Raw genomic sequence first — 57,671 nt, 5'->3', positions numbered from 1 at the left:
CAGTAAAATTTTTTCCAGAGTATCCTTTTTTTCCACCAGAGCGCACAGCTATCGAAAAACATTCCATTTGCCGCATTACACGTTTAATCTCCGGCATCACGTCTACGCCATCAACCATGACAGCCTGCTTCCCGCGCAAAGCACTATGCAGTGCGGCGCGATTCTCAGTACTGTTAATTTTTTCTCCAGCAAACAGACGGGCAATCCAATCGGCCAAACCTTGTTGGTGTGCCAAATCCAGCAGCAGAGTAATCGTCCTGTCTGTTATGGGCTGCTTTGTGTAATCCAGTAAAATATCGTTAAAAAACAGAGTAAATTTCTCGAAACGCCGGGTATCCTGTTCAAACAGCTCAAGCAGGTGCATCTGTGCTATCGCACGTTGATGCGTCTGTAATGCAAGCCAGGCAGATGACTGGGTTAGAGAAGACATATTTTTTGCTTTAATTATATGAAATTTTCCGTCAAAGGCGCTCAAAGACAGCCGCAATTCCCTGACCGCCGCCAATACACATCGTCACTAGCGCATAACGGCCCTCAATTCGATGCAGTTCATAGATCGCCTTGATTGCAAGAATGCAACCGGTTGCACCGATAGGATGCCCCAAAGCAACAGCGCCTCCATTTGGATTCGTTCTTTCCGGATCAAAATGAAGTTCTTTTGCTACCGCACAAGCCTGAACAGCAAAAGCTTCGTTAGATTCAATGACATCCATATCTGTCACTTTAAGACCGGCACGTTGAAGCGCGCTGTGTACCGCAGGTACCGGGCCAATCCCCATAAACCGGGGATCAACGCCCGCATGCCCATAAGCAATCAGTCGCGCCATGGGCTCCAGACCACGCTTCTCAGCGAGATGTCGCTCCATCAGTACCATCGCTGCCGCGCTATCATTAATTCCAGAAGCATTGCCTGCCGTAACAGTTCCTTTCTTTTGAAAAACGGGGCCTAACTGCGCCAATGCCGCTATAGTAACATCTTCCCGTGGATGCTCATCCCTATCAAAAATAGTAATTCCTGTACGCGTTGTTAACTCGAGGGATAATATCTGTTCTCTGAAATAGCCATTTTTGATTGCATGAATTGCACGACGATGACTTTCTATTGCAAATAAATCCTGGTCTTCACGGCTAATATGCCATTTTTCTGCAATATTCTCCGCTGTGACTCCCATATGTATGTTGTCAAAGGGATCCGTCAATGCACCTACCATCATATCCATCGCGCTCCCATTATTCATCCTTTGTCCCCAGCGTAAAGCGGGCAACAGATATCCACCACGGCTCATCGATTCTGCACCACCAGCGATCGCTATATCCGTATCGTTTAACAGTATCGTCTGTGCAGCAGAAATAATAGCCTGTAAACCACTCCCGCATAACCGATTTAATGTCAGGGCAGATGTCTGTTGTGAAAGCCCACCGTTAATACACGCTACGCGAGCGAGATACATGTCTCGCGGTTCGCCATGAATGACATTGCCGAATACTAGGTGTCCGACCTCATCCGGAACGATGCTGCTGCGAATTATCGCTTCGCGAACGACCTTTGCCGCCAATTCTGTTGGTGGTGTATTTTTAAGTGCACCGCCATAATCCCCAATTGCGGTCCGCACACCGCTCACAATAACTACTTCTCGTTTCCTCATGAGTGTTTACCTAGATTTTCTAATCAATTTATATATCAATCTGTGGGTGTATATTTTTACCGCTCTATATAACCTACTCATTTCTGACTAAATCTACTATTTCCTGCTTCACGAAGGATAGTTTCACGCTGCCAGTTTTGCGTAGCGCCAGAGCTTTCCTCTCCACAGGCTGAAACGGCAGAGCTTGCCGCCTTGTTTCTACCAGAATTGACACATACCATCCGTCAGCCTGCTTGTTTACTATAGCTGACAAATTGCGACCATCTAAGCGCAGCCTCTCCGCATCCTGACCGCATCGCACATAGGCAATTTTACGGTTTTATTTACGCATTCAACAGCATTGTTGAAAGAGTTAACGGGCCCGTTGTCAGCTCGAAAAGAGTTGCGAATGTCTTTACCTTTAAATCGAGGGTACCCGAGATTTCCGCCACCCTTCACTCATCTAAAAAGTTCTGAAATGCTACATCAACATTTTTAATGGTTTGCTAAGGCGCATCTGCTTACGCAATATCATCTCAATAATCTTGTTAAGGTCAGGTTTCCCGTAATTCATACCGCTACCTAAATCCCTGACCACTTCGGCTCTCTATCCCAATCAAGATAGTCTGGCTAATAATTTATTTTTCAGCCTGAATTATTGTTTAATATTTTATGCGGGGCAGGTTTACTCTCGTAACCCGCATATAAGTTCTTGGCGATATCACGATAGCAATACGACAAATCATTGAATCAATAAAATATACCTTGCTTTTCTATTCTAAAGAAAAAACACGCGATTACAATCTGAATCAGAAAATAAGCAAATTTAAATCTTGCCACCACAATCCAATCAATTTCTAATAATTACAGATCAACCAGAAAGCACCTCACTACCGCTATCTTTATAACTATCGAACATGATGTTAATAGCAAAATAAAGCTATTCTGCTTACGCCAATACAACTGGGATCACCTCGCAGCAGGGTGCTACTGGTAAGAATAGAGGAAAAAAGGAAGGAGCGGGGGGGAGATCCTCCTTTTTTCACTCAGAAAGAACAAGGAAACAACTCTAAGGAAGTCATTAGTACAAAAACAGAATATCACAGCATAAGTGAAAAATATGTGAAGCATATAATCAGAGATTTAATTTTTAGCTATCGTGAGGCAATCTCTTAGATCGTATAGTCGCGAGATAAAAGATACAAAATTTCGTAAAAAAATCTCCCATCATGAACTGCACATCGCAAATAGGATCTTTCAGACAAGGGATTGCTAGAGCCAAATTCGTTGGGATCAGCAGATAGTCGGAGCGGTATACAAAGAATGTCGTTTGCAAATATGGCCTTCTTTTCTTGTCATACACCAAAAATAATTATGGCGCCCAATAACCGGTATGACGGCCAGTTATCGTAATATGATCAAAACAAAGGCCTCATCTAAAAAAGTTGTGAAAAGAAATTATGATGCATAACGGAACATGAATGCTTGCATTGTTGACTAATTAATGGCTGTGTGCAACTGTGGATAATCGTTAGAAGTTTTATGACCTAATTCCAAGGAGATAAAAAATGAATACGCTTAGACGATGGGTTGGGGCGTGCATTTTTGGAATACTTGTTACAGGTTGCATAACTCAACCGTATGTAGGTGAGCCCATTATCAACCCTATAAATCGATTGCAGTTCAACGGATTTTCAGTTTTACCACCTCAAGAGGAGAACTGGGTATCAGGAAGGAGTCCATTTCCTGATATGATTATTTTTAAAAAGAAACTTCCCGATGTCTCTGAGTTTCAGGAATTACACAGTTATCTAGCAGTGGCGAGTCGCACTAGTCTTGATAGAGAACTCACAAATTCGCAAGATCTCTTATCCTACGTGAACTCAAAATGGAAATTGATGGAAACCCGTTTCCAGACGGTGACTTTTAATGCTGTTCTAGATAAAGTCAGAAGCAATAACATGAATACCAACTGTGTTCAGTACGATATTACTACCAAAGAATTCAATAATCCTAATTTTCCGGAGATCATATTTAATATGACTGTGCATGGCTTTAAATGCCGTCATCCGTCTTTCTCAAGCGTTGTGATTGGGGCAGATTGTACGGAGAGATATCCTGAAGGCTATCAGTCCATGGCTAAGACACTTGAGAATGAATGCGAAGCCTTTCTAAATAATGTGCAATTAAATTAAAAATCGTCTATCAGTAATATTTGACTTGCATGCACTATTATCCGATTAGATAGTGCAGTCATGAGGTGTTTACCCAGAGAGCGATACATTATTTGGCTGGAGTGGCGGTTGTACGGAAATTCGATCAGAAATACTGCTTTCCATAATTTCAACTTATTTATTAAAATCAATAAATTAGAATTCATTATAGATTAAGCCAGATGTTTACAAGCTGGCAATATTTACCCGTTTTCCAAATACAGCCTGCACAACGGGAACCAAATGATGATGATGACTCAAGAAAATAACCTGCATTTTTTCTGACAAGCTTGCTAGCACTTCAAAACCCGCTGTTGCACGTTTATCGTCATAATTAATGAATAAGTCATCCGCAATGAAGGGAAGCGGTTTTGTTTGTTCCAGATGAAGCTCCAGTGCAGCCAATCGTAACGCCAGATAGAGCTGGTCACGCGTACCATCACTCATACCTGAAATACCAACAATGGTTCCATCAGCACGTTGCCCATCCAATGTCAGCGGCTGTGTATCGAAATCGACAACCAGCTTTTTGAACGATCCGCGCGTTAACATGGAAAAAATCCGGCTGGCGCGTACAAGCATGGGCCCTTGCTTTGTTTCCCGGTATCGATCGATTGCCCAACGCAATAACCTCGCACTGGTATATACTTTGATGTAACGCTCAGCAGCATGTCCCATTCTGGCCAGTGCAGCCTGACGCTGTGATTCCGCACGCGCGGCCTCGTCTTGTCCGCCGATCGCCGAAAGCTTTTCTTTTGCGGTCGCAAGATTGGCTGAACAGCTCGTGTGTTCTTGCATGAGCGCTTCTTTCTGATTGGCTAATTCAGACAACATGCCAGGTATTTGTGAAATCTCTGCTGATTGTAATTCCGCTTCCAGTTGCGCTCGTGTCAAGCCATCACTATTCTTCGATAATGTTTCTTTTGCGGTTATTATCAATTCGTTTAGTCTACGCCAACTATTCGAGCGCTGAATAGCATCCTTAAGCTCATCGATCGTAGTTACCTTAGCCTGTTTTAATAATGACTGAATCTCTGCCTGCGTATTATTAATTCTAATCTGCGCTATATTTAATTTTTCTTCAAAAGAAGCACCTTCGCGTAGCAACCGATTAAATTCTTTCTGCTCAGATTTTGCCTTATCTAATTGTGATGCGAGTTCCGTTAGCATGGGCATCACTAATGTTTGCTTTGAATGTGGCGCAACAATCAACATGAATGCTGTTACCCTTTGCTCAAAATCACTGAGCTCAGCACGCATGATGTCGATCTGTTCCTTTTGCGATACGTCAATCGTATGTAGTTTTTCTTCAATCTTATTGAATAGCAGTAAGGCACCCTCAACTGCACCAATATCAGTATCGGCCGGAAGATTGGCCAGTGCCAGATTTTTATGCCAATTAGCTTTCCATGTACTCAGCTCAGCTTGTGCAGTCAGCGCTTTTTCTTCCAAACCAGCGATAGCAAGCTTGGTTTTTTCACGCTGCCGAATCAATTCATCACGTCTTGTTTGAGATTCCACCGCATTTTCAATGAATCTTTTAGCCATACCTACAAGTGCTGGTAAGGGAATAGAAGCATCGGCTTTTATCTCACTTTTGATCATGCCTTTCAGTAAGGTTGATTTAATTTCTGCTTCATCTTGCTTCAACATTGCCAATTCACACTTTGCTTCCGTGGCATCATCGAATGCGCGCAGTACCTGCGTCCTGGCCTGCAACCAGGCATCAATATCCAACAACGATATCGTTGCTAAGCCCAGCTCTTTTGCAATCATGGCCCATTCATTCTGTACTGCCGATAATGCATCCTGGTTAACATCAATACGTGCTTGCAGATCTGTCTTTTGTTGCTGCATGCGTTGCAGGTTATCCAATTTAGATTGTAACGCACTGGCTTCTTGTGCTTTTTCATAACGCTGATCGGCAACCATATCGGCATCACAGATCCTGGCTTCATAATCGACAGCGGCTTCCAATGGTGAAATAACACCCGATTTGATAGATGCCCAAATTGCATCACGGGCATCACGAGCGGCAATGAGTTTTTCCGGGGTAATGGGATGATGTAACCGACAGTATTGTGTAATTTCAAGATTCTGATTTTGAATACCGGCATTCATTTCTGCCAGCCGTTCCAGCAAAGTAGCAACTGATGCTTCATAACTGGCTTGTCGCCGTTGAAGATGCACAATCCGTTCTGCCGAAGGCAACGTAAGATTACGTAATGTTTCCATTTCTAAATGCCAAGGCCCCAACCCAGTCTGAGCCGACCTAAACTCAAGGTTTGCCTTGTTCGCCTGGGATTCCAGGCGCCTTGAAAAAGTGCGTGAATCACCCAGTTGATCTGCTGCTGCCAGCGCTACACGCAAATCAGTCGAAATCGGTGCATCAGGAAGCAACGCAATCTGCTCATCAAATAATTGAACTTCCCTCAGCTTATCTTTAACGGCTTTTTCGGCAGTATATTCCGCTTGTTCCAGCACATCATAATGTTTTAGTAATTTCGTAATGGTTGTTCTGATCGGTAAGGCGGGTAATCGCTCTGCCAACCGTCTTCCATTTTCTAATGGCCAACCTAGCTGATGCACCAATCCTTCAATCTGCTGCCAAGATATTTTGATTTCCTCCTGCTTTTTTATAATCTCTGCTTCGTAATGCTGAATCTGCTGCCAACGCTCGATGAGCATCTGAATATCCATTTCTGACTTGAGCAGACTTTCATCCGGCCGAATATCTTTTAACTGGCTATGTATGCTATCCCTATGTTTTTTATGAAAGGTATACTCCTGATTGGCTTTATCAAATTCCAGCTCCATCGCTACCAGTTGCTGAGCAACATCAGATGGCAACACAATGACTTCACCCAATTTCTCAAGTTCAAACTCTTGTTCCTGCAATGCCATCAAGGTGGATTCAACGCGACGAATTCGCTCCAGGCGAACCTGTTCCGCATCCTGTATTCGATATTGTTGTTGAGATTGAGCGAGTGCCTGTTCCCACTGTGTCACGCTAGCTTGTGCTGCTATCCAATCTTTTGCTCGAACAGTAGTTTGCTTCAATTCAGCTTCTGCCTGAATCAGCGCATCATTCGCAACATAGTATGCGCGTTCCCCTGATTTACGGCGCGCCCAAAGCTTATCCGCTTCTAATACCAGAGCATCACGTGCCTTTCCCAAACTACCGATGCCGGCCGCTGCCTGAAAAAGAATCTGACCGACATCGTTAGCCGCATGAAGAATTTCATTCCCGCCAGATACCAATTTTTCATGGTCTAACCCAAACATCTGATCAAAGAACAAACGATCCGTCGTACCCATAAAATCAATCAGTTTATCCTGTGGCAATACAGTATCGCTGATCGAGCAAAACAAGGATTGTTTTCTGGCTTTTGTTCGATAAAAATCAAGGCATTGATCCTCATTCTCAATCAGTGCACCTAGTTTCATCTCACTATAGGGATGTAAGAAGTTATAAGCGGAACGCGTTTCAATCTCAAACAGTAAATCAAGAATAGCACTGCGGATCGTTGATTTACCTGCTTCGTTTGGCCCAATTATTAAATGAAAATCTTGTGTTGATTTGGGCAGTGAAATGGAATAATCCGTAAATTTTCCATAACGCAACAAATCAAGCCGGCTAATACGCACCCGACTTAATCCTGATTTGTACTGGTCACATAAGCAACCAATCCAGGTGAAACCGTTTCTATTATCTGCACCAGATTACCATCGCGGACATCCTTTAGAATAGGAACGGTTTCAATCAGTTCATAAGGGACTTTTCCTGCCAGGAATTGTAATTCTTTCCCCAGGTCTTCTAGGAATGACTGATCAGAGGTTGCTGCTTCCAATAAGACCTGCAAATCTGCAATTGCATCAGCGCGAGCTTTGATCTCGCTCGCGGTTACAACAGGCTGCGTCTCAATGCGTACCTTCTCAATAAACAGCTTATCAAGACCCATCGCCTCAGCCTGACCGATAATTTCTGCTCTAAGATGAGTTTCCATACCAAAAAGTTCACCATGAGCAGCGGTTTTACCAAAGAAAGTGAGCCGGACTGTGATGGGTTTGTCCTCCTGATTCTCAACAATCAATTGCTGAAACTCTCGACCCGTAAATCGGACAACATCTTCAAGCGAATGAAGTTCGCTGATATCGATATCCATATGATGCCATCTCAAAACATCAACTAACAAACGCTCAACTGACACAATGCCCGTTTCATCAGCTGTCACAAGCACGGCACCTTTAGAGCCTGTCTCACGACTATGTCTTCCTTGAAGATTACCGGGAAAAACAATCCAGCACGGATCGCGCTGCAAAATCGCATACTCATGTACATGACCCAGAGCCCAATAATGATAACCTTTAGCCGATAACTCAGCTAACGAGCAAGGCGCATAATGCGCATGGGCTGCATTGCCTTCCAACGCCGTATGAAGCACACCGATATTAAGCCATCCGGGAACAGGATCTGGATAAGTAACCGCCAGATTCTCTGTCGTTGCAACCTCTCTAAAACTCCGACCATGCAATGCAACCTGTATTTTTTCTATTTGGAAGGTAGTTGGCTTACGCGATTCGAATTGATGCACGTTAGGTGGTAATAACAGACGCTTGGTTATTTCGCTTTCAGCATCATGGTTACCAAATAATAGATAAACAGGAATCCCAGCCTGATCGAGCCGCCCCATTTCACGCGAAAAATAAAAACCGGTGTTGTAATCTTTCCAGGCGCCATCGTAGAGATCCCCGGCAATAATCAGAAAATCAACGGCTTCCTCTATTGCTTCGTTAACCAGGTTAGTAAAAGCATCCCGAGTCGCTGTGCGTAAAAGCTCAATCGGAATATTCTGATACATAGCCAGTCCTGAAAGCGGGCTATCCAGATGAATATCAGCAGCGTGAATAAATTTCAAGGGCTCAACGAAGATTATTACTGAATAAGACCTTCAGTATAGAAAATTTTAACCATACTGAAAACCTTATTCTTGTGTTTGATACCGGATTAATTTAAAGCAAATATTTTTCTAGCATTATTGCTCCATATCTCCTTGCGTTTTATCACCCATATGTCCATGCTTATGCTTATGGTGCATCATTTTACGGCTTTCCTCTTTATCGATAAAACCATCTTTATTGATATCCTTTTTTTCAAACATTCGTTCATGATGCTGCATAAATTCTTTTTTACTGATTTTCCCATCTTTATCGAGGTCTACTCTGGACATGCCAGAACACTTACCAGAATACTTATGCTTCTCGCCTGGCTCCACCACGCTGTCACGACTACCATGCGAGCTTTCATCGCCTGTTTCGGTTTTATCAGCATAAGCTAATAAATAATTCTCGGTCGGAGATTGTGCGGTATTGAATGAAAGATTCGTCTCAGCGGAAACAGGTATAGAGATTAATACCAGCATAAAAAAAATACTGACTGACATTAAAATCATCTCTTTTTTATCGGATATCATTCCTTCTCTCCTCTAATGAAAAAATATGAAAAACCCCTACTTATTGCATTACTATCTAATTAGAAGTCAATACAACAGGAAAGTTCTAAAAATAAAATAAGCCTACAGATAAAAAATGGCCGTTCTCATACTCATAACAGAAAACAAAAAAATCGATTCTGGTATTTTTGTTTAATTTTATACACTACTCGTCACCGCATTCAGTGGCTTCTCTTGCACTGATCATTAGCGTAATAATCAGTTCTTCAGTGCTCACTGGCCATTCCAAACGCAGCCTTACAGCCTGCATAATTTTTTCAAACCCACTCTCAGATTGTGAAACCGAAAATTGGGGCTGACCCTGTAACATCACAGGAGATGACGTCTTTAATAATAGATACCCACCTAATGTATCATCATCCAGCATGATCTCATCTACATGCTGCAACTCAAGCCATTGACCAAAACCACACGGTATTTTTTCCTGGTAAATATAACGCCCTCCCATGCCATCACAACTAGGCATAGCCAGATTAATTTCGGTACTGAATATATTTCCTCTGTTTCCCGAAAAGCGGTATGAAATCTGTAATTGATTATCAAATAATGCCACTGCTTTATTGATATTCAGCGCAGTATTTTTTATTAAGAAACCGTTATCCTCAATGACTGGATCTTCGTACCGGTAGCTTATCAATACATCATCCAGACGATCAATAAACAAGCCTTGAGCGTAACTATCTGGCTCAATATCTATCGCATCAATCTTATGTTTAAAATTTACCCGGTCATGCGCTGAAGCAATACCCTCAACTGCTTGACCGGAAATCATATTTTCACCTGGTAATAGCTTTTCATAATAATGCTCAACTTGACGTCGTAATGTGTCGCCAAAATTATGATTTAATGAATAAGCATCCAGTTCACAAATACTGGCATTATGATCAAGCTTTAAAACTATCTGAAGGACCCCGTTCTGTAAGTAGACTTCTTCCACTCCGTCAAGATCGGTATCTTCCATAAAACAAGATGGACGGGGCATATGCGTATCCAACATTGCTTCCAGTTCAAGCAAACTTTTGTATACCGCACGGCGTAAGTGAGGCAGATACAAACCACCAAACAAACCATGCCAGTAGGCGTCATTAGCCTGGGATTTATATAGTTTTTCCAACATTGCAGGTGTACGATATCCTTCTGGTAACATGGCTAGACGCGAAGAAAGCCCCAGCATGCGCTTATGCATCCAATTGGATTCCGGATAGCGCGAGAAAAAGTTTTTCCAAATACCCCCACGCAAAAAAGCTTTTTTGTGTTCATACCAGCCCCAGGTCTTAACTTTCTGAACCAGATCGGTATATGCATTAGCGGCTTCGACAGGCAGTGTCCATGCATTCATTTCGATATAAGATGTTGTAGGAAGATAAATAATACCTCGTGTTTTCTCAGCAGCATGGAAATCTCGATAATGCCGGGTGCAAATTTTTGATGAAGCCAACACCCCTTGAATAAATAGCTCTAGCCAATTTTTTTCGTATACCCACTGATACGTTTCTGGCCAGATACCAAATTTTTCAATATCATCAAAATAAATTGCCGCAATACGGTTATTGACTGCCCTGTTATCTGCCAGAGACTCAAGATACGCGATCGAATCGTCAACAGTCGAAAAGGGAAGTTTGTAGCGTAGAGATTCGGAAATGGGAAACAAGTCCAGCGTGCGGGCATTTTCTTCCGTGGTGAAGTAACCATTTAATTCGGAAATTGCTTTCCCGGCACAAAGAAAATGATAGTCATCCACAATGACATAACGAATACCACAATCAGCTAATGTGGGAACAACCGCTGATTCCCACACGCGTTCTGTTAACCACGCACCTTGGGGACGTTGTCCTAATTTTACAGCCAGTTTGTTAGAAAGAGTTTCGATTTGCCCAATACGGTCGCGGCTTGGAATAACTGCCAGCACGGGTTCCGTGTCTCCAGCACCAAATAATTCGACTTGGTTTCGCGCCACCATTTCTCGCAACAATGCCATATCTTCAGGATAATGGAGTAGCAAATAATCCAGTAGCCAGCCAGAAAAATGGACGGCAAAATGAAAATCTGGATAACGATAAAGTACATGCAGAAAAGGCTTATAGCAGCGCAGGTGAGCATCATCCAGCACTGCAGGAAAATTTCCGACAGGTTGATGTGCATGTACACCAAAAAGTAGGGATACGCGCTGAGGCATTCGGTTATTCCAGAAATACTTTCATGATAATCAGAATCCCGATAATTAAAGAATTTTACATCCGGGTAATGCCTTTTACATTGTCACAAAAATTTTATTCCAAAGAAGATCGCCGCATCGTACCACTGGTTTCAAGGTCGCCCCCCTGGCTGATGGGTTCAAATATTGTCGCGGGTATGGGTAATTTTAGTAACTGATAGAGATTGATCAGGTTATGCCGAAACAGCTGATCAAAACTAGCCACCGCATAAGCCGGATTATAATCACCAAACCACCAGAACCAATCGGAACTTTCACAGGAAGCAAGCTGCCGGCCTGCTTCGGTTTTTTCGTTCGCTGTCAATCGATCACTTTCCATGGCCAACTCATAACTCCGCTTGGCTGCACACAGCATATCCCACGCACAATTCTTGTCCTGTTCTCCAATCCAAGTAGAAAACGTACCATATACCCAACTACCTGCGATCAATGTCGGCAAGGTGAAGATACACTTTACACATTCAGGAGAGCCAATATAGTCACGATAGGTAATAGTACGAATATCCGCATGGTTATCCAGTAAGCTATAAAGGTCATCAAGAAAATAAAAACCATTATAGGGATATGACTCCCAGGCATTTTCACCATCCAGAATAATACTCACAATTGGGTTTGCTCCAGATGATGCGCTATGGCCGATTTGCTCCAGAGACTGTATAAAATTCTCAGCCGCATCGCGTCCGTGCCATTTCGAATATTCAAAGCCAATCATGTCGGATAATCTATCGTCACGAAAGAAAAGAGTCACTTCGCTCGCTTCCCCACTGATCCGATAGGGGCGATAAAGATAATCACTCCGGTCCGGCATCGCCTCATCGGAATATAATTGACGTAAACTATTTATCAGTACACCCTCACCACTTGCACTCCATCGGCAATTCTGCTCTGCCATAATATTAAGCAAGGGAATTGAAACAGCGCCTTCAGCCGGCCATATACCTGTCGGTTTTTCATTAAAGCGCTGAATATGAGTCCTGATCGCCGAGGCCAGATGGAATGCAACCCGATTGCGTCCCCCTGGATAAACAGCGCTCACAGGTAAAACTGCATTAGGCATACTGTCACGAGCAGAAGAAAAATCAATCAGCAACGGCGCTAAGGGATGATAATGGGGCGTAGTCGATAATTCAATCTGACCCGATTCAGCCAGTTTGCGATAACGTGGAATCAGTCCCTGGAGCAGATCACCAATCAAATCGAATAATTGGATCCTATCTGCATAACTAAATCTTTCGCTTTTGGCCATCAGCCGCATAACAATTTCGTTATTTCTTCGTACGCTCTCGCCCGTCCATGCCAGGTGATACCATACCAGTAAATCCGCCAAATATTGGCCTGAGAAATAGGTTAGCTCACCCTCGCCACGTTTGCTAAGTATTCCGTACAAATTATGTAGGCGCTTATAAGCCGGATATGGCTGCAGCATCGTATGATGATCGTTTAAAAAACAGCTATTGAACACATGCAAGCGATCCTTCATAGAAAGATGATCGAGATCAGGTGTCGCCAACAACCGCAGTAATGGATCACGTATCTGTCGTGTAGAAAACTGTTCTGCGTAGTCTTCAAGCTGATCCAGCAATACCGGAACAAAATTTACGATCGCACGGATTTTCGAATGTCTCTCCAGATGATAGGCCATATCCGTATAATCCTTGATCGCGTGTAAATATACCCACGGCAAGACAAATTCCTGAGTCGCATAATTTCGATAGTCTGGCTGATGCATATGCCACAGCAAAACAAGATTTAGCTTACTCATATGAAAAACAATAATTTTAAAACGTTACTAAAATTAGCGCACATGATGAATCCGCTGTCCCAGCATTTCTGGAGAAATCAGCGTAACACCTTTATCCGTAACATGAAATCGCTTGCGATCTTCTACAGGATTGCCTCCGGCCACCAACCCCTCTGGAAGGATACAGTGCTTTTCTACAACAACCCGCTGCAGACGTACATTTCGATTAATTATGACATTTGGTAGAATGACTGAATCTTCAATGATGCTATGGCTACATACCTGCACATGAGAAAACAGCAATGAACGACGCACCGTCGCACCACTAATAATGCAGCCACCTGAAACCATTGCATCCAATGCCTGACCGCGCCGATCGTCATCATCAAAAACAAATTTTGCAGGTGGTAATTGCTCCTGGTATGTCCAGATCGGCCAGTCCTCATCATATAGATTCAGTTCCGGAGTGACCGTAGTAAGATCAAGGTTTGCTTCCCAGTAAGCATCGATTGTTCCAACATCCCGCCAGTAGGGAGTGCCCGAAACCATATTGACACAACTATCTGAAAATCGATGTGCAAATACGCGATAACGAGATACTAAATAAGGAATCAAATCCTTACCAAAATCATGAGATGACTCACGGTTATCATGATCACGAATCAACTCATCATAAAGAAATCCAGCATTAAATACATAAATACCCATACTGACCAGCGCCTTATCTGGTTGATCTGGGATTGACACCGGATTAGCGGGTTTTTCAGTAAAACTGGTAATGCGCCACTCATCATTAATGCCCATTACGCCAAAGGCATCAGCCTCAGCCAGCGGAATCTCTAAACAAGCAACCGTCATATCCGCTTCTTTTTCTACATGTTCCGCTAACAACTGACTATAATCCATCTTATAAATATGATCGCCGCCCAAAATCAATACGTATTTTGCTTCATGACGGCGTAATATATCCAGATTCTGGAAGATTGCATCGACGGTCCCTTGATACCAGGTTTCTTCGGTTCGCTGCTGTGCCGGTAGTAACTCGACAAATTCCTTAAAACGCCCATCGAGGAAGCTCCAGCCATGCTGAATATGATGGATTAAGCTCTGTGCCTTGTATTGCGTGACAACGCCAATACGCCTGACTCCTGAATTAACGCAATTGGAAAGGGGGAAATCTATAATACGGAACTTGCCACCAAAGGGAACTGCCGGCTTAGAACGCCAGTCTGTCATTTGATGCAAACGACTACCGCGTCCACCCGCAAGTATCAACGCCAGCGTATTGCGGGTATGATTGCTGCGGAAATGTGCACTGGTTCTAGGCTTTATCGGAAACTGATTCATATGAATACATTCCTTATTTTCCAGAGTGTGATATCACGCTGCCATTGCGCTGAATATGTTAACGCATTTTATTGTTTTCTAATAGGGAATTTAATTTGACCCAACCATGGTAAACAAATAGAGCCATTATAATTCTACCTATGCGAGATAAATCAATTAAATCCACAGCCATTTCCACCCAGCCCAATTCTCTTATGACGGCGCTGCTGAGCGCACGACTACATCATCCATCCGCTTATCTTGGTCCGCATATGACGCATAGCCATGGATTAATACGAGTATTCCATCCTCACGCTATCAATATCCAGATTCATATAAACGGTCATTTCGATTCCATGACACGCATCCACCCTGACGGGATTTTTGAATGGCAAGGCAAAACTCTGCCAAATAAACCTTATTTATTACATATTGATGAAATCGATGCGACACTCAAAACCATAACGTACGAAACCTATGATCCTTATGCATTCCCATTACAAATTTCTGATCATGATTTATATTTATTTAATGAGGGCAAGCTCAGACAAACCTATCGTACGCTAGGTGCGCATAAAGTAACCGTCTCCGGTATCACGGGAATCCGTTTCTCAGTATGGGCGCCAAATGCTGAACGTGTCAGCCTGGTGGGTGATTTTAACCGCTGGGATGGGCGAGTGCATCCAATGAGTGTTCACCATTCCAGTGGTGTATGGGAATTATTCATACCTGGCATGCCAGAGAATTTTCTGTATAAATATGAAATCCGTAATCGTCATACCGGTGAGATTCTGCTCAAAACAGACCCTTATGCTGCACGTTATGAACTGCGTCCCGGCACGGCCGCACTGACGCCTTCAAGTGAACGATATGATTGGCAGGACACCGCATGGCTGACCGCCAGAGCAGACTGGGATTGGTTACATGCCCCATTGAATATTTATGAAATACATGCGGGCTCATGGAAACGCCATCCTGATGGACGCTTTTATACTTATCGTGAACTCGCCCAATCTCTCCTTCCTTACATACAAGAGATGGGGTATACCCATATCGAATTATTGCCTATATCCGAGCATCCACTCGATGAATCCTGGGGTTACCAAACAACCGGATACTTTGCTGTTACGAATCGCTATGGCACCCCTGATGATTTTAAATTTTTTGTCGACACCTGCCATCAGGCAGGAGTGGGTATCATTCTCGATTGGGTCCCCGCGCATTTTCCACAGGATACCTTTGCTCTGGCACGTTTTGACGGTACTGCGCTATATGAACATGAAGATCCACGTCTTGGTTTTCATCAGGACTGGGGAACCTGCATCTTTAATTATGGACGCAATGAAATCAAATCATTTTTATTATCGAGCGCCCATTACTGGTTATCCGAATTTCATCTCGATGGATTAAGAGTAGATGCTGTCGCCTCCATGCTTTATCTTGATTATTCCCGTAAGGATGGGGAATGGCTCCCCAACCAATATGGTGGAAGAGAAAATTTAGACGCAATTGATTTCCTGAGAGAATTGAACATCATGGTGCATGAAGAATTCCCTGGTGCGCTGACACTGGCCGAAGAATCGACAGCATGGCCAGCAGTATCCCGCCCAACTTATATTGGCGGTCTGGGATTTTCAATGAAGTGGAATATGGGTTGGATGAACGATACTCTTTCCTACATACAGCAAGATCCGATATATCGACGTTTTCACCATAATCAGCTGACTTTTAGCTTGCTCTATGCCTATACTGAAAATTTCATATTGCCATTTTCACATGATGAAGTAGTCCATGAAAAAGGGTCATTATTAACCAAAATGCCGGGCGATATCTGGCAAAAATTTGCTAATTTACGCTTACTATTTCTTTACCAAATAACCTGGCCAGGAAAAAAATTGAATTTCATGGGGAATGAATTCGGGCAAATTCAGGAATGGAGAATCCATCATGAACTCGACTGGAAATTACTTGAACTCAAACAGCATGCCAATATACAGGCAATCGGACGTGATCTGAATCATCTTTACAAGAATACCCCTGCGCTACATCAGCTTGATTTTTATTCAGAGGGTTTTGCCTGGATTGATTGTCACGATGCAGACCAATCCGTCATCAGTTACTTACGCCGCTCACGCAATGACACCTTTATGTTAATTGTCCTTAATTTCACGCCCGTGCCCCGTATTAATTATCGTATCGGCGTTCCCGTCAGCGGGATTTATCATGAAATATTTAATAGTGATGCTAGCCATTACGGTGGGAGTAACATGGCTAATATAGGTGATATTAGGACTACTCATGAACCCTGGATGGCATTACCAGATTCCATTGTTATTACATTACCGCCACTGGCCGGGATTATGCTTTCTCTAGAAGGAACATAACATCATCATGCCGATAATGTATTCATGGTGTCTAACTAAGCACAGATATTTTCAGCGCTAATAAAAATAGCGCCAAGCCTTTGCAAAACCTCCATAGCTTTAAAATTAACTTTTATAATCAACAGATTAAAACTTCTAGCGAGGGCTTTTTCAACAGTCTCAGTGCGTAACTAGTTCAGCATATAAAATAGCACTCTCCGGTTCTTTCTGTCCGTCCGTATCCTCTTTTATAGCCAAACCATCAAACCTAATTCCATAGGATGCGTTAGTAACGAATGGTAAGGATAAACTCGAATATAATATTCCTGTTTACCACACAATTCAGGTGCCAGCTTTAGCTCAAAAAGATACTCATCTAATGCTTCTGTATCTACGCATTTGAATTCAAAATGCTTAAAGTCACACAGGCTCATTTTTCCGGACTGACGACATAACAAGAGTTCTACGATAACATCATCAGGCTTTAATCCGTTTAATTTGGCAGCAATCCTGAAATGCAATACATCACCAAAGTTTGTACGGTTGCAGGGAGTATCAAGCCGACGAAGCGCCACGCCTCCCCAGGCGTTATTTACTTTATTTTTCCATCCCGCAACCTTCCTCGCGCCATCAAAATCATGTTCTGCATACAACGAGCCCTGTTTACTGGCGGACAGATAAAATTTACTCACGTATTCATCGACCATACGTGTCGAATTGTAACGAGGGAGCAATGACACCATGGAATGTTTAGCCATCTTGACCCATTCGGGTGAATAACCCAGTTTCCCGCGATTATAATAAAGTGGGACGACCTGGTCCTGTAAAATCTCATAAAAGGCCTGGCTTTCTTCTTTATCGCGTAATTTTGGTTCCATATTTTCATGTCCCGGTTTGATCGCCCAGCCATTTTTTCCATCATAGCCTTCGCCCCACCAACCATCCAATACACTCAGATTAATTGCCCCGTTAATCCCCGCCTTAATTCCCGATGTACCACTTGCCTCTAATGGATATACCGGGTTGTTAATCCACACATCCACACCAGAGACCAACCGCCGGGCAAGGCGTAAATCATAATCTTCAACCAACAAAAGGCGCCCTTCGAATTCCGGCAAGCGTGCGATCTGACTGATACGCCGGATGAGATCCTGTCCTGGAATATCTGCCGGGTGCGCCTTACCGGCAAAAACCAGCAATACAGGACGTTCTTCATCAAGAATGATCTTTTTTAGCCAATCAAGATCCTCAAACAATAATGTAGCACGTTTATAAGTAGCAAAACGCCGCGCAAAGCCTAATGTCAGAACATTGGGATTAATCGGATCAGCAAATCTGAGTAATCGATCAAGATGTGCTTCAGAACCATGATTCCGGAAATTCTGTTGAGTCAAACGGGCACGAATCCCATAAAGCATTTGCGATTTTAAAGATTGCTGTACACTCCAGAACAAATGATCCGGTATCGGATGTATACGCGACCAGTAATCTATATCACACATTTTAGTGCGCCATTCATGACCAAGATAACGATCAAACAAATCGGACCATTCCTGAGCCAGAAAAGTAGGAACATGCACACCGTTTGTGATATATGTAATGGGATTTTCTTCCGCATCAATCTGCGGCCACATATCCTTGCAGATATTAGCTGAGACATGACCATGTATCTTGCTCACGCCATTATGTGTGCGTGAACCGTGAATAGCCAGCGCAGTCATATTAAAATCCGGGCTGCCCGGTACATGTCCCAGTCTCATAAATTCTTCGTGAGTAACATTCAAATCCTGATAGAAACAGGAGAAATAGGTTTCTATCATATCTTCACTGAAATAGTCATGTCCTGCAGGGACTGCAGTATGCGTCGTAAAAACGGTATTAGCTGCTACCGCTTCCAGTGCACTGGAAGCGTCTAGTCCTTGCTGTGTCAGACTACGTACCCGTTCCAATATCATGAAGGCAGCATGCCCTTCATTAATATGCCATACAGTCGGCTTTAACCCTATTTTTTGTAATGCACGTACCCCGCCTACACCCAGGATTATTTCCTGCTCGATCCGCATGGTTTTGTCGCCACCATAAAGTTTGTGCGTGATATAACGATCCTGAGGCGCATTTTCTGATAAATCAGTATCCAGCAGATAAAGTGTCACATGGCCAATTCTTGCCTGCCATACTTTTACTCTGATATTTCGATGGGGCAAGCCAACTTCAACACAGATATTCGACCCGTTTTCATCTAGTACCGGCATCACTGGAAAATCTTCAAAATCTGAATCAGTGTAAGTAACTTCTTGATTACCCTGGTTATCGATGGTCTGAAAAAAATATCCTTGACGATAAAGCAAACCAACACCCACGAACGGCAAATTCAAATCACTGGCGGCCTTACAATGATCGCCAGCGAGAATACCCAAACCACCAGAATAAATGGGTAAGCTTTCATGAAAACCGAATTCAAAACAGAAATAAGCTACTTGATCTTCTGGCTGCAAGTTCTCATAAGAATCCTGTGGTGATGCTTCATAATGATAAGAATCATATGTTGATAAAATACTGTTGTAACTCGCCAGAAACACACGATCTTCTGCTGCTTTCAATAAGATAGATTCATCCACACGCTTAAGGAACGCTTTGGGATTATGCCCTACTGCTCCCCATAAGTTCGGATCAAGCCGGGAAAAAAGTGTGCGCGTGGCGCGATCCCAGCTATACCAAAGATTGTTGGCCAACTCTTCCAAACGCTTAAGGCGTAGCGGTATTTTAGGATTAATTGTAATTGTGAAGGGTGTTCTCGAAGACATCATTATTCTCCTTGACAAGTAACAAAAACTAGTCGGATCCAACCAATACAATCAGCAGGAATAATCACCTTATTTTGGGCAATTTCTGCAAATAACCCTGAAAAATTATTTTCTGATTCCTGTATCATTCGATTATATAAAATCTAACAACCCGGTTTCATTGAATTAGGTTACGATAAAGTGCTCACGATAATACTTTAATTCATTAATAGAATCATAAATATCTGCTAATGCCTCGTGTTTTCCCTGTTTAGTCAGCCCTGACATAATTTCTGGTTTCCAGCGCTTTGCCAACTCTTTGAACGTGCTGACATCTAAGTTACGGTAATGGAAATAAGCTTCCAGCTGGGGCATTGAACGTGCTAAAAAACGGCGATCCTGACAGATGGAATTTCCGCACATGGGGGAAATTCCTGGCGGAATATGTAACTGTAAGAATGCAATCATTTGAGCTTCAATTTCGGCTTCTGTGAGTAACGAAGCCTTGACCTTATCAATCAATCCTGATTTAGCATGCGTAGATTGATTCCACTTATCCATACCAGCCAGCACTGCATCAGGCTGTGATACGACTAATACAGGTGCTTCTGCCACCATATTTAATTGAGAATCGGTTACAACGATAGCAACTTCAATAATACGATCGATATCCGAGTTAAGCCCGGTCATTTCCATGTCTATCCAGATGAGGTTATTGTTATCTTGTGCCATAATGAACCAGTCTACTTTCTTGATTGTCAATATTTGATTGTGTCACATTGGTAATAGTCCGTCACTTTTCACTACAATACAGGTTTAGCCACTCTACCAATTATGCAAACATTTACTCTGATTTTTCTCTTCGTGCTACTGCTTACAACAACTACTCGGCTATGGCTTGCAATACGGCATATTCACTATGTTCGTACTCATCGCAATCAGGTTCCAGTCGATTTTTCAGCTCGAATTGATCTTCCTGCGCACCAGAAAGCAGCAGATTATACGTGTGCAAAAACACGTTTGAGTTACTCCAATATATTACTGCAAGCCATTCTTCTATTGGCATTTACCTTAGGAGGCGGATTAAACGCCTTAGCTGATTTCTGGTCCAGTTGGTTAGATGATCCTGTAGCGCATGGAATGGCTCTCATCATCAGTACTGTTCTGTTATTGAGCATTGCAGAGCTTCCTTTGAGCTATTACCGTACCTTTGTCATTGAACAAAAGTACGGCTTCAATAAAATGACACCCAGTATGTTTGTTACTGACCTGGCTAAACAATTAATCCTGAGCCTACTGCTCGGCATACCATTATTGTTTAGTTTTTTATGGTTAATGGAAAGAATGGGGGAAAACTGGTGGCTTTACGCCTGGTTTGCATGGGTAGCATTCAACATCCTGATTTTAGCTGTTTATCCAACCTGGATTGCGCCACTGTTCAATAAATTCACCCCCCTGGAAGATACATCCCTCAAATCGCGTATTGAACAGCTGATGAATAAATGCGGTTTTCAATCTAGCGGCTTATTCGTTATGGATGGTTCGCGCCGTAGTAGCCACGGGAATGCTTATTTTACTGGTTTTGGTAAAACCAAACGAATTGTATTTTTCGACACTTTACTTTCACGTCTGAATGCAGCGGAAATTGAAGCTGTATTAGCGCATGAATTAGGCCACTTTAAACATCACCACGTCATCAAACGGATTATCTCGTCATTCGCCATGAGTTTACTCTTCTTCTGGATACTGGGTTATTTAATGGAGCAGGGCTGGTTCTACCAAGGATTAGGTGTTTCTGTTTCACCCATACCGTCAACGGCAATGGCACTATTGCTCTTTTTTTTGATCATGCCGGTATTTACTTTTTTTCTGCAGCCATTATCAAGCTTATATTCCCGTAAACATGAATTTGAAGCAGATAAATATGCGGCGCAAAATGCATCGGCCACCGATTTGATACATGCATTAGTCAAGCTCTACCAGGACAACGCCGCAACGCTTACGCCCGACCCATTACATTCAGCATTCTACGATTCTCATCCACCTGCTACAATAAGAGTCGCACAACTACAAAGGTGGGCACTTCGATGAATGATACTGTTTGTGATTTAGCATCTAAACAATGTAAACCATGCGAAGGCGGCATACCACCACTTTCGCCTGATACAATTTCAACCCTGCTATTACAACTTGAAAGCTGGCAAGCAACAGATAAATCAATCTTTAAAACTTATCCGTTTAAAAATTATTATCAGACAATTGCTTTTGTTAATGCCTTGGCGTGGATTTCTCATCGTGAAGATCACCATCCAGATATTACTGTTGGTTACAACAAATGTAACGTAACGTATACTACTCACGCAATCAATGGCCTGTCTGAAAATGACTTCATTTGTGCAGCAAAGATTGATAAGCTATTCAGCATTTGAGCTCCACTCATCACCTATTCTCGAAAAAAGAAAATAATACCAGCGGCAAAGTTATTGCCGCATTTGGTAGACATTATTTGATTGAAACAATAAAGGGTGAAACGCTATCTTGTGTGATGCGTGGAAAAAAAGGGGGGGTAGCTTGCGGTGATCAAGTAGAAATAAAACCAACCACTCCCGGACAGGGGGTCATCGAAACTATTCAACCACGTTCTACATTACTCTATCGAAGCGATGCCTTTCGGGAAAAAATTATTGCCGCGAATATCACTCAGATTATCATCGTGGTTGCGGGTGTTCCCAGCTTTAGTGAAGAACTAATCAATCGATGCCTTGTTACTGCTGAACAACAGAATATTAAATCACTCATTATATTAAATAAAGCGGATATAACGGAACCTACACGTATTGCAGCTGAAATACTTTCTCCGTATCAAAAAATTGGCTATCCTTTATTACGGATAAGCGCAGAAAAAAGTGTTGAAATCCTTTTGCCTTACTTGAAAGGCCATTTTAGTGTGCTAGCAGGTCAATCAGGAATGGGTAAATCCACCATCATCAATGCCCTTATTCCGGAGGCTAAACGTGCGACGGGAGAGATTTCTGTCGCGCTTAATTCCGGCTGTCATACCACAACACATACACATCTCTATCACATCGATTCGGATAGCCATATCATTGATTCTCCCGGTATCCAAGAGTTTGGCTTAAACCATATTAAAAACGAAAACCTGGCCTGGGGATTTGTCGAATTCCATTCATACATTGGACAATGTAGATTCAATAATTGTCGCCATATTAACGAGCCCGGCTGCGCAGTAATACTGGCCACTCAAGAAGGAAAAATCAGTTCACAGCGCCTGGCTTTCTATCATAGACTATTACATAGATAGTCAATGGGGGGGAGACCTTTACAAAACCCCAATAGTTGAAAAATTAATCCTTTACAATCAATAGTCAAAAACTTCTGGCGAGGAATTTTGCAAGAATCTCTTAGATTCTAGCAAGCCATTTCGGTACATCAATTAAAACCATCATGAACAAATCATGGTAATAATTTATTTATCCGTATGTTTCTGCCAGCCATAACTCTAAGAAATCAGAGGAACATTGTCACAGTAATAGTGCTTGCGCCGAGCAAGGCTATCTTGCACGGCAGAATTGCTGCAATAAATGAAAAATAGTGCCCAGAGCAATCGTCGAGATAACATGCTAATAAAAGTAATCTGCACAGATCTAAAAAAACAGAATCAGAATTACAAAAAGGATTGAGAATAAAATCTCTGATAGAAGCCATCGAATTGATCAAGCAAACTGTATTTTTACCAGTAAATATCCAGTGAATTAAATATCGATATTTTTTGCTCTGAGTGCATTATTCTCGATAAATGCCCGGCGCGGCTCAACAACGTCACCCATTAATGTAGTAAAAATTTCGTCAGTCAGTATGCTATCTTCGATTTGAGCACGTAACAAATGGCGATTATTTGGATCCATAGTAGTTTCCCATAATTGGGTTGGATTCATCTCACCCAATCCCTTATAACGTTGGACGCTTAACCCTTTTTTTGCTTCTGTTAACAACCATTCTAGAACCTGTTTAAAATCACTGACAGGTTGCCTTTTCTCACCCTTTTTTACTTGTGCACTATGGCCGATCAATCCATCAAAAACCTGGGCAGTTTTCTGAATTTGAGCATAATCACCACTATGCAAAAAATCCTGATCAAGATAGCTTGCCTGAATATTACCATGATATATACGAGTTATTTTTAGGCGAAAACGCTCTGTTATCTCGTCATATTCCGCAATAATCTTGATATCTTTAACTCTTGACGCGAGCCGGTTAGCACTATTTATTGCATTTTGTTCGCTGCTTAAATCGATGTCTGGCTGACGTAATAAACCATACATTACTTGACTATCAATTAGCCGACTCATCCGCTCAATTACAGCCTCTGCTAACAAGTATTCATTAGCAATTCCCGCAAGGGTTTTACCTGTTAGCGGTGGCTTTTCCTCATCTGTGTAAAATTCTGCATCTGCAAGTGCCAATCTTAACAAATATTGTTTAAGCTCATAATCATCTTTAACATAGCGTTCTTGCTTACCCTGTTTAATTTTATAAAGCGGTGGTTGCGCAATATAAATATGTCCCCGCTCAATTAATTCAGGCATCTGACGGTAAAAAAATGTCAGCAATAATGTACGAATATGAGATCCATCTACATCGGCATCTGTCATGATAATAATGCGATGATAACGCAGTTTGTCCGGATTATATTCATCTTTACCAATACCCGTTCCAAGAGCAGTGATCAAGGAAATGATCTCTTGAGAAGAGATTAATTTATCAAACCGGGCTTTTTCAACATTGAGTATTTTTCCTTTCAATGGCATGATTGCCTGAAATTTCCGATCGCGTCCTTGCTTAGCAGAACCGCCTGCAGAATCACCCTCAACGAGATAAAGCTCACATAGTGCGGGATTCTTTTCCTGACAATCGGCGAGTTTCCCAGGCAATCCCATGCCATCCAGTACTCCTTTTCTCCTCGTCAATTCACGGGCCTTACGTGCAGCCTCGCGTGCTTTGGCTGCTTCCATAATCTTGCTGCAAATAGTCTTAGCATCAATCGGATTTTCCAGCAGGAATTCTGCTAACTTTTGTGACACAATTTCTTCAACTGCAGGACGCACTTCTGAAGAAACCAGCTTTTCTTTAGTTTGTGATGAAAATTTGGGCTCAAATAACTTGACTGATAAAACACAAGATAAGCCTTCACGCATGTCATCCCCAATCGTTTCAAACTTGGCTTTTTTTGTTAACTCATTTTTTTCAATATAACTATTTAGTGTTCGCGTCAAGGCAGCCCGTAAACCAGTTAGATGTGAACCACCATCTTTTTGAGGAATATTATTGGTAAAACATAAAACCTGTTCAGTATAACTTTCATTCCACTGCATAGACACCTCAACGGAGATATCCTCTTTTACGCCTGCTGCGTAAAATATATTCGGATGTAAAACTGTCTTAGCACGATTGATATATTCAAGAAAGTTCTTAATTCCGCCTGCGAAAGCAAAGGTATCTTCCTTACTATTGCGTTGATCAACCAGACGAATTTTTACACCGTTATTGAGAAAAGAAAGTTCTCTTAATCGTTTTGCAAAAATATCATAATGATATTCAACACTCCCAAAAATTTCCCGACTTGCTAAAAAATGAACCTCTGTACCATGTCGTTCAGCTTCCCCAATAATCGTTAATGGCGTAATTGGATTACCCATACGAAACTCTATCTGATGTGTTTTTCCGCCACGACGAATAGTTAAATGTAACCATTCCGACAGGGCGTTAACAACGGATACACCTACACCATGCAGCCCACCTGATACCTTATAGGAATTATCGTCAAATTTACCTCCAGCATGGAGTTCCGTCATAACGATTTCAGCAGCGGAACGCTTCATTTCATCATCCTGTTTGATACCGGTTGGAATACCTCGACCGTTATCACGTACACTCACTGAATTATCTGGATGAATAATCACCATAATTTCATCGCAATACCCAGCTAAAGCTTCATCAATTGCATTATCAACAACCTCAAATACCATATGATGTAAGCCTGTACCATCACTGGTATCTCCAATATACATACCAGGTCTTTTTCGTACGGCATCAAGCCCTTTTAGTATTTTTATACTATCTGAGCCATAGTCATTTATATCTTGAATTTCTTGCTGTGTATTGAATTTCTTATCGTTCATTAGGGGACTACTATAAAATTGATATTTATTAGATGTAGACAAATTTAACTTGCCTCGTTAATAGATCAAATTCTCATTGGCATTACAATGTATTTAAAATTTTCATTGTTGGGAATGGTTATCAATACACTACTGCTAGCATCTCCAAAATGGCAACGAATTGTTTCAGCACTGATATTATTTAATAGATCTAATAAATAAGTAATATTAAAACTGATATCGATCATTTCATTGTCATACTGAATTTCTATTTCTTCTCGAGCTTCTTCTTGTTCATTATTTTTGCAGATAATACATAAGGTACTGTCTGATACGATTAAACGCATTCCTCGAAATTTTTCATTTAAATTTGAGAGAATAGATACACGTTGCAATGCCTGCAAGAATATTAAGCGATCTAAATCAAATTGCTTTGTATTTTGTGTTGGAATAACACGATTATAATCAGGAAATTTGCCATCAATTACTTTAGAAATCAGCGTAATGTTTGAAAAAGAAAAGCGTATTTTATTTTGAAAAATTTCTATTATTACAGGTTCGTCATTATCATTGAGTTGCTTTCCAAGTTCTAATACAGCTTTACGTGGAAGAATAACTTCTTTTTTAGTCCTTGATTCCTCTAGATTAATTATATAGTAAGCTAAGCGATGCCCATCCGTCGCAACACCTTTTAAATCATTGTTCTCTATAAGTAATAAGAGTCCATTGAGATAATAACGAATATCTTGCTGTGCTATGGCAAATGACACATGATGTAATAAATTTTTAAGATCTTTCTGTTGCAGCGTAATGGCGGCTTCAGGTCTTGTTTCATCCGAGATTTTAGGAAAGCCATCACCCGGTAGTGTTTGTAGATTAAAAGAGCTTTTTCCAGATCTTACTTGCAATCGATTTTCTTGTATTGCCAGTATAATTTCAATATCGGATGAAAGCGCACGTAATATGTCTTGAAATTTTTTTGCTGATACTGTAATTGAAAATGTCTGTTCTATTGTTATTTTATTTTGAGTAGCTGTCTCTATTTGTACTTCAAGATCGGTTGCTAAAAAAGAAATTTTCTCATTATCTTGTTGGATTAGTACATTAGACAAAATAGGCAAGGTATGACGGCGTTCAACGATCCCAGTAACCATTTGTAATGGTTTAAGTAATGTATCTCTGCTGGTTTTTATTAAAATCATTTGTTTTAAATATAATACTAATAGGGGATTTTTGACTTGAACACAAAGAGACCTTTACAAAACTTCAATAGTTGAAAAATTAATCCTTTACAATCAATAGTAAAAAGTTTTTGGCGAGGGATTTTGCAAAGATCTCACAAATTCTATTCCTCATTCCAAGAAGTATTATTCCTATTTGGAAGATTTCAGTATTTTTATAGTGATAATTTGGAGATAGAAGCGGAATTAAAATTTTCGTTCTTCACATTTCTAATTATTATCTGCCTAAAATTTATAACAATACATCAAGATTTTAATTAAAAAAATCTCTTGATTATCTATTTTTTGATAATTACAGAATCCAATTGTTATTTATGCAGTTTCTCTTACGCAATGCTTTTTTAATATCAATTCAATCAATTTATAGATTATCGATTTTAGTGTGATGATTATTTATTCTAATTTAGCAACAGTGGAAGTGCCTCTTGAAGAATATATCCAAAATATTTTGATTTTATAGTAGTTCGAGATTATTTTTTGTTTATTTTTTACTGGTAAATAACGGTTTCGTATCCTTAAAGTGCTTAATCTTACTTTTACAAAGACCTTTACAATCAATAGTTAAAAGCTTCTGGCAAGGGTTTTTACAAAAGCTTCTTATAAATTGTTTTTAAAAAATCAAATGATCTTTCGTAATCTATTAAATTAAATGAATTTATATGTTTTATAACGTATTTTTTATATTTAACTAGAGATTCTTACTTTGAATAATCTAGTTGGAGTAATCAGTTATTCTAAATAATTTATTTTTAAAGGCGCCATTTTTTGGATAAGGGATAAGAATTATCTGTAATGATAACTTGTTTGTATGATTTTATCACTGAATTTTAAATATAAAAATTTATAACTTATTGGAGTTATTTATCCCTGCCTATCTTATTACTACTTATATTTATATATAGTAATAACTAATAGGCAATGCACAATTTGTGGATAACTTCTAATATATATCTATTTATCAATAGGATACCTCACTTTTTTCCTGTGGATAACCCATGTATTGTTTTGGGATAACTTGTGGATAAAATCTCCTTTTAATTAAAAATGGATAGTTATCCACAATTTATCCACAGGTTATCCACAGGTTATCCACAGCCTATTTTATCTTTATTTGCAGGTTATCCACAGGTTATCCACAGGTTATCCACAGGTTATCCACAGGCCGTCTATTAATTGAGGATTCTTCCTTTAAAAAATATTTGATTAATGCCATACGATAGAATAATATTTTTATTATCATAATGTTATTGTAAAAAATTTAAATTTTTAGTTGATTGAGATTTTTGTAAAAACCCTCGCCAGAAGCTTTTAACTATTGATTGTAAAGGGTTATTTTTCAACTATTGGGGTTTTGCAAAAATCTTTGATTGTATAAGCTATAAAGATTGTGTGACATGTGCTTTTTAGGAGCAAGGAACAGATATGAAAGATGGTGTTCCTTATCAGACAGAACCGGTGTAATTGCAGGATTAAAATGGTTTAGGAGGTCGTTAATTATTTAAAAGAGTGGAAGAATAAGTATTTGTTTAAATGGATATGGAAACTTGTTAGATTGCGAATTGTAATAAATTAGAAATATTTATTTTATTCTGACTTTATAAAAAAGATGTTATAACCTTTTGTTGATTATTAGCCACGTAAAATATGCAGTAATGCATTGAAATCACGATTAATAGCTGGGTCAGAAGCGCGTAGTTCATTAATTTTTCGATAACCATGAAGTATAGTTGTATGGTCTCTTCCACCAAATGCTTCTCCAATGTCAGGCAAGCTTAAGGGTGTTAGCTCTTTAGCAATGGCCATGGCCATTTGCCGAGGTCTTGCAACGATACGGGCACGTTTTTTGGAATACATTTCAGAAACTTTTATTTTGTAATAGTCAGCGACCGTTTTTTGTATATTTTCAATTGATATTTGACGATTTTGTACTGCCAATAGATCTTTTAAAGCTTCTTTTGATAAATCAAGTGAAATTTCATGACCTACAAAACGTGAATAGGCCAGTACACGTTTTAATGCGCCTTCTAATTCTCGTACATTTGAGCGTATATGTTTAGCAATAAAAAAAGCGACATTTTCATCTAGTCGAATTTTTTCCATGGAGGCTCTCTTTAGCAGTATTGCCACACGCATTTCTAATTCTGGTGGTTCAACTGCGACGGTTAATCCCCATCCAAAGCGAGAAACAAGTCGTTCTTCAAGTCCAGAAATTTCTTTTGGATAAGAATCGCAAGTAATAATAACTTGCTTATGTGCTTCTATTAGTGCATTAAAGGCATAAAAGAATTCTTCTTGAGTTCTATTCTTCCCGCCAAAAAATTGAACATCATCGACTAATAATAGGTCAAGAGAATGGTAATAGAGCTTAAATTTATCAAAAGATTTGTGCTGATAGGCATTCACGACATCGGACACGTATTTTTCTGCGTGAACATAACGTACTTTGGCTTGTTGGTTATTTTCCAAGACAAAATTTCCGACAGATTGAATTAAATGTGTTTTACCTAATCCTACACCACCATAAATGAACAGAGGGTTGTATGCTATGCCTGGTGATTCAGCTACTTGAATGGCACCCGCTCGTGCTAGCTGATTAGCTTTACCTGCAACAAAATTATCAAAATTAAAGTTTGGATTTAATTGATTTGGGTAATCGGGATTTTTTTTCTTAGATGGTCGAGAAATTTTAATAACAGGGGTGGCATCGTCCTGAATGATCGCTTTTTTTCTTATTTCTATCTGGTCAGCAAGTCTTAGTTGAAATCGAATATCATTTGAAAAATGTGCTTGAGCCATTGTTTCAATTCGGGATAAAAAATTATCTTTTACCCATTGCATGACAAATCGATTCGGCGCGATTAAAACCGCTTCAGTATGATTATTGGGTGAAGTTTCGAGCTGTAGTGGTTTAATCCAAGTATTAAATTGTTGGGCATTTAATTCTTTTTTAAAATGCTCAAGACAGGAGAGCCAGAAGGTATTTATTGCCTGCATAATTTTAGATTTTTAACAGTCTGATTAAATTAAGGAATAACAGAAACTGGAAATAAATACGTTGTTGTTAATCTAGTATTTCCAAATTATCAATCAGTCTTGTTTTACCTAGCCAAGCTGCTCCTAATACAACTAGATCTTTATCATTTGGTTTTGCTGGTGTTAGCGTACTACGCTGTATCGTAATATAATCAACTTTCCATCCGTGTTGAATCAGATTCTTTATGGCGTTGATTTCTAACATCTTGAAATCAGTATTGCCACTTATGACTTCTTGTTTTATCAGTAATAAAGATTGATATAAGCGGCAAGCTTCGAGACGCTGTTCTTCACGGAGATAATTATTTCGTGAGCTTAGTGCAAGTCCATTTGATGAACGAGCCGTTTCGCCAGAAATAATTTCAATCGGTAAATTTAATTGCTGAACCATTTCACGCACAAGCAATAGTTGTTGATAATCTTTTTTTCCAAATACGGCAGTTTTTGGCTGTACAATATTAAATAATTTCAATACGATAGTTGCAACGCCTTGGAAAAAATCCGGGCGAAATCTACCTTCTAATGTCCTTGCTAAAGGAGGTAGTGACAGCAAAAATTCCTGTTGTACTGGATAAAGTATTTTCTCACTGGGTGCAAAGATTACATTAACGCCAGCTTCTTTCAGTAAGCTGCAATCCCTCTCAAAAGTGCGCGGATATTGATTAAAATCTTCATTCGGAGAAAATTGGAGCCTGTTTACAAAAATACTGACAACATTGTAATCTGCGTGTTGCTTTGCTGTTCGTACCAGTGATAGATGTCCCTCATGCAAATTTCCCATAGTAGGGACAAAAGAAACAGATTGTTTATCTTTGAGGTATGTACGTAGAGAAATAATATCGGTAATGATTTTCACGTTCGGACCATAAATTAAAATACATGTTCCGCATCCGGAAATTTACCCATTTTGACTGCTTTGATATAGTTCTCGATTGCTTCTTGAATATCCTTGGCCCCTGGCATAAAGTTTTTTATAAATTTGGTTTTTTTACCCGGATAGACTCCTAGTAGGTCATGAAGTACCAACACCTGTGCTGAACAATCCGGGCCTGCTCCAATACCGATAGTGGGAATGGAAAGGGTATCCGTAATTTTTTTAGCAAGCGTAGCCGGAACAACTTCCATCAATAGCATATTTGCGCCTGATTTTTCTAAAATAAGGGCATCTTCCTGTAATTCTCTTGCCTTGTCATCTGTTTTGCCTTGTACTTTATAGCCTCCGAATTGATGAACAGATTGGGGTGTTAGGCCGATATGAGCACAGACCGGAATACCGCGTCGGGTTAGGAATTCAATTGTCTCAGCCATGAGACTGCCACCTTCTATTTTAACCATATGAGCTCCTGCAGCTATGAGCCTGGATGCATTTGTAAACGCGTGCTCAGGTGTTATCTGAAACGTACCGAAAGGCATATCAGCCATGATCAACGCCTTATTTGATCCGCGTGCAACACAACGCGTGTGATAAATCATATCGTTCAAGGTCACGGATAATGTTGTACTTTCACCTTGTATAACATTACCCAGTGAATCTCCAACTAATAAGATATCAATACCGGCATCTTCTAATAATGTAGCGAAACTAGCGTCATAACAGGTAAGTGCCGTTATTTTTTCGCTATTTTCATACATCTTTCGTAATGTACTTTGTGTAATTCTCATATTAATATTGTTTGAAGAATGGATATTTTTAGATCTTTATTAATATTCAGTAACTTAAACAAATTTTTAATTATTTTATCGGATCAGGCTTGTTTTTTCCTGCGCTCGCTGATTTTTCAATCGTAATATAATAGTGGTTCTAATCGTGCTGTTTAGATATTCGTTTTAATCGTTGTTCAGTACATAAAGCCAATAATTCGGTAACCGTGCCATACCCTGGGATATAGCAATCTGGAGCGATTTCCATCAGAGGTTGTAATACAAATGCCCGCTGATGCATGCGAGGGTGAGGCAAAATCAGTTCTTGTTCGTAGCATTGCTGATCATCATACATCAGAATATCGAGGTCAAGTGTGCGCGGTGCATTGAGTGATTCACGTATGCGTCCATGACGGCGCTCGATCTCAAGTAATGCCTTTAATAAATCATAAGGTTTAAGATTTGTTTCGATTTGCGCCACGGCATTAATAAAATCCGGTTGATCAAGCCGTCCTATTGGTGCGCTACAATAGAATGAGGAGCAAATAACTAAATGTGTCACCGGTAGTTGAGCCAGTTCGTTTAAAGCTTGTTGTATCTGGATTAGTGGATTTCCCAGATTACTTCCGAGCGCAATAAAGGCTTGACTGACAGGCTCCGTGGTTTGTGATACCGGGTTATTGTTCAATATCAATAACCGCTTTATTATCAGCCAGTTTTGCTGACTTTTTGGTTGATCCTCGGTGGCGTCGCTTTCTTCTGTGTTTTCTTGGTGCTTCGCTACTAATTAACATCATTTCCCGTTCATTTATGTCAGCCTGTTGAAATGTTTTCCACCACTGACCTATTTTTATATCAAGCTCATTACTTTCACAGCGTAGTAACATGAAATCATAAGATGCGCGGAAGCGTGGATGTGTTAATAAGCGAAAGGGCTTGCGCCCTGAACGAATTAGAAAATGGGGCTGCATAGCCCATATTTCTTGTATTACGGCGTCAAAACGTCGTGGAATGGCGAGTTTCTTATGCTGTATTGACAAGATGGTATCGATTGCCTTATACAGTGCTGGAAACGGTTTTTCACCTGCAGCCTGGTGTGTATTCCATGCCGCGAGTACTTCATGCCATAATAATATTGCGAATAAAAATCCAGGAGATACTGTTTTTTCCTGTCTAATACGTTCATCGGTATTTTTTAATGCAAGCGTAATAAAACGTTCACCTAATGGCTGCTCCAGTATGACATCTAACATGGGAAGAAGACCATGGTGTAAACCGCGAGCACGCAGGTCCATCACGCAAACCAAAGCATGTCCGGATAACAATAGCTTTAACATTTCATCGAACAGTCGTGAAGGAGGAACATTTTGTAATAATGGTGCTAAATTACAAATAGGTTCGGCAGTAGCTGCATCAATTTGCATTTCAAGTTTGGCTGCTAACCGAACTGCGCGTAACATACGCACAGGATCTTCACGATAGCGTTGTATAGGTGATCCGATAATGCGTAGTCTTCTTGCTTTGATGTCTTGATAGCCATTTAAATAATCATGAATTTCCTCACTGACAGGATCGTAGAATAGCGCATTAATAGTGAAGTCACGGCGTACCGCATCTTCTTCCTGGTTGCCAAACACATTATCGCGTAACAGGCGACCGTGCTGATCTATATGGTTGCTTGAAGTATGATTGCTGGTATCAATTGGAGAATGACCACGAAATGTGGATACCTCGACGACCTCAATGCCACACATTACATGAACTAGGCGGAAACGACGCCCGATGATGCGTGAACGACGAAATAGAGCACGGATTTCTTCGGGCGTAGCATTGGTTGCAACGTCATAGTCCTTCGGTTTTAATCCCAATAGTAAATCACGCGTTGCGCCACCCACAATATATGCAGTGTAACCCGCCTTTTGTAAGCCTGAAGTAACTTTTAATGCACAAGGGTTAATTTGGCTACGACTAATGCCATGGTGTGTGAACGGAATAATACGCAGCTTGGCGACAGTGTCGGAAGCGACAGTATTACGGTTAAAAATCTTGCGGAGAAGTTTACGAATCATTACGAAATACTGAAAGTTTCAAGCATAGATCGATTATACACCCGACATCAATATAGCGTGGTGCTCCACCCTTAGCTTTATTCAATTTGAACTGATTGTATTGTTGCATTAGTAATCATTTTAATTGTTTCTAATAGTAAATTTAGCTCTGTTACAAAAAATTTAATAGTGTGCCATTTATTTTATTTTTACAGTAGAACCATCCCAGATCAGCTGATTCAACATTTCTTTGTATCGCTTAATGATAGAATAAGCATTGGAGCTAGCTAGGCGGTCGCTGCCTGTTTTCATACGAACGCAGGGAGAGGAAAGTCCGGACTCCACAGAGCAGGATGTCGGCTAACGACCGACCACCGTGAGGTGAGGAATAGGGCCACAGAGACGAGCGTATTCAGTTACGGTGAAACGCGGTAACCTCCATCCGGAGCAAAACCAAATAGGCAGGCTACGATGCTGCTCGCTGAGCCTGCGGGTAGGTTGCTTGAGCGTACAGGTAACTGTGCGCCTAGAGGAATGACTGTCCCCGACAGAATCCGGCTTATCGGCTAGCTCCAACTGGCTCGACTCTGGCGCAAAAATAGCATTGATCAGAGTGAATCTCTGATAAGTTTTATTATGCGGATAAATATCGAATTGTCTCTCAATCAGACGGATTCTTTCTATGAGATCCGGTTCTTATTTCTATGCATGAGTTGGAATCCTTTGATTGTCGCATAGGCGGCCTTGATGGATTTAAAACCGCGCCCGGGATTTATCAATCGTTTGAGTTTTCCGTAATCAGTTTCAATAATGTTGTTCAGATACTTTGAGACTTTTGCAAAAGCCCTCACCAGAAGTTTTTTCTATTGATTATAAAGGACTAATTTTTCAACTATTGGGGTTTTGCAAAGGTCTCACTTTATCTGCCGATGCATGGTGTCCGGTGAGTAATTTCCTGTAGCTTTTAATTGGGTAATGGGAGGATTATAAGTGGGGGGCCTTGTCGGTATGATAGTACTAGGGTGCGCCCAGGATTTAACGGATTTCAGGGTTTTTTTCAGGAACTGCTTCGTGGCCTGGGTATTGCGTGTTGCAGAGGTCTTTACTATTTAACACGACCGAGGATTACCCCACTTTGATAATGACGTCGTTTGAAATCTAACATTGATGAACTACGTTGAAAAACTTAATAGTGCGCTACTCATCCTATTTTTTGCAACGGAACCGTACCATTGCCTTCCTTAAAGCATATTATTTATTTGTTGCAGTGTATCTTCGTCCAATTCTCCAGTTTCTGCTTTCAGACGTAATCTTGCCATCAAATAATTGTAATAGGCTTTGGCGAGATCGCGTTTTGCTGAATATAATTGTTGTTGCGCATTGAGCACATCTATTTCGATTCTTACGCCAACTTCCTGTCCCAACAAAGTGGAATCCAATTGTTTTTGACTTGATACCAGTGCTTGTTTTAATGCTTTTACCTGTGCGATTCCATTCGTTACATTCAGGTATTGCTGGCGTACTTGTAAGGCATTGTTACGCCGTGCGTTGTCCAGATCGTGTGAAGCTTTATCCTGATTAGCTAATGCTTCTCGTACACGGGACTGTACGGCAAATCCTTCGAATAACGGAATATTAAGCTGTAATCCAATTGATTTTGAGGTGAGATCTATTCCTCGGCCGGTGATAGCACCACCCACGCCAGTTTGATCACTGTATTGTGCAACCAGGTCTAATGTCGGATAGTGCTGTGCCCAGGCTTTTTTTACTTCCTGCTGTGCGAGATCATATGCTGCCTGCTGTATTTTCAGCGAGAAATTCTTTTCTTCAGCGACTTTGACCCATTCTTCCATGCTGGCATAGGATAAATTGGAGAGATCTGAGGTAATTGTTTGTGCACTTGTGAGATTCTCAGGAAAACGATCAATAATGCCTTGTAATGTACGTTTACTTATTTCCAGTGCGTTTTGCGCGGCAATTTCCTGTGCAATGGTTAAATCAAAGCGGGCTTGTGCTTCATTTGTATCCACAATAGTTGAAACACCTACTTCAAAATTACGCTTGGCTTGCTCTAATTGTTTGAGAATGGCTTTTTTCTGGGCTTCGGCTACCTCGACGTCCACCTGGGCGCTTAAGATATCAAAATAAGCTTGTGCGACGCGCAAAATCAAATCCTGTGCAGCCAGCACAAATTGTGAGTCTGCTTGAGCTACCTCAACTTTTGATTGCGCGAAAATAATAAAATTTTCTACACGAATAAGCGGTTGCGTGGCCGAAATAACCACCCCTCGATTTTGGATGGTCACTTCTGAACCTAGATTTGTATCAACTTTCTGAGTTTGGCGTGTTCCAGAGAGCACAATATTAGGTAATAATCCAGCTCTGCCCTGAGGTAACTTTTCCTGGGCAGCTAGATAAGCTGCCCGCGCCGATTGATATTGCGCATCCCGATCTAGCGCCTCTTTATAAATATCCATTAAATTAGCAGCATATACTTGACTGTGTAAAATAATACCGCCGATTAAGATATAAACATACTGCAGGAATTTCATTTTGATTTCCGATGATATTGTTTCGGAGCTGATGAGATCTCAGCAATAGGCTGGCTTGCATTAAAAATCAGAAGACAAATTTTTCTGATGGCTGTGCATTTTCGAGTGGGATCGTGCAGGTTTCAAACAGTTTTTTTGTTGTGTATGCTCCGGGAGCTGTACAGGTGATGAGTATTGCTTCCATCGCAGGCTCTTCTCCTACGATTGCGAACAGGCGCCCGCCCGGATTGAGATTTTCCTGAAATGTTTGCGGTAATACCGGGGTAGATGCGGTCAGCACGATCACATCATAAGGTCCATGTTTAGGCCAGCCATGGGCGGCATCACCCTGTTCTATAGTGACATTATGAATATCGTGTGCATGAAGATTTATTTCTGCCATGGTTTTCAGTTCAGGCACAATCTCTACACTGTAGACATGACTACTTTTTTCGGCTAATAAAGCGGTCATGTAGCCACTGCCGCTTCCGATTTCCAGCACTTTATCTGTTTTCTTTATATACAATTCTTGTAAGATACGTGCTTCCATTTTAGGTGTAAGCATTACTTGGCCATGTTCCAGCGGAATTTCCATATCGATGAATGCCAGGGAGCGGTAGGCTGCCGGTACAAATTCTTCGCGCCGGATCTTGTATAATAATTTCAGAATATCCGCATCCAGTACATACCATGTGCGAATTTGCTGCTCAACCATGTTAAACCGTGTTTGTTCAAGATTTTTAGTATCGAGGTTCATATTAGCTTTATTCATTAGAGTAACAGACTTGCAATTATTCCATATTTCCATTAGCTTCACAGCATCAGCTAGGGGTCCTTTTTCGGAATCATCCGAAATGCTGGTGAGACAGTCCCTTAATACCTGACGCGGATAATGCCGCCGTAGGGAAGCTGGGACTAATCCTCCCGCTCTTTATGGCATCTCAAGGAGCATATATTTATGAGTATGACAGTTTTAGACCAGAAAGATTTTTTAAATACAACGGCTCAGGTTGACGAAGCGGCCGTTAAACCTTTGCCTAATTCACGGAAGATCTACGTCTCCGGTTCCCGATCTGATATTCAGGTGCCGATGCGCGAGATCAGCCAAACTGATACAGCTGCCAATATGGGGGCAGAGAAAAATCCACCTATTTATGTATATGATACTTCAGGTCCCTATACGGATACCACTATGAAAATAGATATTCGTTGTGGCTTGCCTGTTTTGCGTGATAACTGGATAGATGAACGTGGCGACACTGAAGTTCTTTCTGGTCCCGTTTCAGACTATGGTCAGAAACGTCAGGCGGATCCTGGATTGGCAAAAATGCGCTTTAATCTGAAGCGCCAGCCACGTCGAGGAAAAGCAGGAATGAATGTGACACAGATGCATTATGCCCGTCGCGGAATCATTACTCCAGAGATGGAATTTATCGCTATCCGTGAAAATCAGCATTATGAAGCATTAAATCACAAGTTACTTGCCCATCAGCATCCCGGACAGGATTTTGGTGCCTCTTTACCGAAGCAGATTACACCCGAATTTGTCCGAGATGAAGTGGCAAGAGGGCGGGCGATCATTCCGGCTAATATTAATCATCCCGAATCTGAACCTATGATTATTGGTCGAAATTTTCTGGTGAAGATTAATGCCAATATCGGTAATTCTGCGCTTGGTTCCAGTATTCAGGAAGAAGTTGAGAAAATGACCTGGGCTATTCGCTGGGGTGGTGATACGGTAATGGATCTTTCAACCGGAAAAAATATTCACGAAACTCGCGAATGGATTATTCGTAACAGCCCTGTACCGATTGGTACCGTACCGATTTACCAAGCACTGGAAAAAGTAAACGGTAAGGCAGAAGAGCTGACCTGGGAAATCTTTCGGGATACCCTGATTGAACAGGCAGAGCAGGGAGTGGACTATTTTACTATCCATGCGGGAGTCCGCCTTGCTTATATCCCTATGACAGCAAAACGGATGACAGGAATCGTCTCGCGTGGCGGCTCAATTATGGCAAAATGGTGTCTTGCGCATCATGAGGAAAGTTTCCTTTATACGCATTTTGAGGAAATTTGTGAAATCATGAAGGCCTATGATGTCAGTTTCTCATTAGGCGATGGTTTGCGCCCAGGCTCCATTTATGACGCTAATGATGAAGCGCAGTTTGCAGAGTTAAAAACACTGGGTGAATTAACTCAGGTGGCCTGGAAACACGATGTGCAAGTTATGATAGAGGGTCCCGGCCATGTTCCTATGCATCTTATTAAAGAGAACATGGATCTGCAATTGAAATACTGTGATGAAGCGCCATTTTATACCCTGGGTCCGCTGACGACTGATATTGCGCCAGGTTACGATCACATTACTTCAGCCATTGGTGCAGCGATGATCGGCTGGTACGGTACTGCAATGTTATGCTATGTAACACCTAAAGAGCATCTCGGTTTACCCGATAAGGACGATGTTAAGGATGGCATTATTACCTACAAGATTGCAGCGCACGCAGCGGATCTGGCTAAGGGTCATCCTGGCGCACAGATTCGGGATAATGCGCTTTCCAAGGCTCGTTTTGAATTCCGCTGGGAAGATCAGTTTAATCTTAGCCTTGATCCCAATAAAGCACAGCAATTTCATGATGAAACTTTACCGCAGGAAGGTGCAAAATTAGCTCATTTTTGCTCGATGTGCGGACCCCATTTCTGTTCTATGAAGATTACACAGGATGTACGTGATTATGCGGCCAAACAAGGCGTGAGCGAAGATGAAGCCTTGAAGCAAGGAATGCAGCAGAAATCCAGTGAGTTTGTAGAAAAAGGGGCAGAAATTTACAGTAAATTATAATTGCTTATTTTCTCTCGTCTGGAAAAACATTAGGATCATTCGATATGGATTGGATTTTATTAATAAAAGCATTGATCCTGGGTGTTGTCGAGGGATTAACCGAGTTTTTGCCTATTTCTTCAACGGGTCATCTCATTTTGGTGAGTGACCTGCTTAATTTTAATGACGAACGGGGAAAAGTTTTTGCAATTGTGATTCAATTGGGCGCGATATTGGCGGTATGTTGGGAATATCGCGCCCGGATTACTCAGGTGGTCGAAGGTATTGGCTCAGACAAGAAAGCACATCGTTTTATATTCAATCTGTTTATTGCTTTTTTACCCGCTGCAATTTTGGGTCTTTTATTCATTAAAGTAATTAAAGATTATTTATTTCACCCTGTTCCTGTCGCATTAGCGCTGATTATCGGTGGTATATTGATACTATGGGCTGAACGTAGAACACATGTGATCGATGTTGAGCAGGTGGACGATATGGACTGGAAACACGCCCTAAAAATAGGGTTTGCACAATGTCTTGCCTTGATACCAGGCACTTCTCGTTCTGGTGCCACCATTATTGGTGGCTTATTCTTTGGTTTATCACGCAAGGCAGCAACGGAATTCTCATTTTTTCTAGCCATTCCGATTATGTTTGCGGCTACTTTTTATGATGTCTATAAACACCATGAAATTTTAGTTTTCGATGATCTGGGTATATTTACAGTGGGTTTTATTGCCGCGTTTATTAGCGCCCTGTTAGCTGTACGTGGTTTGTTACGTTTTATTAGTAATCATGATTTTACTGTATTTGCCTGGTATCGAATTGTATTTGGAATAATGATTCTGGCGACGGCACATTTCGGGCTGATTGCCTGGTCGGATAGTTAGCTTTGTTCCCATGGTAAGGCAGCTGCTTTCCAACCGGAGACCGTCCCTCGGTGACCTTTTTCATCCTTTTCTCCTTCGAATCCTTCAAGAATATTGTAACAGCTTGTAAAATTTGCCTGGCTGGCCAGGGTGGCGGCATGGCTTGAACGGACGCCACTGCGACAGAGAAACATAAGGGGTGATGTTTGATCGACCTGGTCGGAAAGCTGCTCAAGGAAATCCGGGTTTAATTGCATATCCGGATAAGATCGCAATTCGATTCCGATTGCATGGGGAATTCTTCCAACCCAATCCAGCTCTGCTTTTGAGCGTACATCTATCAACTGAATGCCTGGCATCACTTGTAGTAAAGTATAGGCCTCTGCGGGAAATAGCACACCAGAATAGGGTAGTCCCATTTCTTTAGCACGCTGTTGTGCATTTTCTAATATAACTGTGGTCTTTTCCATCGATATAATTCCAATGATAGTGATTGATAAAAAATTGGATGATGCCTGTAAAACTGAACACTTTGATATAGGCACGGATCCCGCCGTATTCTTTGTCCGGGTAAAAAAGAGGCATTAATTATAAATAATATTATAATGACTCAATTAAAATTATACAGTCCGGGCTCAGTTTTTCATGGAAAAAATTCGCTTATCTAAAGTTATGTCTGAACAAGGTATTTGTTCTCGCCGAGAAGCTGATCGTTATATTGAGCGCGGGTGGGTATTTGTCGATGGCGAACGGGTTTCTGAGTTGGGAGTGAAAATTTACCCGACACAGAAAGTCAAACTAAATCAAGCAGCGCAGATACAGCAGCGCAGCTATGTAACCATTCTATTAAACAAGCCAATCGGTTATGTTTCTGGGCAACCCGAAAAGGGCTACCAGCCGGCGGTCAGTTTGATTAATCGAGAATCCCAGTTTTTGAGCCATCCATTGCAGCAACGATTTAATCCGGTGCATTTGCAAGGGTTGGCGCCTGCGGGAAGATTAGATATTGATTCACAAGGCTTAATTGTGTTGACACAAGCTGGCCATATTGCCAGACAGTTAATTGGTGCTGATTCTAAAATTAAAAAAGAATATCTAGTTCGTGTGGAGGGATCACTAACAGGAGAGGGGCTGGCATTATTGAATTATGGCCTGAGCCTGGACGGAAAAATGCTCAAACATGCACAAGTGAGCTGGCAAAATCAAGATCAATTACGCTTTGTTTTGAATGAGGGCAAGAAACGTCAGATTCGTCGTATGTGCGAGTTAGTAAATTTAAAAGTTCTCGGATTAAAGCGAGTGCGCATTGGAAAAATAAAACTGGCTGACTTACCTGAAGGAAAATGGCGTTATTTACAAGCATCTGAAGCCTTTTAAAAAAAAGGATTTATTTATCTGCTTTTTTTAACGAGTAGTGAATTAAGTTACTAAGCAGAATCAATGAAGACTAAATAACTATCCATGCCATGATCAGCCGATTTATGATGGTGAGTGCGGCACTGGTGCTCAGTGGTTGTATGTTAACGTCGCCAGCGCTACCCGTTGTGACGAAGAATGGGGCGCTTGACCGCTGCTGGGAGTTGTATCAGGACCTGGATCAGACTGTTGCTGATCATGGCGTCACACCATCACGACCCGAACGTATAACGGGATTTCCTTATCTACGGATGACGCGGTTTCTGGCTAGTTATAGTCAACAGGACTTAAGCAATGAGGCGCTGCAAAGCTGGTTGAAGCGCCTCATGGATGCGGATCAGGCCGCCCGATCAGTTGAGCTGGCTTCGCTGGAGAAATCGGAAAAAGGCTGGTTAAGCACTCGTTATGGTACCGATTTAACCCGGCTGCTGGAAGATTGCGCGCATAGGCTGGTGGCGATAGGTTTGGCCCGGCCCGAACGTCTAGCACTGCTGCGTGAACAGGCTGTCGCTGCCTCCGAGTACCGCTTGTTGAATCAGGTATTCGGATTATATCCGTTATTGAGCCTGCCCGTCAGATTCGGTGTGAATCGATATCAAAAAAGAGTCCATGCGGTTTTTGCACAGTCCCTGGAAATGCTTCCCGTGCAGGGGCAGATCCGTCGATTTCAAATGCCGCCCAGGGATGTGTATGATGCATCGGATGGTATGGCGTATGACGCGCTGGGTATTCCGTTGCCTACGACGAGACAGCTTGAAGCCTTGTTTGCGATGCATGCCCCGGTTTGGGAAATCGATGTCGTGGATAACTATGACTTGCCTGGCAGACCCGTTTGGCAGACAAACAATCAACCGAGCGTCGATTATTCTACAGGACTGGTTTACTACTATCCATCTTATACCCGTTGGCAGGGACAAGCCTTATTACAGCTTAATTATCTGATCTGGTTTTCTGAGCGACCCAGCACGAATATAGTCGATATCTTTAGTGGTGCTTTGGACGGATTGCTGTGGCGGGTAACCCTGGATACTGCCGGTAATGTGATGATTTACGATAGTATTCATGCTTGTGGTTGTTATCATTATTTTTTCCCAACGGCCTCATTGGTATTGCGCGCCGAAGCAGCTGAGCTACCCGAACCACCACTGCTGCCGCAGTCGGCGCCATCGCTGACAATTGGCCAACGCCTGATCATCCGGATTGCTTCCGGTAGTCACTATATTCAAAAATTGTATGCAGATATGCCATCCGGTCGGACCTTACATGGGCGTTCGTATCAGGAACTCTACTTTACTCCGACAAGGAATAAAGGGCATCGCAGCTTATTTCGTCCCGATGGCCTAATCGAAGGGAGCGCACGCCTGGAACGCTGGCTGTTGTGGCCGATGGGTGTCCCATCGGCTGGCGCGATGCGAGAACGTGGGCATCATGCCACTGCTTTCATTGGGCGTCGCCATTTTGATGATGCAGCCTTACTCGAAAGCTTATTCAAACCCGTTTCTGGACCTGTATATTGAATAAATAGAATGAACTTCGGATTCTGAATATTGCGGTTAGTATAAGTATAGAGGCTTTTGCAAAAGCCCTCGCCAGAAGTTTTCGACTATTAATTATAAAGGGTTAATTTTTCAATTATTGGGATTTTGCAAAGATCTCGTATAGTGGTTATTCGTAAGCGGGTTTAATCGCATGCCAGGGCTAACGCGCTCAAGTTTAGTTTTAAATCAAACATAACAAAGACCGCTGCATAACTGTGTTTTTGAGCTTTTCTGATTACTTGCAGCATTGATAAATCAAACACTTAAAAATCTTATCCAGCCCGAGATAACAGTTATGCAGCGGTCTTTAACATTGAAAAGGACGTTTTTTGAATCGGATATGAATGATTCGGGTGCCGAATATTTTTTGTCAGGCATATCAAGTAAGATATAAACAGGATTGTTTAAGATATTTTGCCGTGTAGCCAATATTTGCAGACAAAGAACGGCATTACTCTTTGTTAAAGTTGGGTTTTTCTCGATATAACCGGATCCCTTACCTAGAATGAATAAGAGTCGTACCTATGCGCTCTATATGCTGATATTATCAATCTTGATACTGGTCTTTTCTTCAGTCCTCTTATTAAAAACTAATTACAAAAAGATAAGCCTACTTTTTTGAATATCGAATGAACAGGAAATATTACAGACAGTGAATATGCAAAATATCTGGAACTGGCGATTCGTGCGGTATTGGTTGTATTTATGTATTCCACTGATTTTGATGTTGACCGCCGTATTATGGTTGCTTTGTCGTACTGAGATCAACGCGAATCTGACAATGTTGCAGGATCACGAGCAGCAGTCAGTACAGCTGGCGCATAAAACGATTGAAACCGTGCTGGGTGCGCTAAATGGGGATGCGTTTTACCTGGCAGCGCATTCATCATTACGGCAATGGCTGGATACTGCGGATCCTGTGGCAAAGGAGAACCTTGCTCATGATTATCAGGTATTTATGCAGCACCGCCAGCGTTATGATCAGCTTCGTTTTCTGAATGAACAGGGGCAGGAGGTGGTGCGCATCAATGACAATAATGGCCAGCCAGGTATTGTATCAGCGGCGCAGTTGCAGGATAAATCGGATCATTACTATGTGCCGGAGACTCTTGAGAAAAATAAAGATGCCCTTTATGTGTCACCGTTCGATCTTAACATTGAACATGGCGTGATTGAACAACCACTCAAGCCAGTGATTCGTTTGAGCGCACCCGTGTTCGATGACGATGGAAAAAATCGTGGCCTTGTGATACTGAATTATCTAGGGGCGCGGTTGCTCGATCGTCTACGTGCAATTGATAAACAAAATGAGGGAAGCCTCTGGTTGTTGAATTCTGATGGCTACTGGTTATTGGGCCCCAGTCCAGAGATGGAATGGGGCTTCATGTATCCGGAACGTCAAGGCATCCGCTTTGATCGTGAATACGGAGAGCCTACCTGGTCTGCAATACTACAGGGGCATCCAGATGGCCAATGGCTGGATGCACAGGGATTATTCACTTATGCCAGGATTAATCGCGTGGAATCACAGGCTGATTCTGGTAATGAATGGATACTGGTTGCTCATGTACCCGAATCGGTTTTGACCGCAAAGCAGGCGCGTTCAGTCGATAATTTTGTACCACCATTTTTAGTATTGTCCTTGTTATTTATGCTCTTGAGCGGGGTAATTGCCTATTATGTACTGCGCCGCCAGCAGATTGAAGTTCAGATACGGGCCAGCGAAGCCCGCTTTCGTGGGTTAGTTGATTCTGCCCCGGATGCGATTGTTATTGCGGATCAATGTAGCCGGATTACGCTGGTTAATCATCGGGCTGAGATATGGTTTGGTTATTCGCGTGATGAATTACTGGGGCAGCCGATTGAGCAATTGGTATCCGAACAGTTTCGTGCACAGTATGGCCAGGATCAAATGCAATTTTTTACCGAGCAGAGAATACGATCGAGCAAAGTGGATCCGACATTGTATGGATTACGCAAGGATGGGAGTGAATTTCCGATGGAAGTGGATTTAAGTCCGCTGACAATCGATCAGAATGTATTCGTAATTAATATTATTCGTAATATTAGCGCACACAAACAGGCTGAAAAAACGCAACAGCGGATACAAGCGCGCTACCAGGATCTGGTAAATAATCTGCCAGTCGGCGTTTATCGCCTCATACTCGATGACAAAGGGGAATTTATTGAAGTAAATCCGGCCATGGTGAAAATCTTTGAGGCAGAATCCATGGAACAGCTGTTGACTTACGGTATTGGTGAATTATATTGTGATCCGGCCGATCGTCGGATTTTTGTCGATAAAATGCTGCGTAATGGTCAGGTTAACAGCGAACATCTACGGCTTAAAACGTTGAATGGTCGTGAGTTCCATGCCTCAATCACGGCGGTAGTCAAGCAAGGTGATGCAGGTGAACGCTACGCTGATGGTCTTATCAAGGATATTAGTGTCGGTATCGAACATAAACGCCGGCTTAAGGAATTGAATGAGCACCTGCGTATCCGATCCGCGGAATTAGCAACCATTAACCGGGAGCTGGAGGCGTTTAGTTATTCTGTCTCGCACGATTTACGAGCGCCGTTGCGTGCCATGGATGGCTTCAGTCGTTTACTGCTGAATGAATATGGAGATCGTCTGGATGACAAGGGTCGGGATCGTCTGGAGCGGATTCGCGCGGCCGCCCAGCGTATGGCAGCACTCATTGATGACTTGCTTAAGTTATCGCGCGTGACGCGGACAGAAGTTAAGTGGGAATCGGTTGATCTGACGCGATTGACCCAGGAAGTTATGGAAACGTTACGCGAGGATGAGCCGGAGCGAGTGGTGCAGTTTCTGATTGAACCCGGATTGATAGTGCAGGGTGATGCGCGCTTGCTGCGCGTGGCAATCACGAATCTGCTGAGTAATGCCTGGAAGTTTACCCGTTACCGATCTGAAGCTTTAATTGAAATAGGCTGCAACGAGAATGAGGGCATCAATACCTATTTTATCCGCGATAATGGTGCCGGATTTGATATGGCCTATGCGGATAAACTATTTAGTGCCTTCCAGCGCCTGCATGATGCGAGTACATTTCCGGGTACGGGTGTTGGATTGGCCACCGTGCAACGCGTGATCAGTAAGCATGGCGGTCGCATCTGGGCGGAGAGTGTGGTTGATCAGGGGACTACCTTTTATTTTATATTGGATGAACAGGAAAATAGATGAGCAATAAAATAGTGCTGTTGGTGGAGGATAATCCCGATGATGAATTATTAACGCTGGATGCGCTGGAAGCAAATCGGGTTGGCAATCAGGTAATTGTGGCACATGATGGGGTTGAGGCGCTTGCTTATCTGTTTGGCGAAGGTGCTTATGCAGGCCGCGATGTGACCGATTTACCAGCCGTTGTATTGCTGGATTTGAATCTGCCCAAAATAAGCGGACTGGAAGTCCTGCGCCGTATTCGAGATCATGAGGCGACCCGATTGCTACCAGTGGTGATTCTGACTTCGTCTATTGAAGAAGAGGATCGGGCAAAAGGCTATGCTTTGGGCGCGAATAGTTATGTACGTAAACCGGTAGATTTTGATGAATTTATGAAGGCAGCGGGACAGCTGGGGCTCTATTGGCTGTTATTAAACCAGGCACCGCTGAACTAGCAATCAGGAAAAGATCGATATGTCAAAACCGCAAGACTCACTAGCTACCCCGAAACCATTACGTATCCTGATGATCGAAGATGTTGAAGATGACACGTTGTTACTGGTGGATTACCTTCAATCTGGCGGACTGGTGTTTGACTGGGAACGGATTGATACGGAGCGGGATATGATCGTAAAGTTAAAGGAGTCGTGGGATATTATCTTTTCGGATTTTTCCATGCCGAGCTTCAGTGGCATGCGGGCGCTGGAAATTACGCGTCAGCATGATCCGGATGTGCCCTTTATTTTTATTTCAGGTACGATTGGCGAGGAAATGGCTGTGGAGGCCATGAAGCGCGGTGCGCAAGATTATGTCATGAAAGAAAATCTGGTTCGCTTGCTCCCGGCGGTAGATCGTGAATTAAGCGATGCGCAGCAGCGCCGGAGACACCGCGATGCGGAGAAAGGGCGCACTCAGCTTGCAGTGATTCTGGAGGCAACGCCTGATCTGGTTGCTATTTTAGAGCCAAGTGGTCAATTACGCTATCTGAATGGCGCAGGGCGTCGATTGATTGGCCTTAATCCAGTAGAAGATGCCAGTCACTATTTTCTCCGCGATTTATTTCCTGAAAATATAGCAGAGCGATTGTTGGGTGAGGCTTTTACAATGGCTTGCGAGCAGGGTGTCTGGCATGGAGAAACCGCTTTACGGCTGGTTGACGGGGGGGAGTTACCGGTTTCTCAGGTGGTGTTAGCGCATCGGGATGCTGCGGGCGATACCGAATATTTGTCGACTATTGCGCGAGATATCTCCGAACGGAAGCGCTTCGAAGCCAAACTGCAATACGAAGCAACACATGATCGTCTGACTGGCTTACCCAATCGCTTTTTTCTGGTAGATCGTTTTAAATCCGCATTGGAATATGCGCGCCGGAACCAGAGTCACATTGCCGTCTTATTTCTGGATATCGATAATTTCAAACGGGTGAATGATAATTTAGGTCATGCCGCGGGCGATATCCTATTAGGACAGGTTGCCCACCGTCTGCAAGGCTGCTTGCGAAGTAATGATACGGTCGCACGTCATGGCGGTGATGAATTTACAATCGTGGCAGGGGATCTGAGTGATCCGGAAAAAGTATTGATTGTACTACATAAATTAAATGAGGCTTTTGAGCGACCAGTAATTGTTCACTCGCAGGAGATTTATGTTACTTTCAGTGTGGGTATTGCGCTCTATCCACATGATGGTGATGGAATAGAGACCTTGCTGCGTCATTCCGATATTGCCATGTACCGGGCTAAATCGGCAGGATCCAATCAGTATCGCTTCTATGCTTCTGATATGAATATTCGTGGGCATGAGCTGCTGAAAATGGAAGCGGATCTGCGCTATGCTTTAGAACATGAGCAATTTATTTTACATTACCAGCCTCAGGTAGATCTGAGCAATGGCCGTATCGTGGGTGTGGAAGGACTGATTCGTTGGCAGCATCCGGTGCGCGGATTGGTATCACCCGCCGATTTTATTCCGCTATTAGAAAATTCCAGTCTGATTATTCCCGTTGGTGAATGGGTGTTGCGTGAGGCTTGCAGGTTACACCGGACCTGGCGTGAATCTGGATTTGATGGTGTGCGCCTGTCCGTTAATGTCTCTGCCGTCCAGTTTAACGATGGAGAATTATTGGACAAGGTGCGCCGCGCATTGCAGGAAGAAGAAATGCCGCAGCAGGCACTGGAATTGGAAATTACAGAAAATATCCTGATGCAGGATCCGGTAAAGGCTACGGAGATATTACAATCAATTCATGCGCTCGGCGTACGGGTTGCCATTGACGATTTTGGTACTGGTTATTCATCATTGGCTTATCTAAAACGTTTTCCGCTCGATGCGTTGAAGATTGATCAGGCTTTTGTCAGAGATATTATCAATAGCGCAAGTGATGCTGTTATTGTGGAGGCGAGTATTTCACTGGCTCACAAACTGGGACTGGAAGTAGTCGGGGAAGGGGTGGAAACAGTCGAGCAGTTTGAATTTCTGCGTTTGCAGAAATGTAATTTAGCACAAGGTTATCATCTGGGTCGGCCGATACCTGAACTTCAACTCTCACAGTGGTTGGCAAAAAAAAGACAGCAGCACCGCACATCTTCTTGATAAGGCTTTTGCAGGGAGCGATTTATCAAATAGCGCGTAAAACTTCGTTCCTTCAGGGCGGAGATATAAGCGCACAGGCGAAGCCTGTTTAATGCGGTCTTTGCTGTTGTTCAATATATTGCTTAATAATCGAGAGTGGTGCTCCACCACAACTACCCGCAAAATAGCTTGGACTCCAAAGCATATTACCCCAAAGCTTATTTTTAATTTCGGGATAATTCTTTTTGCGAATAAGTCGGCTTGAAACGCCTTTCAAACTATTTACCAAGTTAGAAATAGCAATTTTTGGTGGATAGTTAACTAAAAGGTGAATATGATCATGCTCACCGTTAAATTCCACCAATTCTGCTTCAAAATCCAAACACACGTTTTTAAATATTTCTTCCAAATCAATTAATACCCTTCCGGAGAAAACATCTCTACGGTATTTTGTTACAAAGACCAAATGAACATAAAGATTAAAAACGCAATTTCTTTCTGTTCTTACATCGTTATTAACTTGCATAGACCAATTCCTTTTTGTATAATTATAACCATGAAGCAGATTATACGCAAAGCCTTTAAATCTCGACTCAATCCAAATTCTGACCAAGTACAGAAGATGGTTGAGTTTGCGGGTGCTAATCGGTTTGTTTGGAATAAAGCCTTAGCAATGAATCTGTTCAGATTAGAGCAGAAACAGCCATTGCTTTGGTACAACGAGTTGTCATTTTGGCTAAAGCTATGGAAATCCTCAGAAGATTATGGATTTCTAAAAACCGTTCATTCTCAACCGTTACAACAAGCCTTAAAAAACTTAGAAAAAGCGTTCAAAGACGGTTTTGATAAAAAACAGCCTTTAAAACGGATTCCAAAATTCAAGAAAAAAGGTTTGAGTGACAGCTTTCGTTATCCACAAGGATTTAAGCTGGAGCAAGAGTCTAGCAAAGTGTTCTTGCCTAAAATCGGTTGGGTGAAATATCGTAATTCACGCCAAGTCATTGGTGACGTTAAAAATATGACGATTTCCCGTAAAGGCGGTTATTGGTACGTGTCGATTCAGACTGAGTACGAGACCGAGCTAAAGCGTCATAGCTCAACCAGTATGATTGGTGTTGATATGGGCGTTACCCGCTTTGCAACCTTGTCAGACGGCTCATACGTAGAACCTTTAAACAGTTTCAGAAAGTTATCAAAGAAACTGGCTTTTGAACAGCGTAAGCTGTCTAAAAAAGTCCGTTTCTCTGCTAACTGGAAAAAGCAGAAACAAATCATTACCCGACTGCATGAGCGTATTGCCAATGCTCGTTTAGACTTCTTACACAAAACCTCAACCGAAATCAGCAAAAATCACGCAATGGTCGTAGTTGAGAATTTAAAGATAGGAAACATGTCTAAGAGTACCAAGGGCAGTGTTGAAAAGCATGGTAAAAACGTCAAAGCGAAATCGGGTCTAAACAAATCCATTCTTGACCAAGGATGGGGAATGTTCGTTTCGTTCTTGGAGTATAAACAGGCTTGTTCAGGCGGGGATGTATTGAAGGTAAACCCTCAATACACCTCTCAAACCTGCCCTAGATGTCAACATGTTAGTCGTGACAATCGCAAAAGCCAAAGTGCTTTTGAATGTACAGAATGTGGATTTAAAGCCAATGCCGACTTGGTAGGTGCCTTGAATGTACTTGAGCGAGGACATCGCTTGTTAGCCTGTGGAGTTGAAACGTTAGTTTCGTCTAAGAAGCAGGAACCAGTAGGCAGTAGCAATACAAACCTACTCTTAACGGCTTAATAAGTCGCTAGGAATCCCCTTCGTTTAGGAAGGGGAGGATGTCAAGTAGTAATTCTTCATTTATCGACATGTGTGCCGAATCTGTCTGGCAGCTGCCAAAGGAATCGTCCTGTACTGATTAGCTGACGGCGTAGCATGACCCAATCCTCCGCCCGTTTTTTTGTTTCCAGGCAGCGCAATAAGCGTACCCTGAGCGCTTCATCTTGATGATGTAGCAGGGCAGCCCAAAGCGTGTCATCAACATTGTAGATCTGGTTAGGTACCAGGCAGACGGGAATGACCTGTTCAACGGGCGTAGCCAGATCGATCGCTATGGCTTGTATGGCAGCACGTATATTGGTGGCTTTGGTATTCTGCGGATTGGTCAGGTTATAGGGGGGTTGCCACACATTAGCCGGTCGCAGCAAATCAATGTGACTCGCTGCGATGAGTACGGGGGCTGGATGAGAGTGGGGCCGTCGGGATTGCGCTGTGCGCAATGCGTCTAAACAGTCGCGCTCAATCTGTCTATCGGGCCGATGCACTGGCGTGACCCACAAAATCAGGTCAGCATTCAGTACCGCTGTTTGCATCTGCTGAAAATCAAAATGAGGGCTATTACAGCCGGGACTATCGAATATCAGGGCCTGTGTGAATCCTTCGCGTGACAGGACGAATGGTGTGAGCATCTGGGTGGTGTCTGGCAAGACATCGGTAGCCGTGGCCAGTTTTTTGAATAGCGCGTTGATTAGGCTTGATTTGCCCGCATTCGCACGCCCTAAAATGAGAATACGCAGCGGTTCCTCTGCGGTCTCCGTATTGTTGCTCTTTTCCATATCAATATGGGATATGGGTGTTTTAGCCGTAATAGGTTCGCCATCATCCAGCGGCAACCGGCCACTGTAGAGATCAATTGCATAATAACCAATTTTGCGTATATAAGCGCGCAGAAACCAGGAATGGAGCTCGCTTCGGGCTAAGCCAAAGCTGCGTGCCTGAAGGTGACGCCAGGCCTCGCTGAGTAAGGCGTTCGCAGGATTGACTATCATGCGTCCTGCCCGATAGACATTAAATATCTTCTCTGCTTTGTTTTTCCAATGTTTTATCCGGAACAGGTCGCCGATTGTCAGGCGATTACTAAACGGTATATTTTCAGTTACATCCTGACGTAGGTCACGGCTGGCCCGCTCAATGATGAGTAACGTATGGGGTATGGTGAGTTCAAGTAATGGTTTTTCTACAGATGGGTGGTAACAGCGTGCAACGGTTTCCAGGGTACGTCGACCCAGTTCCAGTATCCACGATCCATCCTCGAGAGGCCAGTCATTTGGATTGCAAGTTTCTGCGAGTGTTTTAATTTGTTGCCAGGCAGCGTCTGCATCGGGTGGCCACTCTGGGTTGGGCTCGGCTCCTGCTTCAGTTAAGAATTTACGCTCACGTTGCGCCAGCCATTGCTGTAAGCCGTAACCGCAGCCACTGCATGTGATCGTGGTAAAAAACCAATAATGTAGATTGCCCGTTTGCCATAGCCATAGCATCCCGAGTCCAAATACGATCAAAACGGGTACCGTAAACAGGACGAGTGCAATGAGCTGTAACGGGTTAATTCGAAAGTGTGGTATTTTCATTAAGATGGATCACGTGAACGGTTTTTGAGTATGGATACGCCGTTCTTTAATGCGTCAGAATAGACCCGGCGCAGCGTATCTGGATCCACGTTAAGTCCATCCTTTCGCCTGACGAAGAAATAGACTGCGGCTTTACCTAAAGCGTAGGTTGTCGCGCCGCTGGAACTGGCACTCCATACCATGCCTGCGGTCTGACCCCAGAAGGGAATCAGTTTGACTATAGTACGTCCGATTACCCGTGCTAAAAAACCGGATGCGACTCCTGCGCCAACCAGTCCGAAGAATTCTGTAATGGTTCGTTTGTCCCAATGTTGACCGTAAAGACGAGCTAAACTGTGCAACAGTTTTGCCTGAACGGTGGATACCGCGACGAGGTCGACTACCGGCAGTGCACCTAATCCTGCTGCGGTTAGTGAGAAACTGACAATATGCTGATGCGCCGTACGTGCGTAGAGGTCACGAATTTCTTTATCTCCACTTAGCTGGCGCTGTAGGCCGAGTGAGGACAGGGATTCAATTGCGAGCCACAGTGCTTCCAGACCATAATCCGGTGGATTAAAACCATCTTCGGGCAGAGTCAGATCGACGGCGACCCAGTGAACGGGTGCAGAGCCGGGTAATTTTTTTGCGGCGAGTCGCTGCGCGAGGATAGCCCGTCTCAAATCAGCTGGAACGGCGTCAGGTAGGGGTTCGTTATCGTAGGGCCAAGGGCAGATATGATTGCTTTCAGGCGGATAGAGTTCATGCAAACCAGTTTGTACGATCAGTAAAGGCCATTCGGGATGACGCCCGCGAATCGTATGCAAAATTTCAAATACCGTTTCTTGGCATTGGTCAGCGACCTTCATAACGGCCAGTAGTAAATGAGCCTGAGATTCGCAATAGTGGATATCATCCTGAGGATTATAGGCAACTTCTCCCAGACCGCGTGTATCAAGAAATCTGACTACCGGCATCTCGGCCGGAAAGTCATAAAAGCTGGAATGCTGCGTGCATGGCTGAAAACCATTACCGATCTCAGCTGTTTTGCTGCCGGTGAGTGCTTTGATGATCGATGTCTTGCCTGCTTGCGATTTGCCCAGTAACCATAGAACGGGTACCGAGATATTTTCACGCGCATTCTGTAAGGATGTTGTCAATGCCGCTTCATCAACCTTGGGATCGAGCAGGGCCAGTTGTAATTGTTCCCAGTAGCTCTTCCAGTTTTTCAGATCATGAAAATTCATTAGACTGACTCCAAAACCGATAAAAATTCTGATTGGACAGGATAGATCAGTTGCGATTCGTATTACACTCAAAAATAGCATGCATCAGCAGAAATAGTGAGACAAAATGCCGATAAAATAATTTACCGAAATGTGCGAAGAGTCCCATTGCCTAGAATGGGGGATAAATGGCATGGTCGGGAAGGCCATTCTTTGATTGTATAATGAGGCATTTTCTACTTGTATAGGCCGATTTCTATCGGCACATCGCCGCAGCTACCAGCAGAGTAGATTGGCAATCATAAAGACTACTGCACAACTCCCCCGTCAGCGCGATAACCGACTAAAATAGTGACAAGTAAAAGACATTTGGAACAAGAGATGCAGATAAGTTTTGGAACACTGGAATTGGCACAGCGATTGAGACGAGACAGTGTGCTAATGAAGATTGATGTCCTGATTGACTGGGAGGAGTTACGTTCGAAGCTTACAGGTTTATACAAGCGCGAGTTATCGCATGGTGGAGGACAGGAACCATTTGATAGGTTGATGATGTTCAAGGCGATCCTGCTGGGACAGTGGCATAGTTTGTCGGATGCTGCGTTGGAGCAAGCACTGTATGTTCGGATTGATTTTCTACAATTTTGTGGTTTGTCCTTGTCGGATGCGATACCGGACGAAACCACCTTGTGTCGGTTTCGCAACCGATTGGTGTCCGGCGATCGGTTAGATGATCTGCTAGCCTCGATCAATGAACAGCTTCAATCACACGGATTGATGATCAAGGGCGCAACGGGAGCGGTAATTGATGCCACGCTGATTGAGTCAGCGGCACGCCCCAAAAAGGCTATCCTGCTTGAAGTGGATACCGAAGGTAAGGCTGTTCAATTTGAGGATGGCAGCCGACCAGGAATCACCTGTATTGAAGAACAAAGCGCGGATCCAGATGCGGCCTGGCTAAAAAAAGGCAAGAAGTCGCAATTTGGCTATCGCAGTTACCTGGTAGTGGACTCGCAAGACGGCTATGTGCGTGGAGTTCACACTGCCCCTGCCAACCAGAGCGAAATGATACATTTCGAAGCAGCTATCGAGGGTGCGCACCTTGAGGCAAATCGGGTATATGCCGACAAAGGATCAGCCAGCAACGCCAATCGGCAGTTTCTAAGAAATCACAAAATCAAGAGCGCAATCATGCATCGTGCGTACAAGAACAAGCCACTCTAGGCACGCCAGAAGCTGGCGAATAAATTGATCAGCAAAAAACGCTATATTGTTGAACAGTGTTTCGGCACGGCCAAACGCCTATTCGGGATGGGACGCGCCAGCTACTTCGGCACGGCAAAAGTCAACGCCCAAGTTATGCTGAAAAGTATCTGCATGAATCTAAAAAAAGCGGCCAACAAAATTTTCGTGGACAAGCCACCAAGGGAGTAGTCCGTCCAAATGCTACATAAAGGGGAAATTCCCTTTAAAAAGAGAAAAAACCTCATTTTTTTCCAAGATAACACGCATAAAAAATGTCATTTGGCATTTTTTCCATTGTCACAGTAAATTTACGCAGTTGTGCAGAGGTCTTTCATAAAATATTACGCCACAGTTTTTTATTTCCAGAGTAGTTTTTTCCGGATAAGGGGATTAGGCAAACCTCTCAGGTTACTAACCAGTTTCGATAGAGCGAGTTTGAGAGGATAATTTACCAAGGCCATTCGCTTGGCCGAATTCAACCAATCCGTTCTCAAAGTTGATGGATATGTTGACGAATATCCCTTGAGGGTTGCTCGAAATCGACTTTGTGAATATGTCGTGTCTGCATTCTGCCAAAAAGATGCAATGAAATGTATTTTTAAAACGCAGGTCTATCGTGCCTGACATCGTCGTCATTGTTCATAATTCAGAGTGAGGTTTACATCCATTTTCTCCCTTTAAAAAATTCTAATGGAAAATTTGGATTAAAAGCATCTTATTAGGTTTTGAATCCGGTGATGCGAATAATCCTGCGGGTAATGTCATGGTTAACAAATGTTAAGGGCAATCCATTAAGGAATAAATAAAGATACGCCTTATTTTTAAATAAGAACATTATTTAGATTTCGCGATAGGGTGTGTGTGATGGGACTCATGCAAAGTGACGGGTAAAATTAATCCTGCTGATTGCAAGCGGTCTCCCATTCGGTTTCGCTTATTTCCGCAGGCTGTATTTTTTCCCATTTTTGAGGTTGGTTATACTTGCGGACTAATTGTCCACTCTCCATATTCCAGCTGAATAACGAATAAGAAAGTGTTCTCATGTGTTTTCCCTTGCAGTCATACTCCCGCCGAATTTTCTCAGATAGAAAAATAACGCCAGAGAATTTTTGTTCAAGCGTGTAATCAAAAAAAACCCACATCTTGACCCTGTTGCCGCCTTGTGAATAGAAGTCAGATCAGCGTAAGCGGTGTAACCGCCTTTGTCGGTACTTTCGCCTATCTTCGTCCATTCGGCCATTGTGCCAGTACTGATGAGAGCCAGCATTAAAGCTAATAGTATTTTTTCATAATCTGTTTTTATTCCCTGTGATTAAGACGGGATTGTCTGAAAGGCAATGCATCATATTGAGCATGGGTTTAATATGTGTTCTTGGTATTGAGCTCAAAGGATCTATATGAGTTCACTATCTTTTTAAGAACGATATCCAGTATCGATACTGCGTGGTCAATCCTATTAAAGATGTTATTTTATATACGCCATCCTTTGTAACGGAAGATTTTTGACTTGTCATTATAATAAGATGTCCCTATAAGTAATACAAGTATCAGATCCCTGTGTAACGGCTTTCTGAAGAAGAATGCATCAGGTTGAGATGAGGTGTGGGTGGTATTGAATCAGATTTTAGATTGTTGCTGGTGCCGGGTGACTTTTGTTGTTCTTTGATATATAGTGCTTCTAATAATCGCCTTGTTTTAATTAATAAAGCGTGACTTTAGCGCCAGATTATCCGAGATCGTGAATACGAAAAAGCTGATGAACGTTTAAGAGTAGGTCAGGGATGAGCAATCTCGTGTAAACCTGAGAAGATCTGATTAATTTATCCTTTGATGCGGTTCAAAAGTTGAGTGGGTTGGGGTTTTTGATGTTGTCAGCTATGCTCAGATACTCCGGAAAAAATAGAATTTACTATTAAGCTTGGAGCTCAAGGGAGGCCGCTCGTACCGCCCACGACTTTGGTTAGCTCGTGGATCTACGCTTGAGAAAGAATGACATTGTCGATAATCAATCATTATAGGCGTTTTTCTAATTAGTGAATTTTTCGGGATCCGCTTGTCAATCGCTTGGAAACTCAATCAGTTGAATGATGTTATATCATTTTGTCTTTTTTAATAGTTTTGTATTAGATTAATCATTGAAAAATGAGGTGCTTGTCAGTGATATTTGCCTTGTAATAAGACAGCATGTATTTAATTATCCAGTTGGATGATGTGGGATAATTGCGTTTCACGTGGAACATTTTTAGCTATCGGTTTATGTAGTCGTGTATTTATACAGACGCTCATAGGTAAATGACAGATTTAAATTTTTACCGTAAAATAGGGTGATCAGCTCTTAATTTTAAATAAGCGGGTTTATGAGTTATATGGAGAAATTCGAAATAATGTTGTCGGTGGTGGGCATGCGGGTACAGAGGCAGCGCTTGCAGCCGCCCGCATGGGTCATAGGACGCTATTGCTGACCCATAATCTTGAAACACTCGGACAGATGTCTTGCAATCCTTCTATCGGCGGAATTGGCAAGAGCCATCTAGTGAAGGAAATTGATGCCTTAGGTGGCGCGATGGGAGCAGCAATTGATGAAGCAGGCATCCAGTTTCGGATTTTGAATTCAAGCAAGGGTCCGGCTGTACGGGCTACGCGCGCTCAGGCTGATAGGGTGTTATATCGCCAGGCGATCCGTCGTCGATTAGAGAACCAACCTAATCTATGGATAATGCAACAAGGCGTCGACGATTTTATTATTGAGGGGGAGAGGATAGCGGGTGTGGTTACACAGCTGAATATCCGATTTTTAGCCCAAGCGGTTGTATTAACAGTAGGTACATTCCTGGCGGGTTTGGCACATGTCGGAACGAGGAATTTCCAGGCAGGAAGAGCAGGTGACCCCCCTGCGATTCGTCTTGCACACCGATTACGCGAGATGAAGCTACCGGTTGGTCGATTAAAGACAGGAACGCCGCCTCGC

38 protein-coding genes, 1 other RNA gene, 2 pseudogenes and 1 riboswitch (1 of these 42 running past the window's edge) are annotated in these 57,671 nt (G+C 42.4%); of the genes and pseudogenes, 16 read left to right on the top strand and 25 right to left on the bottom strand.

The window, feature by feature from the left end; translation table 11 throughout:
- Both pgi and BUQ89_RS00205 read right to left on the bottom strand, forming a co-directional pair.
- A protein-coding gene (gene pgi, locus BUQ89_RS00210) for a glucose-6-phosphate isomerase (protein WP_028461510.1) crosses the window boundary here: on the bottom strand, nucleotides 1-430 show its 5' end (the start). The gene continues 1,205 nt to the left of window position 1, outside the view; only the first 430 of its 1,635 coding nucleotides appear in the window; its start codon is at nucleotides 428-430; the stop codon falls past the left edge of the window.
- 31 nt (nucleotides 431-461) lie between these two features.
- Nucleotides 462-1,646: an acetyl-CoA C-acyltransferase family protein gene (locus BUQ89_RS00205; protein ID WP_028461509.1), complete on the bottom strand. Its 1,185-nt coding sequence runs from the start codon at nucleotides 1,644-1,646 to the stop codon at nucleotides 462-464.
- 1,547 nt (nucleotides 1,647-3,193) lie between these two features.
- Between BUQ89_RS00205 and BUQ89_RS00195 the strand changes: the two genes are divergently transcribed.
- Nucleotides 3,194-3,820, top strand: a complete 627-nt coding sequence (locus tag BUQ89_RS00195; RefSeq protein ID WP_028461507.1) for a hypothetical protein — start codon at nucleotides 3,194-3,196, stop codon at nucleotides 3,818-3,820.
- 204 nt (nucleotides 3,821-4,024) lie between these two features.
- Here the strand turns inward: BUQ89_RS00195 and BUQ89_RS00190 are convergent, their stop codons facing one another.
- From BUQ89_RS00190 to glgC, 6 genes are all read right to left on the bottom strand, one after another.
- Nucleotides 4,025-7,486, bottom strand: a complete 3,462-nt coding sequence (locus BUQ89_RS00190) for a YhaN family protein (protein ID WP_028461506.1) — start codon at nucleotides 7,484-7,486, stop codon at nucleotides 4,025-4,027.
- 5 nt (nucleotides 7,487-7,491) lie between these two features.
- On the bottom strand, nucleotides 7,492-8,757 hold the full coding sequence (locus tag BUQ89_RS00185) for a metallophosphoesterase family protein (RefSeq protein WP_028461505.1): 1,266 nt from the start codon (nucleotides 8,755-8,757) through the stop codon (nucleotides 7,492-7,494).
- Nucleotides 8,758-8,874: 117 nt separating this feature from the next.
- Nucleotides 8,875-9,282 carry an EF-hand domain-containing protein gene (locus BUQ89_RS00180; protein ID WP_245812858.1) on the bottom strand — a complete coding sequence of 136 codons (408 nt, stop codon included), beginning with the start codon at nucleotides 9,280-9,282 and terminating at the stop codon, nucleotides 8,875-8,877.
- Nucleotides 9,283-9,496: 214 nt separating this feature from the next.
- Nucleotides 9,497-11,527: an alpha-amylase/4-alpha-glucanotransferase domain-containing protein gene (locus BUQ89_RS00175; protein ID WP_028461504.1), complete on the bottom strand. Its 2,031-nt coding sequence runs from the start codon at nucleotides 11,525-11,527 to the stop codon at nucleotides 9,497-9,499.
- A gap of 94 nt (nucleotides 11,528-11,621) precedes the next feature.
- Entirely contained in the window at nucleotides 11,622-13,328 is a 1,707-nt protein-coding gene (locus BUQ89_RS00170; RefSeq protein ID WP_028461503.1) for a glycoside hydrolase family 57 protein, read from the bottom strand.
- Between the two features lie 33 nt (nucleotides 13,329-13,361).
- A complete protein-coding gene (gene glgC, locus BUQ89_RS00165) occupies nucleotides 13,362-14,654 on the bottom strand; it encodes a glucose-1-phosphate adenylyltransferase (RefSeq protein WP_028461502.1) in 1,293 nt (430 codons plus the stop codon).
- A gap of 140 nt (nucleotides 14,655-14,794) precedes the next feature.
- On the opposite strand from glgC, the gene glgB reads away from it, so the two are divergent.
- The gene (glgB, locus tag BUQ89_RS00160) at nucleotides 14,795-17,017 is read left to right on the top strand and encodes a 1,4-alpha-glucan branching protein GlgB (protein WP_036573018.1); all 2,223 of its coding nucleotides are present in this window, start codon (nucleotides 14,795-14,797) and stop codon (nucleotides 17,015-17,017) included.
- Nucleotides 17,018-17,244: 227 nt separating this feature from the next.
- Here glgB and glgP read toward each other — a convergent pair whose 3' ends face one another.
- Both glgP and orn read right to left on the bottom strand, forming a co-directional pair.
- On the bottom strand, nucleotides 17,245-19,800 hold the full coding sequence (gene glgP, locus BUQ89_RS00155) for an alpha-glucan family phosphorylase (protein ID WP_028461500.1): 2,556 nt from the start codon (nucleotides 19,798-19,800) through the stop codon (nucleotides 17,245-17,247).
- Between the two features lie 165 nt (nucleotides 19,801-19,965).
- Complete coding sequence (orn, locus tag BUQ89_RS00150; protein WP_028461499.1) at nucleotides 19,966-20,511, bottom strand: oligoribonuclease; 546 nt, start codon at nucleotides 20,509-20,511, stop codon at nucleotides 19,966-19,968.
- 102 nt (nucleotides 20,512-20,613) lie between these two features.
- On the opposite strand from orn, the gene BUQ89_RS00145 reads away from it, so the two are divergent.
- From BUQ89_RS00145 to rsgA, 3 genes are all read left to right on the top strand, one after another.
- Nucleotides 20,614-21,870: a M48 family metallopeptidase gene (locus BUQ89_RS00145; RefSeq protein ID WP_028461498.1), complete on the top strand. Its 1,257-nt coding sequence runs from the start codon at nucleotides 20,614-20,616 to the stop codon at nucleotides 21,868-21,870.
- On the top strand, nucleotides 21,867-22,208 hold the full coding sequence (locus BUQ89_RS00140) for a 4a-hydroxytetrahydrobiopterin dehydratase (protein WP_028461497.1): 342 nt from the start codon (nucleotides 21,867-21,869) through the stop codon (nucleotides 22,206-22,208). Before BUQ89_RS00145 ends, BUQ89_RS00140 begins: the two co-directional genes overlap by 4 nt.
- A gap of 77 nt (nucleotides 22,209-22,285) precedes the next feature.
- Nucleotides 22,286-23,101, top strand: a complete 816-nt coding sequence (gene rsgA, locus BUQ89_RS00135) for a ribosome small subunit-dependent GTPase A (protein WP_245812857.1) — start codon at nucleotides 22,286-22,288, stop codon at nucleotides 23,099-23,101.
- 451 nt (nucleotides 23,102-23,552) lie between these two features.
- Here the strand turns inward: rsgA and gyrB are convergent, their stop codons facing one another.
- From gyrB to pcnB, 7 genes are all read right to left on the bottom strand, one after another.
- Nucleotides 23,553-25,979: a DNA topoisomerase (ATP-hydrolyzing) subunit B gene (gene gyrB, locus BUQ89_RS00130; protein ID WP_028461496.1), complete on the bottom strand. Its 2,427-nt coding sequence runs from the start codon at nucleotides 25,977-25,979 to the stop codon at nucleotides 23,553-23,555.
- 65 nt (nucleotides 25,980-26,044) lie between these two features.
- The gene (gene dnaN, locus BUQ89_RS00125; RefSeq protein WP_028461495.1) at nucleotides 26,045-27,160 is read right to left on the bottom strand and encodes a DNA polymerase III subunit beta; all 1,116 of its coding nucleotides are present in this window, start codon (nucleotides 27,158-27,160) and stop codon (nucleotides 26,045-26,047) included.
- Nucleotides 27,161-28,828: 1,668 nt separating this feature from the next.
- Complete coding sequence (dnaA, locus tag BUQ89_RS00120; protein ID WP_028461494.1) at nucleotides 28,829-30,193, bottom strand: chromosomal replication initiator protein DnaA; 1,365 nt, start codon at nucleotides 30,191-30,193, stop codon at nucleotides 28,829-28,831.
- 67 nt (nucleotides 30,194-30,260) lie between these two features.
- Nucleotides 30,261-31,088 carry a pantoate--beta-alanine ligase gene (panC, locus tag BUQ89_RS00115; protein WP_028461493.1) on the bottom strand — a complete coding sequence of 276 codons (828 nt, stop codon included), beginning with the start codon at nucleotides 31,086-31,088 and terminating at the stop codon, nucleotides 30,261-30,263.
- Between the two features lie 14 nt (nucleotides 31,089-31,102).
- Complete coding sequence (gene panB, locus BUQ89_RS00110) at nucleotides 31,103-31,894, bottom strand: 3-methyl-2-oxobutanoate hydroxymethyltransferase (RefSeq protein WP_028461492.1); 792 nt, start codon at nucleotides 31,892-31,894, stop codon at nucleotides 31,103-31,105.
- A 139-nt stretch (nucleotides 31,895-32,033) separates the two neighbouring features.
- On the bottom strand, nucleotides 32,034-32,561 hold the full coding sequence (folK, locus tag BUQ89_RS00105; protein ID WP_143071236.1) for a 2-amino-4-hydroxy-6-hydroxymethyldihydropteridine diphosphokinase: 528 nt from the start codon (nucleotides 32,559-32,561) through the stop codon (nucleotides 32,034-32,036).
- Entirely contained in the window at nucleotides 32,551-33,942 is a 1,392-nt protein-coding gene (gene pcnB / locus BUQ89_RS00100) for a polynucleotide adenylyltransferase PcnB (protein WP_028461490.1), read from the bottom strand. The genes folK and pcnB overlap by 11 nt, the downstream gene beginning before the upstream one ends.
- 258 nt (nucleotides 33,943-34,200) lie before the next feature.
- On the opposite strand from pcnB, the gene rnpB reads away from it, so the two are divergent.
- Nucleotides 34,201-34,499: RNase P RNA component class A (gene rnpB, locus BUQ89_RS00095), an RNA gene on the top strand.
- Between the two features lie 102 nt (nucleotides 34,500-34,601).
- Here the strand turns inward: rnpB and BUQ89_RS14470 are convergent.
- From BUQ89_RS14470 to BUQ89_RS00080, 3 genes and pseudogenes are all read right to left on the bottom strand, one after another.
- A pseudogene (locus BUQ89_RS14470) lies at nucleotides 34,602-35,030 on the bottom strand (DDE-type integrase/transposase/recombinase).
- Between the two features lie 132 nt (nucleotides 35,031-35,162).
- The gene (locus tag BUQ89_RS00085; protein ID WP_028461489.1) at nucleotides 35,163-36,473 is read right to left on the bottom strand and encodes a TolC family outer membrane protein; all 1,311 of its coding nucleotides are present in this window, start codon (nucleotides 36,471-36,473) and stop codon (nucleotides 35,163-35,165) included.
- A gap of 67 nt (nucleotides 36,474-36,540) precedes the next feature.
- Nucleotides 36,541-37,209 carry a protein-L-isoaspartate O-methyltransferase family protein gene (locus BUQ89_RS00080; RefSeq protein WP_036573024.1) on the bottom strand — a complete coding sequence of 223 codons (669 nt, stop codon included), beginning with the start codon at nucleotides 37,207-37,209 and terminating at the stop codon, nucleotides 36,541-36,543.
- 60 nt (nucleotides 37,210-37,269) lie between these two features.
- Nucleotides 37,270-37,376, top strand: a riboswitch (TPP riboswitch).
- A gap of 34 nt (nucleotides 37,377-37,410) precedes the next feature.
- Here BUQ89_RS00080 and thiC point away from each other — a divergent pair.
- Nucleotides 37,411-39,297, top strand: coding sequence for a phosphomethylpyrimidine synthase ThiC (gene thiC / locus BUQ89_RS00075; protein WP_028461487.1), 1,887 nt, complete (start codon nucleotides 37,411-37,413; stop codon nucleotides 39,295-39,297).
- A 44-nt stretch (nucleotides 39,298-39,341) separates the two neighbouring features.
- Nucleotides 39,342-40,166, top strand: a complete 825-nt coding sequence (locus BUQ89_RS00070; RefSeq protein ID WP_028461486.1) for an undecaprenyl-diphosphate phosphatase — start codon at nucleotides 39,342-39,344, stop codon at nucleotides 40,164-40,166.
- Here BUQ89_RS00070 and BUQ89_RS00065 read toward each other — a convergent pair.
- The gene (locus BUQ89_RS00065) at nucleotides 40,163-40,615 is read right to left on the bottom strand and encodes a rhodanese-like domain-containing protein (RefSeq protein WP_028461485.1); all 453 of its coding nucleotides are present in this window, start codon (nucleotides 40,613-40,615) and stop codon (nucleotides 40,163-40,165) included. The two genes, BUQ89_RS00070 and BUQ89_RS00065, sit on opposite strands and share 4 nt — an antisense overlap.
- A gap of 175 nt (nucleotides 40,616-40,790) precedes the next feature.
- On the opposite strand from BUQ89_RS00065, the gene BUQ89_RS00060 reads away from it, so the two are divergent.
- The 5 genes from BUQ89_RS00060 to BUQ89_RS00040 all read left to right on the top strand — a co-directional run bounded on the left by BUQ89_RS00060 (nucleotide 40,791) and on the right by BUQ89_RS00040 (nucleotide 48,878).
- Complete coding sequence (locus tag BUQ89_RS00060) at nucleotides 40,791-41,522, top strand: pseudouridine synthase (RefSeq protein WP_028461484.1); 732 nt, start codon at nucleotides 40,791-40,793, stop codon at nucleotides 41,520-41,522.
- An 89-nt stretch (nucleotides 41,523-41,611) separates the two neighbouring features.
- On the top strand, nucleotides 41,612-43,078 hold the full coding sequence (locus BUQ89_RS00055; protein WP_051537588.1) for a hypothetical protein: 1,467 nt from the start codon (nucleotides 41,612-41,614) through the stop codon (nucleotides 43,076-43,078).
- Nucleotides 43,079-43,757: 679 nt separating this feature from the next.
- On the top strand, nucleotides 43,758-46,307 hold the full coding sequence (locus BUQ89_RS00050; RefSeq protein ID WP_036573015.1) for a sensor histidine kinase: 2,550 nt from the start codon (nucleotides 43,758-43,760) through the stop codon (nucleotides 46,305-46,307).
- The gene (locus BUQ89_RS00045; RefSeq protein WP_028461482.1) at nucleotides 46,304-46,741 is read left to right on the top strand and encodes a response regulator; all 438 of its coding nucleotides are present in this window, start codon (nucleotides 46,304-46,306) and stop codon (nucleotides 46,739-46,741) included. The genes BUQ89_RS00050 and BUQ89_RS00045 overlap by 4 nt, the downstream gene beginning before the upstream one ends.
- A gap of 19 nt (nucleotides 46,742-46,760) precedes the next feature.
- A complete protein-coding gene (locus tag BUQ89_RS00040; RefSeq protein ID WP_028461481.1) occupies nucleotides 46,761-48,878 on the top strand; it encodes an EAL domain-containing protein in 2,118 nt (705 codons plus the stop codon).
- 88 nt (nucleotides 48,879-48,966) lie between these two features.
- On the opposite strand, the gene tnpA is transcribed toward BUQ89_RS00040, so the two are convergent.
- Nucleotides 48,967-49,383 (bottom strand): IS200/IS605 family transposase, encoded by a 417-nt coding sequence (tnpA, locus tag BUQ89_RS00035; RefSeq protein ID WP_074202441.1) that lies wholly within the window; start codon nucleotides 49,381-49,383, stop codon nucleotides 48,967-48,969.
- 30 nt (nucleotides 49,384-49,413) lie between these two features.
- Between tnpA and BUQ89_RS00030 the strand changes: the two genes are divergently transcribed.
- A complete protein-coding gene (locus BUQ89_RS00030; protein WP_074202440.1) occupies nucleotides 49,414-50,646 on the top strand; it encodes an RNA-guided endonuclease InsQ/TnpB family protein in 1,233 nt (410 codons plus the stop codon).
- A gap of 56 nt (nucleotides 50,647-50,702) precedes the next feature.
- On the opposite strand, the gene BUQ89_RS00025 is transcribed toward BUQ89_RS00030, so the two are convergent.
- Entirely contained in the window at nucleotides 50,703-52,253 is a 1,551-nt protein-coding gene (locus tag BUQ89_RS00025) for a GTPase family protein (protein WP_028462524.1), read from the bottom strand.
- Nucleotides 52,253-53,479, bottom strand: a complete 1,227-nt coding sequence (locus BUQ89_RS00020) for a YcjF family protein (RefSeq protein WP_028462523.1) — start codon at nucleotides 53,477-53,479, stop codon at nucleotides 52,253-52,255. Before BUQ89_RS00020 ends, BUQ89_RS00025 begins: the two co-directional genes overlap by 1 nt.
- A gap of 360 nt (nucleotides 53,480-53,839) precedes the next feature.
- Between BUQ89_RS00020 and BUQ89_RS00015 the strand changes: the two are divergent.
- Nucleotides 53,840-54,892: pseudogene (locus BUQ89_RS00015) on the top strand (IS5 family transposase).
- 704 nt (nucleotides 54,893-55,596) lie between these two features.
- Here the strand turns inward: BUQ89_RS00015 and BUQ89_RS00010 are convergent.
- Complete coding sequence (locus BUQ89_RS00010) at nucleotides 55,597-55,845, bottom strand: surface-adhesin E family protein (RefSeq protein ID WP_245812856.1); 249 nt, start codon at nucleotides 55,843-55,845, stop codon at nucleotides 55,597-55,599.
- A 1,295-nt stretch (nucleotides 55,846-57,140) separates the two neighbouring features.
- On the opposite strand from BUQ89_RS00010, the gene BUQ89_RS00005 reads away from it, so the two are divergent.
- A partial coding sequence (locus BUQ89_RS00005; RefSeq protein WP_245812855.1) for an FAD-dependent oxidoreductase occupies nucleotides 57,141-57,671 on the top strand: 531 nt, incomplete at its 3' end.

It is taken from the genome of Nitrosomonas cryotolerans ATCC 49181, assembly GCF_900143275.1.
Classification (GTDB): Bacteria; Pseudomonadota; Gammaproteobacteria; order Burkholderiales; family Nitrosomonadaceae; genus Nitrosomonas; species Nitrosomonas cryotolerans.
The sequence above is the reverse complement of the archived record's forward strand: the minus strand, read 5'-3'. Positions and strand labels throughout refer to the sequence as shown.

What these genes read in the sequence shown, in the direction of transcription:
- BUQ89_RS00205 (WP_028461509.1), bottom strand. Translation starts at nt 1,646, where the DNA reads ATGAGGAAACGAGAAGTAGTTATTGTGAGCGGTGTGCGGACCGCAATT.
- BUQ89_RS00195 (WP_028461507.1), top strand. Translation starts at nt 3,194, where the DNA reads ATGAATACGCTTAGACGATGGGTTGGGGCGTGCATTTTTGGAATACTT.
- BUQ89_RS00180 (WP_245812858.1), bottom strand. Translation starts at nt 9,282, where the DNA reads ATGTCAGTCAGTATTTTTTTTATGCTGGTATTAATCTCTATACCTGTT.
- BUQ89_RS00175 (WP_028461504.1), bottom strand. Translation starts at nt 11,527, where the DNA reads ATGCCTCAGCGCGTATCCCTACTTTTTGGTGTACATGCACATCAACCT.
- BUQ89_RS00170 (WP_028461503.1), bottom strand. Translation starts at nt 13,328, where the DNA reads ATGAGTAAGCTAAATCTTGTTTTGCTGTGGCATATGCATCAGCCAGAC.
- glgC (WP_028461502.1), bottom strand. Translation starts at nt 14,654, where the DNA reads ATGAATCAGTTTCCGATAAAGCCTAGAACCAGTGCACATTTCCGCAGC.
- glgB (WP_036573018.1), top strand. Translation starts at nt 14,795, where the DNA reads ATGCGAGATAAATCAATTAAATCCACAGCCATTTCCACCCAGCCCAAT.
- glgP (WP_028461500.1), bottom strand. Translation starts at nt 19,800, where the DNA reads ATGTCTTCGAGAACACCCTTCACAATTACAATTAATCCTAAAATACCG.
- orn (WP_028461499.1), bottom strand. Translation starts at nt 20,511, where the DNA reads ATGGCACAAGATAACAATAACCTCATCTGGATAGACATGGAAATGACC.
- BUQ89_RS00145 (WP_028461498.1), top strand. Translation starts at nt 20,614, where the DNA reads ATGCAAACATTTACTCTGATTTTTCTCTTCGTGCTACTGCTTACAACA.
- BUQ89_RS00140 (WP_028461497.1), top strand. Translation starts at nt 21,867, where the DNA reads ATGAATGATACTGTTTGTGATTTAGCATCTAAACAATGTAAACCATGC.
- gyrB (WP_028461496.1), bottom strand. Translation starts at nt 25,979, where the DNA reads ATGAACGATAAGAAATTCAATACACAGCAAGAAATTCAAGATATAAAT.
- dnaN (WP_028461495.1), bottom strand. Translation starts at nt 27,160, where the DNA reads ATGATTTTAATAAAAACCAGCAGAGATACATTACTTAAACCATTACAA.
- dnaA (WP_028461494.1), bottom strand. Translation starts at nt 30,193, where the DNA reads ATGCAGGCAATAAATACCTTCTGGCTCTCCTGTCTTGAGCATTTTAAA.
- panB (WP_028461492.1), bottom strand. Translation starts at nt 31,894, where the DNA reads ATGAGAATTACACAAAGTACATTACGAAAGATGTATGAAAATAGCGAA.
- pcnB (WP_028461490.1), bottom strand. Translation starts at nt 33,942, where the DNA reads ATGATTCGTAAACTTCTCCGCAAGATTTTTAACCGTAATACTGTCGCT.
- BUQ89_RS00085 (WP_028461489.1), bottom strand. Translation starts at nt 36,473, where the DNA reads ATGAAATTCCTGCAGTATGTTTATATCTTAATCGGCGGTATTATTTTA.
- BUQ89_RS00080 (WP_036573024.1), bottom strand. Translation starts at nt 37,209, where the DNA reads ATGAACCTCGATACTAAAAATCTTGAACAAACACGGTTTAACATGGTT.
- thiC (WP_028461487.1), top strand. Translation starts at nt 37,411, where the DNA reads ATGAGTATGACAGTTTTAGACCAGAAAGATTTTTTAAATACAACGGCT.
- BUQ89_RS00070 (WP_028461486.1), top strand. Translation starts at nt 39,342, where the DNA reads ATGGATTGGATTTTATTAATAAAAGCATTGATCCTGGGTGTTGTCGAG.
- BUQ89_RS00065 (WP_028461485.1), bottom strand. Translation starts at nt 40,615, where the DNA reads ATGGAAAAGACCACAGTTATATTAGAAAATGCACAACAGCGTGCTAAA.
- BUQ89_RS00060 (WP_028461484.1), top strand. Translation starts at nt 40,791, where the DNA reads ATGGAAAAAATTCGCTTATCTAAAGTTATGTCTGAACAAGGTATTTGT.
- BUQ89_RS00055 (WP_051537588.1), top strand. Translation starts at nt 41,612, where the DNA reads ATGATCAGCCGATTTATGATGGTGAGTGCGGCACTGGTGCTCAGTGGT.
- BUQ89_RS00050 (WP_036573015.1), top strand. Translation starts at nt 43,758, where the DNA reads ATGCAAAATATCTGGAACTGGCGATTCGTGCGGTATTGGTTGTATTTA.
- BUQ89_RS00045 (WP_028461482.1), top strand. Translation starts at nt 46,304, where the DNA reads ATGAGCAATAAAATAGTGCTGTTGGTGGAGGATAATCCCGATGATGAA.
- BUQ89_RS00040 (WP_028461481.1), top strand. Translation starts at nt 46,761, where the DNA reads ATGTCAAAACCGCAAGACTCACTAGCTACCCCGAAACCATTACGTATC.
- tnpA (WP_074202441.1), bottom strand. Translation starts at nt 49,383, where the DNA reads ATGCAAGTTAATAACGATGTAAGAACAGAAAGAAATTGCGTTTTTAAT.
- BUQ89_RS00030 (WP_074202440.1), top strand. Translation starts at nt 49,414, where the DNA reads ATGAAGCAGATTATACGCAAAGCCTTTAAATCTCGACTCAATCCAAAT.
- BUQ89_RS00025 (WP_028462524.1), bottom strand. Translation starts at nt 52,253, where the DNA reads ATGAAAATACCACACTTTCGAATTAACCCGTTACAGCTCATTGCACTC.
- BUQ89_RS00020 (WP_028462523.1), bottom strand. Translation starts at nt 53,479, where the DNA reads ATGAATTTTCATGATCTGAAAAACTGGAAGAGCTACTGGGAACAATTA.
- BUQ89_RS00010 (WP_245812856.1), bottom strand. Translation starts at nt 55,845, where the DNA reads ATGTGGGTTTTTTTTGATTACACGCTTGAACAAAAATTCTCTGGCGTT.